Source organism: Klebsiella sp. CB_Kp196 (assembly GCF_040061575.1).
GTDB lineage: Bacteria > Pseudomonadota > Gammaproteobacteria > Enterobacterales > Enterobacteriaceae > Klebsiella > Klebsiella michiganensis.
The window spans coordinates 1-56582 of record NZ_JBEAFH010000063.1; the positions used below are offsets into that span (position 1 = coordinate 1).

Annotated in this window: 55 protein-coding genes and 1 pseudogene; 16 read left to right on the forward strand and 40 right to left on the reverse strand. The window is 57.9% G+C overall.

All coding sequences use genetic code 11. The features are described 5' to 3' along the window. Positions 1–366 precede the first annotated feature (366 nt). From ABLU87_RS22985 to ABLU87_RS23000, 4 genes are all read right to left on the reverse strand, one after another. A complete protein-coding gene (locus tag ABLU87_RS22985; RefSeq protein ID WP_014230307.1) occupies positions 367–1251 on the reverse strand; it encodes a LysR family transcriptional regulator in 885 nt (294 codons plus the stop codon). Between the two features lie 98 nt (positions 1252–1349). Beyond that, on the reverse strand, positions 1350–2606 hold the full coding sequence (locus ABLU87_RS22990; protein ID WP_122116647.1) for a nucleoside permease: 1257 nt from the start codon (positions 2604–2606) through the stop codon (positions 1350–1352). Positions 2607–2666: 60 nt separating this feature from the next. Continuing rightward, entirely contained in the window at positions 2667–3500 is an 834-nt protein-coding gene (gene xapA / locus ABLU87_RS22995) for a xanthosine phosphorylase (RefSeq protein ID WP_014230309.1), read from the reverse strand. Positions 3501–3622: 122 nt separating this feature from the next. After that, positions 3623–4549 (reverse strand): LysR family transcriptional regulator, encoded by a 927-nt coding sequence (locus tag ABLU87_RS23000; RefSeq protein ID WP_014230310.1) that lies wholly within the window; start codon positions 4547–4549, stop codon positions 3623–3625. 89 nt (positions 4550–4638) lie between these two features. On the opposite strand from ABLU87_RS23000, the gene ABLU87_RS23005 reads away from it, so the two are divergent. After that, positions 4639–5637 (forward strand): bile acid:sodium symporter family protein, encoded by a 999-nt coding sequence (locus ABLU87_RS23005; protein WP_004852990.1) that lies wholly within the window; start codon positions 4639–4641, stop codon positions 5635–5637. Here the strand turns inward: ABLU87_RS23005 and ABLU87_RS23010 are convergent. From ABLU87_RS23010 to zipA, 3 genes are all read right to left on the reverse strand, one after another. Further along, a complete protein-coding gene (locus ABLU87_RS23010) occupies positions 5634–5852 on the reverse strand; it encodes a DUF3820 family protein (protein WP_004852992.1) in 219 nt (72 codons plus the stop codon). The two genes, ABLU87_RS23005 and ABLU87_RS23010, sit on opposite strands and share 4 nt — an antisense overlap. Next, positions 5845–7869, reverse strand: coding sequence for an NAD-dependent DNA ligase LigA (gene ligA / locus ABLU87_RS23015; RefSeq protein ID WP_014230312.1), 2025 nt, complete (start codon positions 7867–7869; stop codon positions 5845–5847). The genes ABLU87_RS23010 and ligA overlap by 8 nt, the downstream gene beginning before the upstream one ends. A gap of 74 nt (positions 7870–7943) precedes the next feature. Further along, positions 7944–8936: a cell division protein ZipA gene (gene zipA, locus ABLU87_RS23020; RefSeq protein WP_183129306.1), complete on the reverse strand. Its 993-nt coding sequence runs from the start codon at positions 8934–8936 to the stop codon at positions 7944–7946. A gap of 230 nt (positions 8937–9166) precedes the next feature. On the opposite strand from zipA, the gene cysZ reads away from it, so the two are divergent. From cysZ to crr, 5 genes are all read left to right on the forward strand, one after another. Then, positions 9167–9928: a sulfate transporter CysZ gene (gene cysZ / locus ABLU87_RS23025; RefSeq protein WP_009654873.1), complete on the forward strand. Its 762-nt coding sequence runs from the start codon at positions 9167–9169 to the stop codon at positions 9926–9928. Between the two features lie 159 nt (positions 9929–10087). Further along, positions 10088–11059 (forward strand): cysteine synthase A, encoded by a 972-nt coding sequence (gene cysK / locus ABLU87_RS23030; RefSeq protein WP_025106638.1) that lies wholly within the window; start codon positions 10088–10090, stop codon positions 11057–11059. 381 nt (positions 11060–11440) lie between these two features. Beyond that, positions 11441–11698 carry a phosphocarrier protein Hpr gene (gene ptsH, locus ABLU87_RS23035; protein WP_002913505.1) on the forward strand — a complete coding sequence of 86 codons (258 nt, stop codon included), beginning with the start codon at positions 11441–11443 and terminating at the stop codon, positions 11696–11698. Positions 11699–11742: 44 nt separating this feature from the next. After that, on the forward strand, positions 11743–13470 hold the full coding sequence (ptsI, locus tag ABLU87_RS23040; RefSeq protein ID WP_004852999.1) for a phosphoenolpyruvate-protein phosphotransferase PtsI: 1728 nt from the start codon (positions 11743–11745) through the stop codon (positions 13468–13470). A 42-nt stretch (positions 13471–13512) separates the two neighbouring features. Further along, positions 13513–14022, forward strand: a complete 510-nt coding sequence (crr, locus tag ABLU87_RS23045; protein ID WP_000522253.1) for a PTS glucose transporter subunit IIA — start codon at positions 13513–13515, stop codon at positions 14020–14022. Between the two features lie 41 nt (positions 14023–14063). On the opposite strand, the gene ABLU87_RS23050 is transcribed toward crr, so the two are convergent. Beyond that, on the reverse strand, positions 14064–14303 hold the full coding sequence (locus ABLU87_RS23050; RefSeq protein WP_004104337.1) for a hypothetical protein: 240 nt from the start codon (positions 14301–14303) through the stop codon (positions 14064–14066). Further along, positions 14300–15166 (reverse strand): pyridoxine/pyridoxal/pyridoxamine kinase, encoded by an 867-nt coding sequence (gene pdxK / locus ABLU87_RS23055; RefSeq protein ID WP_122116646.1) that lies wholly within the window; start codon positions 15164–15166, stop codon positions 14300–14302. The genes ABLU87_RS23050 and pdxK overlap by 4 nt, the downstream gene beginning before the upstream one ends. 82 nt (positions 15167–15248) lie before the next feature. Between pdxK and ptsJ the strand changes: the two genes are divergently transcribed. Genes ptsJ through ABLU87_RS23070 form a run of 3 tightly spaced genes read left to right on the forward strand, consistent with a single transcriptional unit; the run spans position 15249 to position 17722 of the window. Continuing rightward, the gene (gene ptsJ / locus ABLU87_RS23060) at positions 15249–16547 is read left to right on the forward strand and encodes a transcriptional regulator PtsJ (RefSeq protein WP_064358867.1); all 1299 of its coding nucleotides are present in this window, start codon (positions 15249–15251) and stop codon (positions 16545–16547) included. Positions 16548–16561: 14 nt separating this feature from the next. Beyond that, complete coding sequence (locus tag ABLU87_RS23065; protein WP_046878229.1) at positions 16562–17269, forward strand: type 1 glutamine amidotransferase; 708 nt, start codon at positions 16562–16564, stop codon at positions 17267–17269. Positions 17270–17314: 45 nt separating this feature from the next. Next, the gene (locus ABLU87_RS23070; protein ID WP_064358866.1) at positions 17315–17722 is read left to right on the forward strand and encodes a nuclear transport factor 2 family protein; all 408 of its coding nucleotides are present in this window, start codon (positions 17315–17317) and stop codon (positions 17720–17722) included. Here ABLU87_RS23070 and cysM read toward each other — a convergent pair. The 9 genes from cysM to ABLU87_RS23115 form a co-directional block, all read right to left on the reverse strand. Beyond that, the gene (cysM, locus tag ABLU87_RS23075; protein ID WP_014230319.1) at positions 17719–18630 is read right to left on the reverse strand and encodes a cysteine synthase CysM; all 912 of its coding nucleotides are present in this window, start codon (positions 18628–18630) and stop codon (positions 17719–17721) included. The two genes, ABLU87_RS23070 and cysM, sit on opposite strands and share 4 nt — an antisense overlap. 66 nt (positions 18631–18696) lie before the next feature. Beyond that, a complete protein-coding gene (gene cysA / locus ABLU87_RS23080; RefSeq protein WP_014230320.1) occupies positions 18697–19791 on the reverse strand; it encodes a sulfate/thiosulfate ABC transporter ATP-binding protein CysA in 1095 nt (364 codons plus the stop codon). Beyond that, positions 19781–20656 carry a sulfate/thiosulfate ABC transporter permease CysW gene (gene cysW / locus ABLU87_RS23085; RefSeq protein WP_014230321.1) on the reverse strand — a complete coding sequence of 292 codons (876 nt, stop codon included), beginning with the start codon at positions 20654–20656 and terminating at the stop codon, positions 19781–19783. The genes cysA and cysW overlap by 11 nt, the downstream gene beginning before the upstream one ends. Then, positions 20656–21489, reverse strand: a complete 834-nt coding sequence (cysT, locus tag ABLU87_RS23090; RefSeq protein ID WP_004123378.1) for a sulfate/thiosulfate ABC transporter permease CysT — start codon at positions 21487–21489, stop codon at positions 20656–20658. The genes cysW and cysT overlap by 1 nt, the downstream gene beginning before the upstream one ends. Further along, positions 21489–22505 carry a thiosulfate/sulfate ABC transporter substrate-binding protein CysP gene (cysP, locus tag ABLU87_RS23095; protein ID WP_048260622.1) on the reverse strand — a complete coding sequence of 339 codons (1017 nt, stop codon included), beginning with the start codon at positions 22503–22505 and terminating at the stop codon, positions 21489–21491. Before cysP ends, cysT begins: the two co-directional genes overlap by 1 nt. 226 nt (positions 22506–22731) lie before the next feature. After that, positions 22732–23631, reverse strand: a complete 900-nt coding sequence (locus ABLU87_RS23100; RefSeq protein ID WP_009654897.1) for a Dyp-type peroxidase — start codon at positions 23629–23631, stop codon at positions 22732–22734. 93 nt (positions 23632–23724) lie between these two features. Beyond that, positions 23725–24300, reverse strand: coding sequence for an RpoE-regulated lipoprotein (locus tag ABLU87_RS23105; protein WP_116280135.1), 576 nt, complete (start codon positions 24298–24300; stop codon positions 23725–23727). Positions 24301–24363: 63 nt separating this feature from the next. After that, entirely contained in the window at positions 24364–24813 is a 450-nt protein-coding gene (locus tag ABLU87_RS23110) for a DUF2919 domain-containing protein (RefSeq protein ID WP_004853030.1), read from the reverse strand. Beyond that, on the reverse strand, positions 24800–25225 hold the full coding sequence (locus ABLU87_RS23115; protein WP_004853033.1) for a GNAT family acetyltransferase: 426 nt from the start codon (positions 25223–25225) through the stop codon (positions 24800–24802). The genes ABLU87_RS23110 and ABLU87_RS23115 overlap by 14 nt, the downstream gene beginning before the upstream one ends. A 211-nt stretch (positions 25226–25436) precedes the next feature. Between ABLU87_RS23115 and amiA the strand changes: the two genes are divergently transcribed. Both amiA and hemF read left to right on the forward strand, forming a co-directional pair. Then, positions 25437–26312, forward strand: a complete 876-nt coding sequence (gene amiA / locus ABLU87_RS23120; RefSeq protein WP_004870750.1) for an N-acetylmuramoyl-L-alanine amidase AmiA — start codon at positions 25437–25439, stop codon at positions 26310–26312. Then, positions 26312–27211: an oxygen-dependent coproporphyrinogen oxidase gene (hemF, locus tag ABLU87_RS23125; RefSeq protein ID WP_038423074.1), complete on the forward strand. Its 900-nt coding sequence runs from the start codon at positions 26312–26314 to the stop codon at positions 27209–27211. The genes amiA and hemF overlap by 1 nt, the downstream gene beginning before the upstream one ends. Before the next feature lie 114 nt (positions 27212–27325). Here hemF and eutR read toward each other — a convergent pair whose 3' ends face one another. From eutR to maeB, 18 genes are all read right to left on the reverse strand, one after another. Next, positions 27326–28378, reverse strand: coding sequence for an HTH-type transcriptional regulator EutR (gene eutR / locus ABLU87_RS23130; protein ID WP_025106630.1), 1053 nt, complete (start codon positions 28376–28378; stop codon positions 27326–27328). 48 nt (positions 28379–28426) lie between these two features. Next, positions 28427–28909: an ethanolamine utilization microcompartment protein EutK gene (eutK, locus tag ABLU87_RS23135; protein ID WP_014230327.1), complete on the reverse strand. Its 483-nt coding sequence runs from the start codon at positions 28907–28909 to the stop codon at positions 28427–28429. Positions 28910–28919: 10 nt separating this feature from the next. After that, positions 28920–29579 (reverse strand): ethanolamine utilization microcompartment protein EutL, encoded by a 660-nt coding sequence (eutL, locus tag ABLU87_RS23140; protein ID WP_004853042.1) that lies wholly within the window; start codon positions 29577–29579, stop codon positions 28920–28922. A 9-nt stretch (positions 29580–29588) separates the two neighbouring features. Next, positions 29589–30482 carry an ethanolamine ammonia-lyase subunit EutC gene (eutC, locus tag ABLU87_RS23145; RefSeq protein WP_048261025.1) on the reverse strand — a complete coding sequence of 298 codons (894 nt, stop codon included), beginning with the start codon at positions 30480–30482 and terminating at the stop codon, positions 29589–29591. Positions 30483–30502: 20 nt separating this feature from the next. After that, on the reverse strand, positions 30503–31864 hold the full coding sequence (gene eutB, locus ABLU87_RS23150; RefSeq protein WP_004104373.1) for an ethanolamine ammonia-lyase subunit alpha: 1362 nt from the start codon (positions 31862–31864) through the stop codon (positions 30503–30505). Between the two features lie 11 nt (positions 31865–31875). Further along, a complete protein-coding gene (eutA, locus tag ABLU87_RS23155; RefSeq protein WP_032750854.1) occupies positions 31876–33279 on the reverse strand; it encodes an ethanolamine ammonia-lyase reactivating factor EutA in 1404 nt (467 codons plus the stop codon). After that, positions 33276–34508 carry an ethanolamine utilization protein EutH gene (eutH, locus tag ABLU87_RS23160; RefSeq protein WP_004853049.1) on the reverse strand — a complete coding sequence of 411 codons (1233 nt, stop codon included), beginning with the start codon at positions 34506–34508 and terminating at the stop codon, positions 33276–33278. Before eutH ends, eutA begins: the two co-directional genes overlap by 4 nt. Before the next feature lie 194 nt (positions 34509–34702). Further along, complete coding sequence (gene eutG / locus ABLU87_RS23165; RefSeq protein ID WP_046878236.1) at positions 34703–35890, reverse strand: ethanolamine utilization ethanol dehydrogenase EutG; 1188 nt, start codon at positions 35888–35890, stop codon at positions 34703–34705. Then, positions 35880–36719, reverse strand: coding sequence for an ethanolamine utilization protein EutJ (eutJ, locus tag ABLU87_RS23170; RefSeq protein ID WP_109241389.1), 840 nt, complete (start codon positions 36717–36719; stop codon positions 35880–35882). The genes eutG and eutJ overlap by 11 nt, the downstream gene beginning before the upstream one ends. Before the next feature lie 10 nt (positions 36720–36729). Further along, positions 36730–38133 carry an aldehyde dehydrogenase family protein gene (locus tag ABLU87_RS23175; RefSeq protein ID WP_049079190.1) on the reverse strand — a complete coding sequence of 468 codons (1404 nt, stop codon included), beginning with the start codon at positions 38131–38133 and terminating at the stop codon, positions 36730–36732. A gap of 11 nt (positions 38134–38144) precedes the next feature. Then, positions 38145–38432: an ethanolamine utilization microcompartment protein EutN gene (eutN, locus tag ABLU87_RS23180; protein ID WP_004853058.1), complete on the reverse strand. Its 288-nt coding sequence runs from the start codon at positions 38430–38432 to the stop codon at positions 38145–38147. A gap of 114 nt (positions 38433–38546) precedes the next feature. Next, positions 38547–38837 (reverse strand): ethanolamine utilization microcompartment protein EutM, encoded by a 291-nt coding sequence (eutM, locus tag ABLU87_RS23185; RefSeq protein ID WP_000387720.1) that lies wholly within the window; start codon positions 38835–38837, stop codon positions 38547–38549. A gap of 41 nt (positions 38838–38878) precedes the next feature. After that, positions 38879–39895 (reverse strand): phosphate acetyltransferase, encoded by a 1017-nt coding sequence (gene pta / locus ABLU87_RS23190; protein WP_032750862.1) that lies wholly within the window; start codon positions 39893–39895, stop codon positions 38879–38881. After that, positions 39892–40695 (reverse strand): ethanolamine utilization cob(I)yrinic acid a,c-diamide adenosyltransferase EutT, encoded by an 804-nt coding sequence (gene eutT / locus ABLU87_RS23195; RefSeq protein WP_014839175.1) that lies wholly within the window; start codon positions 40693–40695, stop codon positions 39892–39894. Before eutT ends, pta begins: the two co-directional genes overlap by 4 nt. After that, positions 40692–41384: an ethanolamine utilization acetate kinase EutQ gene (eutQ, locus tag ABLU87_RS23200; protein ID WP_014230335.1), complete on the reverse strand. Its 693-nt coding sequence runs from the start codon at positions 41382–41384 to the stop codon at positions 40692–40694. Before eutQ ends, eutT begins: the two co-directional genes overlap by 4 nt. Then, the gene (gene eutP / locus ABLU87_RS23205; RefSeq protein WP_009654912.1) at positions 41362–41841 is read right to left on the reverse strand and encodes an ethanolamine utilization acetate kinase EutP; all 480 of its coding nucleotides are present in this window, start codon (positions 41839–41841) and stop codon (positions 41362–41364) included. Before eutP ends, eutQ begins: the two co-directional genes overlap by 23 nt. 12 nt (positions 41842–41853) lie before the next feature. Further along, positions 41854–42189 (reverse strand): ethanolamine utilization microcompartment protein EutS, encoded by a 336-nt coding sequence (gene eutS / locus ABLU87_RS23210; RefSeq protein ID WP_004123425.1) that lies wholly within the window; start codon positions 42187–42189, stop codon positions 41854–41856. Positions 42190–42348: 159 nt separating this feature from the next. Continuing rightward, positions 42349–44628 carry an NADP-dependent oxaloacetate-decarboxylating malate dehydrogenase gene (maeB, locus tag ABLU87_RS23215; RefSeq protein WP_004853066.1) on the reverse strand — a complete coding sequence of 760 codons (2280 nt, stop codon included), beginning with the start codon at positions 44626–44628 and terminating at the stop codon, positions 42349–42351. A gap of 289 nt (positions 44629–44917) precedes the next feature. Between maeB and tkt the strand changes: the two genes are divergently transcribed. Beyond that, positions 44918–46912, forward strand: coding sequence for a transketolase (gene tkt / locus ABLU87_RS23220; protein ID WP_122116645.1), 1995 nt, complete (start codon positions 44918–44920; stop codon positions 46910–46912). Here the strand turns inward: tkt and ABLU87_RS23225 are convergent. From ABLU87_RS23225 to aegA, 3 genes and pseudogenes are all read right to left on the reverse strand, one after another. After that, positions 46881–47948, reverse strand: coding sequence for a DUF1176 domain-containing protein (locus tag ABLU87_RS23225; protein WP_032720557.1), 1068 nt, complete (start codon positions 47946–47948; stop codon positions 46881–46883). The genes tkt and ABLU87_RS23225 overlap by 32 nt on opposite strands. A 65-nt stretch (positions 47949–48013) precedes the next feature. After that, positions 48014–48611, reverse strand: a pseudogene (nudK, locus tag ABLU87_RS23230) (GDP-mannose pyrophosphatase NudK). A gap of 58 nt (positions 48612–48669) precedes the next feature. Then, the gene (aegA, locus tag ABLU87_RS23235) at positions 48670–50634 is read right to left on the reverse strand and encodes a formate-dependent uric acid utilization protein AegA (RefSeq protein WP_025106618.1); all 1965 of its coding nucleotides are present in this window, start codon (positions 50632–50634) and stop codon (positions 48670–48672) included. A 381-nt stretch (positions 50635–51015) separates the two neighbouring features. On the opposite strand from aegA, the gene acrD reads away from it, so the two are divergent. Then, entirely contained in the window at positions 51016–54129 is a 3114-nt protein-coding gene (acrD, locus tag ABLU87_RS23240) for a multidrug efflux RND transporter permease AcrD (protein ID WP_004853071.1), read from the forward strand. A 137-nt stretch (positions 54130–54266) separates the two neighbouring features. On the opposite strand, the gene ypfM is transcribed toward acrD, so the two are convergent. Then, positions 54267–54326 (reverse strand): protein YpfM, encoded by a 60-nt coding sequence (ypfM, locus tag ABLU87_RS23245; RefSeq protein WP_100181659.1) that lies wholly within the window; start codon positions 54324–54326, stop codon positions 54267–54269. Between the two features lie 386 nt (positions 54327–54712). Here ypfM and ABLU87_RS23250 point away from each other — a divergent pair, with 386 nt between their 5' ends. Genes ABLU87_RS23250 through ABLU87_RS23260 form a run of 3 tightly spaced genes read left to right on the forward strand, consistent with a single transcriptional unit; the run spans position 54713 to position 56428 of the window. After that, entirely contained in the window at positions 54713–55066 is a 354-nt protein-coding gene (locus ABLU87_RS23250; protein ID WP_004853073.1) for an ArsC family reductase, read from the forward strand. Positions 55067–55069: 3 nt separating this feature from the next. Next, on the forward strand, positions 55070–56197 hold the full coding sequence (dapE, locus tag ABLU87_RS23255) for a succinyl-diaminopimelate desuccinylase (protein ID WP_004853076.1): 1128 nt from the start codon (positions 55070–55072) through the stop codon (positions 56195–56197). A gap of 27 nt (positions 56198–56224) precedes the next feature. After that, a complete protein-coding gene (locus ABLU87_RS23260; protein ID WP_004123464.1) occupies positions 56225–56428 on the forward strand; it encodes a YpfN family protein in 204 nt (67 codons plus the stop codon). Positions 56429–56582 lie beyond the last annotated feature (154 nt).

The following is a 56582-nucleotide window of genomic DNA, read 5'->3' on the forward strand; positions in this document are numbered from 1 at the left end:
AGTTGACTTTTAATCAATTGGTCGCAGGTTCGAATCCTGCACGACCCACCAATGCAAAAAAGCGCCCTAAAGGCGCTTTTTTGCTATCTGCGATATATAAGATTCGAACCTGCCGCAGGTTCGAGTCGACAAAATTGTCGGGAACAATTTTGCACAACGCGTAGCGTTGCCCGAAGGGCGAGTCTCAGGATGAGACGAGTAGCGAAGAGAGACAACGGAGCCGCCTGCGGCGACAGCCCGGAGGGCGAGCGAAGCGAGTCATCCTGCACGACCCACAAATGTAAAAATGGCGCTGGCGGCGCTTTTTTGCTATCTGCGATAGACAAAGCCGACACGGGCCTTCATCTTGCTATCCGGCACAGACCATCAATTCACCAGCGCCGCAATCAGCTTCTCCAGCGCGGGCGTCGCCTGCTGTTGGTCATAGACGATATACAAATCTGCCGGTATGCGTTCTTCCAGCGGACGAAACACCACCCCCGGCCACGTCATTTGCGCATAGCTATCAGCGATGAGCGTAATACCTATCCCCATACTGACCATCGCCAGAACCGTTTGCGGCTCCATCACTTCACGGATAATCATCGGCGAGAATCCGGCGCTCTGGCACACGCGCTGCAAAAACGTCCAGTCGGTATGTATTGAAGGCATGGTGACAAAATATTCGTTACGCAACGCCGCAAGCGGGATCGCCTTACGCGCGGCAAGCGGATGCTCTTCCGGCATGGCCACCAGAAAAGAGGATTCGTGCAAGCGCAGGCTGGTAAATCCAGGAGAAGGCGCTGTCGCCATCCGCCAGACGCCAGCGTCCAGCTCGCGTCGTTCCAGCATCGCCATCTGCATGGCGGGCATGTTCTCGCGGAAAAGCACCTCTACGTTAGGGTTCTCTTTCAAAAAACGCCGCATCACCGGACGCATTTTTCCCCACATAGCCGTACCTATCACGCCCAGCTCTACCCGTCCCGCCTCACCCCGCCCAATCTGTTCCACGCGCGCCAACGCCTGATTCGCGCTGGAAAGCAGACGACGGGACTCCTCCATCAGGATTTTTCCTGCGTGAGTCAACGCTACGCTGCGGGAGTGGCGAACAAACAGCAGCGTGCCAAGCTGCTGCTCCAGGTCTTTAATGTGAATGCTGAGCGGAGGTTGCGACATGTTCAGACGGGCCGCCGCACGACCAAAATGCAGCTCTTCGGCAACAGCCAGAAAATAGCGCAATAACTTCAGATCGATACGATGCGTGCGTTCCATGGGTCATGCGCTCCTGAGGCATAAAGATAATGCGCAAAGTTACCACACTGCATCAGAAAAAATGAAACGGCGGAACATGTGCCCGCCGCGGAAGAGGATTAATGCGTCAGCGCTTTTTTCATTAACTTCTCAGGTTCATGTTTATATTTGAAGAACGCGGCAAAAATAACCGCCAGCAGCAATGAATAGGCCGCGAACACCAGCCAGATGGTCTGCCACTCTTTTACGCCATCAACAGAGAAGTAATCCACGGCCATGCCGCTGAGAACCGAACCTACCCATGCGCCAACACCGTTCACCATGGTCATAAACAACCCCTGCGCGCTGGCGCGAATATGCGCCCCCGCCTCTTGCTCTACGAACACCGACCCTGAAATATTAAAGAAGTCGAATGCGCAGCCGTAAACGATCATCGACATCAGCAGCAGAACAAAACCGAACGGAGACGGATCGCCAAAGGCAAAAAAGCCAAAGCGCAGCGTCCACGCCAGCATACTCATCAGCATGACCGTTTTAATGCCAAAGCGTTTCAGAAAGAATGGAATGGTGAGAATAAAGGCAACTTCCGCCATCTGCGAAACCGAAAGTAAAATAGAGGGATAGCGTACGACAAAGCTCTCGGCAAACGCCGGGTTGCGGGCGAAATCATGCAGAAAGGGGTTACCAAAGACGTTGGTTATTTGCAGTACCGCCCCGAGCATCATCGCGAAGAAAAAGAAAATGGCCATCCGCGGATTTTTAAACAATACGAATGCATCCAGTCCCAGCCTCGTGGCCAATGTGGCGCCAGGTTTCTTCTCGGTCACAGCAATTTTCGGTAGCGTAAGCGCATAAATCGCCAGTAATAACGACGCGGCAGAGGCGATATACAGCTGCGCGCTGCTCAGCTCCAGCCCCATCAGGCTCACCATCCACATGGCGACAATAAAACCAAGAGTGCCAAATACGCGAACAGGAGGAAACGCGGTCGCCGGATCCTGGCCGGACTGCGCCAGACATGAATAGGAGATGCTATTAGACAACGAGATAGTCGGCATATAGGCCATCGCGTTAATCAGCATTACCCAGAACATCGTCTCCGGATCGGTGACGGTCGTTGCATAAAGAAGCACGCCCGCGCAGACCAGGTGGCAGAGCATATAGGCCCGTTCTGCACGTAGCCATTTATCGGCGACGATCCCCATAATGGCGGGCATGATAATGGCCGCCAGCCCTTTGGAGCTATAGACAATGCCGACATTTGCCCCGGTGAAATGCAGTGTGTTTATCATGTAAGAACCCAGGGTGACCAGCCAGCTACCCCAGATAAAATATTGCAAAAACGACATGAGTTTTAAGCGAGAGGCGATACCCATTTTTCCGTTCCTTGCCATTAAAGTAAGACCCCGCAAGCGGGGTCAATATTTATTATTTTTTCAGGCCAGTTTGCGTAAGAAGCCGCAGATCAGGTTAATAAAGTTCTGCCGGGAGAGTTCGGCCGCCGCCAGGGTTTGCGCGTGAGATAGTTTCACATCGCCGAGGCCCTCAGCCAGATTGGTAATGGCTGAGACGGCCACCACTTTCAGCTCGCAATGGCGGGCAGCGATGACTTCCGGCACGACGGACATCCCCACCACATCGCCGCCGATAATCTGCATCATGCGAATCTCCGCCGCCGTTTCAAAATTCGGCCCGGGATAAGAGACAAATACACCTTCAGTCAGCGGAAACCCCTCCTCCTCCGCTACGCGCTGCAGAACGGCGCGGTAATCCGCGTCATAGGCGTTGGCCAGGGAGAAGAAGCGTTCGCCGAAGCGCTCATCATTCAGGCCCACCATTGGCGTACCCGGCATCGTGTTAATATGATCGCTGAGCGCCACCAGACTTCCCGGCCCCACTTCCGGACGTAAAGAACCGGCCGCGTTAGTACAAAACAGCAGTTCACACCCCAGCAGCTTTAGCGTCCGGATGGCATCAGTCATCACCGTCATGCCCCGACCTTCATAGAAGTGCCCACGCCCTTTCATGCAGGCAACGGGTACGCCGGCCAGATTTCCAAGCACCAGTTCGCCGGCATGGCCGTGCACGGTACTCACCGGAAAGCCGGGCAGCTTCTCGTAAGATATCGCCACCGCATCTTCAATTTGTTCCGCCAGCGCCCCGAGACCCGACCCCAGGATAAAGGCCACCCGCGGCGTAAAATCCGGCTTATATCCGCGAATAATATCGGCGCTATACCAGGGGTTCTGTGAGAAAAGCGTGTCGCTCATAAGCTGTCCTTAAAAACTGAAAGATCGATAAAGTGATTGGCTACCATGCTGTTATAACGATGCTACGCAATCGATTACCAATACAGTTTTCCCGGACGTTTGATATTAAAAAGCTATTGATTTCATTTCTGATACAAGGGGTCGTTTTCGCGTAAGGCGGTCAGCTGGCCAGCCTGCTGCCGCACCACCTCCCACAGCGCCTCTGCGGCTGTCGATAGCGAACGGTTTTTACGCCGCGCCAGCATCAGCTGGCGTTCCACCACCGGGGTGAGCCGCTTCACCTGCAGATGACTTCCCTGAGGGAGCGGCAGCGCTAACGCAGGTAGGATGCTGATGCCTATCCCCGACTCAACCATCGGGAATAGCGTGGCCGGATGACCGATTTCCTGCACGATATTTGCGGTAACGGCGAATCCCGCGAGCGCGGCGTCAATCAGCGGCCGGCTACCCGAAGCATAATCCTGCAAAACCAGCCGCTGGTCATGCAGCGCATGCCAGCTCACCGCATCCCTTTTAGCGAAAGGGTGATCGCAACGGCAAAGCAGCAGGAAAGGTTCAGCGAGAACCGCCTCACACTGCAAATCGGTCGCGGCGCCAGGGTCGATAACAATGCCAAAATCAACTTCTCCCTGACGGATGCTCTCCAGCACCCACTGCTGGGGGCGATCGTGCAGAACAAAATCTATCTCCGGATAGCGACGGTTGCTGTAGGCGATGCACTGCGGGATCAGATGGGCGGAAATGGTCTGGCTGGCCGCCACCCGCACGGTTCCCATAAGCTGCTGCCCGACGCGCCCGGCCTCACGCAACGTGCCGTTTAACTCATCCAGCAGGCGCTCAAGCCGGGCCGCCAGCTGCTGTCCGGCTTCCGTGAGCACCACTTCGCGCGTCGTTCGGTCAAGCAGGCGTACGCCGGTCTGATGTTCCAGCTCTTTCACGCTGTGGCTTACCGCTGACTGACTCAGGCCAATACTCTCCCCTGCCCGGCTAAAGCTTTTGACGCGAGCAACGGTCACAAAAACCTTCAACTGACGTAGCGAATAATTCATCTCTTTTTTTCATGAATAGATGCAATAAATCGATTTTATTTCTCAAACTAAAGAAAGCACAATAGCGACATCGATTTTCAGGAGCGTTTATGAAATTTTTCCGCATTCTTGATCCATTCACCCTGACATTAGTCACCGTCGTCCTGCTGGCCTCCTTTTTTCCTGCGCGCGGCGGATTTGTCCCCTTCTTTGAACATTTAACCACCGCCGCCATCGCGCTGCTTTTCTTTATGCACGGCGCCAAGCTCTCCCGTGAGGCGATCGTTGCCGGGGGCAGCCACTGGCGTTTACATCTCTGGGTCATGTGCAGCACGTTTATCGTTTTTCCCGTACTTGGCGTGCTGTTCGCCTGGTGGGCGCCCGTTAACGTCGATCCGGCGCTCTATACCGGGTTTATTTATCTCTGCATTCTTCCCGCCACCGTCCAGTCAGCCATTGCGTTTACCTCTCTGGCGGGCGGCAACGTGGCGGCTGCGGTATGCTCGGCTTCGGCCTCAAGCCTGCTGGGGATCTTCATTTCGCCACTGCTGGTCGGCCTGTTGATGAACCTGCACGGTGCGGGGGGGAGTCTGGAGCAGGTTGGCAAAATCATGCTGCAGCTGCTGCTGCCGTTTGTGCTGGGACATCTCTCTCGTCCGTGGATTGGCAACTGGGTGGCAAAACATAAAAAGTGGATCTCGAAAACAGACCAGACCTCTATCCTGCTGGTGGTCTATTCGGCGTTCAGCGAGGCGGTTGTTAACGGTATCTGGCACAAAGTCGGCGTTGGTTCGCTGCTGTTTATCGTTATTGTCAGCATGGTGCTGCTGGCGATTGTGATTGCGATTAACGTCTTTGTGGCGCGCAGGTGCGGGTTTAATAAAGCGGATGAAATTACGATTGTCTTTTGCGGGTCGAAAAAGAGCCTGGCGAACGGCATTCCGATGGCCAATATTCTCTTCCCGACCTCTATCCTGGGGATAATGGTTCTGCCGCTGATGATCTTCCATCAGATTCAGCTTATGGTCTGTGCGGTGCTGGCGCGGCGCTATAAGCGCCAGGCCGAAGCGTTACAGGCGCAGGAGAAAAGCCGCGCCTCCGAAGCCTAACGCGGGCGCTTAAGGGGCTCGACCAGGCTGGTCAGCCCCTCCGTTTTAATCAATAGCGTTAATGCCATCAGCTCGCCAAGATGCCCGGCGGGAAATTGATCCTTACGGGCAAACCACAGCAAATACTCTTCCGGCACATCGATTAAGCGCCGCCCTTTGTATTTACCAAACGGCATTTCCGTGTTGGCAATCTCAATAAGCCGATCTTTATCCACGCGACTCTCCGAGCAGACGCAGCATTTCGTCTTCATCGATCACCGCAATTCCCAGCTCCTGCGCTTTGGCAAGCTTAGAGCCCGCCGCCTCCCCGGCGATGACCAGGTCGGTCTTCTTCGACACGCTGCCCGCCACCTTCGCACCCAGCGCAACCAGCCGGGCTTTCGCATCGTCACGGGAGAGCTGACTCAGGCTACCGGTCAGAACCACCGTTTTGCCGGCAAAGGGGCTATCAATCTCTTCCGCATTGACCACGACCGGCGCCGGCCAGCGGACGCCTTCTTTACGCAGCTGAGCAATCACTTCGCGGTTGCTCTCTTCGGCAAAGAAATTACGCACGTGCGTGGCAACCACAATCCCGACATCGGGCACTTTTTGCAGATCGTCAATTGAAGCCTGCTCCAGCGCCTCAATGGTGCCAAAGTGGGCCGCTAAACCGGCTGCCGTCGCCTCACCGACTTCGCGGATCCCCAGCGCATAAAGGAAACGGGCAAAGGTGGTCTCTTTGGACTTCTCCAGGGCATCCACCACGTTCTGCGCTGATTTGGGCCCCATGCGATCGAGCCCGGTGAGTTTACCCGGCGTCAGTTGGAAGAGATCGGCCGGCGTATGCACGTACTCTTTTTCAACCAGCTGATCGATGATTTTATCGCCCATACCGTCAACGTCCAGGGCGCGACGGGAGACAAAATGCTTGAGCGCTTCTTTACGCTGGGCGCCGCAGATCAGACCGCCGGTACAGCGCGTCACCACTTCGCCTTCCACGCGTTCAACGTCGGAATGACATACCGGACAATGGGTGGGGAACACGATCTCACGCGTCTCCTCCGGGCGTTCTGAGAGCACGACGTTCACGACCTGAGGGATAACATCGCCGGCGCGGCGAATGACCACCTTATCGCCGATACGCAGTCCCAGACGCTCGATTTCATCAGCATTATGCAGCGTCGCGTTGCTGACCAGGACCCCGGCGACGTGTACCGGCTCCAGACGCGCAACCGGCGTGATGGCGCCAGTGCGCCCGACCTGAAACTCAACGTCGCGCACGAAAGTCATCTGCTCCTGCGCCGGAAACTTAAACGCCACCGCCCAGCGCGGCGCGCGGGCTACGAAGCCAAGCTGTTCCTGCAGCGCCAGCGAATCGACTTTGATGACCACGCCGTCGATATCAAACCCCAGCTTCGGCCGATCCTCTTCAACCTGGCGATAGTAAGTAAGCACTTCCTCTGGCGTATGGCAGAGCTTTACACGCTCGCTGACCGGCAGCCCCCAGGACTTAAACTGCTGCAAGCGCGCCGAGTGGCTGGCAGGCAGCTCGCCGCCTTCCAGCACGCCCACGCCGTAGCAAAAGAAAGTGAGTGGACGCTTCGCGGTAATTCGCGGATCGAGCTGGCGTAAAGACCCCGCCGCCGCGTTACGCGGGTTAGCAAAGACTTTACCTCCGGTTCGCCGCGCCTCTTCATTAATTTTTTCAAACCCTGCCTGCGGCAGGAACACCTCTCCGCGCACCTCAAGCCGCTGCGGAATATTGTCACCGCGTAGCTTCAGGGGAATCGCGCGAATGGTACGCACGTTGGAGGTAATATCTTCGCCGGTCGTTCCATCGCCGCGGGTCGCAGCCTGCACCAGCAGGCCGTTTTCATACAGGATACTGACCGCCAGGCCATCCAGCTTGAGCTCACAGCAGTAAGTCAGGTTATCGGTATTTTTCAGGCGATCCTGTACCCGCTTGTTGAACGCGAGGAAGCTCTCCTCATCAAAAACGTTGTCCAGCGACAGCATCGGGACTTCATGGCGAATCTGGCTAAAAGAGGCTAACGGTGCGGCACCGACGCGCTGGGTGGGCGAGTCCGGGGTGATCAGCTCAGGGTACTGAGCTTCCAGCTCGCGCAGTTCGCGCATTAACCGATCGTATTCCGCATCAGGGATTTCCGGCGTATCCATGACGTGGTAGAGATATTCATGATGGCGAAGCGTGGTTCGCAGTTCAGTCAGTTTTTGTTCGTTCGATTCCATATCACACCATCAATGATAAAAAACCCCCGACGGGCGGGGGTTCAGGATAAGTAGATGAAACGCAAGAAGATGAATCAGGCGTTAGCCTCTTTCACTTCACGAATTCGGTCTTGATATTCACGCAATTTTTGCGGCGTCATCATACGACGCTGGTCATCCAGCACTACGCCGCCGACTTCATCGGCAATGTACTGCGCGGACTGCAGCATCAGCTTAAAGTTTTGCAGTTCATCGCCAAAGGACGGAACCTGCATAAAGATAGTGACCCCGGGCGTCATCATATCCGCCATGCTGTCAGGATTGAAGGTGCCAGGCTTAACCATATTGGCCAGACTGAAGAGCACCTGACCGCTGCCGTCCGGGCTGAGGTGGCGATGGAAGATATTCATATCGCCAAATTTGAAGCCCGCCTGCTGGATGCTATTGATGAGTAGCTCGCCGTTGAGCTGCGAACCGTGATGCGCAGCGACGTTCATCACGATGACCGTCTCCTTACGCTCTTTAGGCTGCGGCGCGGCCTGCTGCGGCTCAGGGGCCTGAGGTTCCGGCGCCGGCTGCGGCTCTGGAGCGGCGGCAGGTTGTTGAACCGGCTGCTGCACATGCTGAACGGGCTGCTGCACATGCGGAACGGGCTGCGGCTGCACCGGCTGCTGAGGCGGCACGGCGCGCTGCGGCTGCTGGACCGGGGCCTGGGCGTGAACGGGCTGATGTTGCGGCGGCTGCGGTGCACGGACAGGCTCTTCCGGGCGCACAGGTGGCTGTTGCGCCTGACGCTCATAAGGAGGCTGATACTGGTGCTGCGGCTGACGAGGTGCTTCATGCTCCCCATGAACGCCATTCGGCGCATGACTGGTCCGATGAACCCGGACTTCACCAACGCCTTCAACATCGTCATCAAAGTCGTCGCCTTCCGACGCTTCATCGTCGCGAGACTTCATACGTTTCAGTGGGCGATCGCGAAACATCGAGGAGCGTTCTTTACGGCTGGTCCAGAAACCGTGCACCAGTAAAGCGATTATGGCGATCGCGCCAACAATGATTAATATCAGACGCAAATCCTGCATCATTATATTCTCTGTTGTTCTAACACCTTGCCACCACGGCAAACATTTACTCACTAAGAGTATTTGCCGATTACATCAAGTGCAAGTGCGTCGGGGGCTTTCACTACATAAAGATGAACTAAATCGTGCTTTTTGCTGTTTTTTCGAACATTTCCTAACTGGTTATTGTCTGCTAACCCGATAAAATAGCCCGGCATTCAGCCTGGATGTCAAAAAAGGAGCATTACCTGACTATGGTTTCATCATCCGTAACGACCCCGCGTAGTGGCGTCTACTATTTTTCGCAGGGTTGGAAGCTGATCGGGCTGCCGGGGATCCGTCGATACGTATTCCTCCCTTTACTCGTCAACATTATTCTGATGGGCGGCGCATTCTGGTGGCTGTTCACGCGTCTGGACAGCTGGATCCCTTCGTTGATGAGCCATGTTCCTGAATGGCTGCAATGGCTTAACTATCTGCTGTGGCCCATGGTGGTCATTTCTATTCTGCTTGTCTTCGGCTACTTCTTCTCGACAATCGCCAACTGGATTGCCGCGCCCTTTAGCGGCCTGCTGGCCGAGCAGCTTGAAGCGCGCCTGACGGGCGCGACGCCGCCGGATGTCGGGGTTTTCGGCATCCTGAAAGATGTTCCGCGCATCATGAAGCGCGAGTGGCAGAAGTTTGCCTGGTACCTGCCGCGGGCCATCGTCCTTTTGCTTCTCTACTTTATCCCCGGTATCGGCCAGACCGTCGCCCCCGTGCTGTGGTTCCTGTTCAGCGCCTGGATGCTGGCGATTCAGTACTGCGATTACCCTTTTGATAACCATAAGGTGCCGTTTAAAACGATGCGTCAGGCGCTGCGCACGCGCAAAGTGACCAATATGCAGTTTGGCGCCCTGACCAGCCTGTTTACCATGATCCCGGTGCTAAACCTGGTCATCCTGCCCGTCGCGATTTGCGGCGCGACGGCAATGTGGGTCGATTGCTACCGTGACAAACACGCCATGTGGAAGTAGCGCTATCGCTTTCGGAGCGGCTTATGCCGCTCCTTATTACTTCTGGCTTGCCATTATTTCTCTTCTGAATATAGATATGCTAAATCCTTACTTCCGCATATTCTTTAAGCGGGTATGCTGAAGCCGTACTCCCAAATTTCATACAGTTAAGGACGGGCCATGAGTAAGATTTTTGAAGATAACTCCCTGACTATCGGCCATACGCCGCTGGTACGACTGAACCGCATCGGTAACGGACGCATCCTGGCAAAGGTAGAATCTCGTAACCCGAGCTTTAGCGTAAAATGCCGTATCGGTGCCAATATGATTTGGGATGCCGAAAAACGCGGCGTGCTGAAGCCCGGCGTTGAGCTGGTGGAACCGACCAGCGGTAATACCGGTATCGCGCTGGCGTACGTGGCTGCGGCGCGCGGTTATAAACTGACGCTGACGATGCCGGAGACCATGAGCATCGAACGCCGCAAGCTGCTGAAGGCCCTGGGCGCTAACCTGGTGCTGACCGAAGGCGCCAAGGGGATGAAAGGCGCCATCCAGAAAGCCGAAGAAATTGTCGCCAGCGACCCGGAAAAATTCCTCCTGCTCCAGCAGTTCAGCAACCCGGCCAACCCGGAAATTCATGAAAAAACCACCGGCCCGGAAATCTGGGAAGATACCGATGGTCAAATCGACGTCTTCATCTCCGGCGTCGGTACTGGCGGTACGCTGACCGGCGTGAGCCGCTATATCAAAGGCACCAAAGGTAAAAAAGATCTGATTACCGTTGCCGTTGAACCTACCGACTCCCCGGTTATCGCCCAGGCGCTGGCAGGCGAAGAGCTGAAGCCAGGCCCGCACAAAATCCAGGGTATTGGCGCAGGCTTTATCCCAGGCAACCTGGATTTGAAGCTGGTGGATAAAGTAGTGGCTATTACCAATGATGAAGCCATTTCCACCGCCCGTCGCCTGATGGAAGAGGAAGGCATTCTGGCCGGCATCTCTTCCGGCGCTGCCGTTGCCGCTGCGCTGAAGCTGCAGGAGGATGAAGCCTTTACCAACAAGAATATTGTGGTTATCCTACCCTCTTCAGGTGAGCGCTATTTAAGCACCGCATTGTTTGCCGATCTCTTCACCGAGAAAGAACTGCAACAGTAATGCCAGCTTGTTAATATCGTGTAAAAAAGCACCTTTTCAGGTGCTTTTTTGTGGCGCACATCAAACTTTTACCCCTCCTGGCATTGATTCACTTCGTTGGGTCTGGTATTTAACCAGCACATTTATTTCGATGCGCGAAATTATTCCGATTTGGATTTCCATAAGCTGAATCGATTTTATGATTTGGTTCAAGTCTTCCTTTAGCGGCATAATGTTTAATGACGTGGTAGACGTTAACGGCCTGAAGGTTTCCACAGCGATTTTCCGCTGATGGTGCCGGAGCCGGATACGTGATGCCGGCGCTAACGATACAGGCTAAAGTTTGGCCGTTAGGCTAAACTTTAGGTCCACAACACTAAACCTATAAGTTGGGGAAATATAATGTTCCAGCAAGAAGTTACTATTACCGCTCCGAACGGTCTGCACACCCGCCCTGCTGCTCAGTTTGTTAAAGAAGCAAAAGGCTTCACTTCTGAGATCACTGTAACCTCCAACGGCAAAAGCGCCAGCGCCAAAAGCCTGTTCAAACTGCAGACTCTGGGCCTGACCCAGGGTACCGTTGTCACTCTCTCTGCCGAAGGCGAAGACGAGCAAAAAGCAGTTGAGCATCTGGTAAAACTGATGGCTGAACTCGAGTAAGTTCACGGGTTCTTTTTAATATCAGTCACAAGTAAGGTAGGGTTATGATTTCAGGCATTTTAGCATCCCCGGGTATCGCTTTCGGCAAGGCACTTCTGCTGAAAGAAGATGAAATTGTCATCGACCGGAAGAAAATTTCTGCCGATAAGGTTGATCAGGAAGTTGAACGTTTTCTGAATGGCCGCACCAAGGCCTCCGCCCAGCTGGAGGTCATCAAAACCAAAGCTGGTGAAACCTTCGGTGAAGAAAAAGAAGCCATCTTCGAAGGGCACATCATGCTGCTGGAAGATGAGGAGCTTGAGCAGGAAATCATAGCCCTGATTAAAGATAAGCATATGACTGCCGATGCGGCAGCCAATGAAGTTATCGAAGGTCAGGCTACTGCCCTGGAAGAACTGGATGACGAATACCTGAAAGAGCGTGCCGCTGACGTACGCGACATCGGTAAGCGCCTGCTGCGCAACATCCTCGGTCTGGCCATCATCGATCTGAGCGCGATTCAGGATGAAGTTATCCTGGTAGCCGCTGACCTCACCCCGTCTGAAACCGCACAGCTGAACCTGAACAAGGTGCTGGGTTTCATCACCGACGCGGGCGGCCGTACTTCCCACACCTCCATCATGGCGCGTTCCCTTGAACTGCCGGCCATCGTGGGCACCGGTAGCGTGACTACCCAGGTGAAAAACGGCGATTATCTGGTTCTCGACGCGGTGAATAATCAGGTTCTGGTTAACCCGAGCGATCAACAAATCGAAGAACTGCGCAACCTGCAGGCTCAGGTCGCTGAAGAGAAAGCGGAGCTGGCTAAGCTGAAAGACCTGCCGGCCATTACGCTGGACGGCCATCAGGTTGAAGTCTGCGCCAACATCGGTACCGTACGCGACGTTGAAGGTGCCGAACGTAACGGCGCGGAAGGCGTTGGTTTGTATCGTACAGAATTCCTGTTCATGGACCGCGACTCGCTGCCGACTGAAGAAGAACAGTTCGCAGCATACAAAGCCGTTGCCGAAGCATGCGGCTCGCAGGCGGTTATCGTTCGCACCATGGACATCGGCGGCGACAAAGAGCTGCCGTACATGAACTTCCCGAAAGAAGAGAACCCGTTCCTCGGCTGGCGCGCAGTGCGCATCGCCATGGATCGCAAAGAGATTCTGCGCGACCAGGTTCGTGCCATCCTGCGCGCTTCCGCTTTCGGTAAACTGCGCATCATGTTCCCGATGATCATCTCTGTTGAAGAAGTGCGTGCACTGAAGAAAGAGATCGAAATCTACAAACAGGAACTGCGCGACGAAGGTAAAGCTTTTGATGAGGCAATTGAGATTGGCGTGATGGTGGAAACCCCAGCCGCTGCGACAATTGCGCGTCACTTAGCCAAAGAAGTTGATTTCTTTAGTATCGGTACCAATGATTTAACGCAGTATACTCTGGCAGTTGACCGTGGTAATGATATGATTTCACATCTTTACCAGCCAATGTCCCCGTCCGTGCTGACGCTGATTAAGCAAGTTATTGATGCTTCTCATGCTGAAGGCAAATGGACTGGCATGTGCGGTGAGCTTGCGGGCGATGAACGTGCTACACTTCTGTTGCTGGGTATGGGTCTGGACGAGTTCTCTATGAGCGCCATTTCCATCCCGCGCATCAAGAAGATTATCCGTAACACGAACTTCGAAGATGCGAAAGTATTAGCAGAGCAGGCTCTTGCTCAACCGACAACGGACGAGTTAATGACGCTGGTTAACAAGTTCATTGAAGAAAAAACAATCTGCTAATTCACGAGATGCGCGGCCCAAATTACTGCTTAGGAGAAGATCATGGGTTTGTTCGATAAATTGAAATCTCTGGTTTCTGATGATAAAAAAGACACCGGAACTATTGAGATTGTTGCCCCGCTCTCTGGCGAGATCGTCAACATTGAAGACGTGCCGGATGTAGTTTTTGCGGAAAAAATTGTGGGTGATGGCATTGCTATCAAACCTACTGGCAACAAAATGGTTGCGCCGGTAGATGGTACCATCGGTAAAATTTTTGAAACCAACCATGCTTTTTCAATCGAATCTGATAGCGGCATTGAACTGTTCGTTCACTTCGGTATTGATACCGTTGAGCTGAAAGGCGAAGGCTTCAAACGTATCGCCGAAGAAGGCCAGCGTGTGAAAGTCGGCGACCCGGTTATCGAATTCGATCTGCCGCTGCTGGAAGAGAAAGCCAAGTCTACCCTGACTCCGGTTGTTATCTCCAACATGGACGAGATCAAAGAGCTGATCAAACTGTCCGGTAGCGTAACCGTGGGTGAAACACCGGTTATCCGCATCAAGAAGTAATTCTTGCCGCAGAAGAATGGCGCCTCTCGGGCGCCATTTTTTTATCTCGCCGCTTTAAACGGCCGATAGCACTTCTCCCGCGAAAGTATTTTCATCCCTTCCGGGCCGCTTTCCAGAATCCGCTTCTCGCTGTCAGAAACCTGTAAATCACACTGATATCCGCCAACGGCGCCAAATAAAGATCCCACTTCGCAGACATCCTCAAGGGCTTCGCTGCCGGTGGTCTCAAAATGGCCGACGACTCTTCCCTGCTGACGCACCACTAAACGATAGCTCTTCATTCTCCCTCCCTATGCGGCGGAAGAATGAGCTCATCGCAGCCCTGTTCATTGGTCCAGGTCATAACCGCCAGCACCCGCTGCGCGGCAGCGTGGGCGGCCTCGCCCAGCGGCATTCCGCATACCAGACCGCTCGCCAGCTCGGCGCAAAAAAGGTCGCCCGTTCCCTTCAGATCGGTTTCAACGCGCGGATGTTCAACCACCTCGACCGACTGCGCGCTAACCACCAGCACGTTGATCGTGGCGCTATTTTCTCCCGGCGCGCTGGTGATAACGACCCATTTCAGTGAATCAGAGAGCAGACTACGGGCGGCAATAATCGCCTCCTGCTGATTATGGCAAGGCAGACCGCTTAGCGTCTCCAGCTCAAACAGATTGGGCGTGATCCCCTGCGCCAGCGGGAGCAAATGCGTACGATAGGCTTCAGGGATCTCGGCCTTGACGTAAATACCGCTATCCACATCGCCAATGACGGGATCAACGAGAATACACAGTTCAGGATGCTGCTCGCGAATGCGCAGCAGCCATTGCGCCAGACGCTTAATCTGCACGGCGCTGCCCATATAGCCGGTCGTTACCGCCCGCAGCTCGCGCAGGGCGTCACGCTCCTCCAGCGCCTTTAAATAGCCGGCAAACCACTCTTCCGGGATAACGCCGCCATAGTAAGTATCATAGTGCGGCGTATTGCTGAACAGCACCGTCGGCACCGCGATGACCCGCAGGCCGTGCCGCTTTATCGCCGGTATCGCAATACTGTTGCCTACGCTGCCGTAGACCACCTGCGACTGCACGGCCACAATATCGACCTGAAGCGCCCGACTTTTATCGTTGAAGAGCACCGATTGTATTTCATCTTGCTGGCCCATCCTTTCTCCCCCCGCTGGACAGCGGGTCATACTCTGATTATCATTCGTCCTATGCTAAAATTCATTTTGTCATAGGTCAATAATGATCGTTGGAAAAACTGCCAGTGAGATCTTCGATAGCATCCGCCATCTGGTACAAAGCGGCGCACTCAAGCCTGGCGATGTTTTACCGCCGGTCCGCGAGCTGGCGGGCAAGCTGTCGGTTAACCGCAATACCGTCGCTGCCGCCTATAAGCGACTGGTGACCTCTGGCCTGGCTATCAGCCAGGGGCGTAATGGTACCGCCATTAAAACGCATAATATCCTTCCCGCCCTTGAAGGTGGCGATCCCTCTTCGCCGCTGAAGGATATCTCCAGCGGCAATCCCGACCCCGCTCGCCTGGCAAACCTCAAGCACTATCTCGGCGCAATTGCGCCAGCGCCTCGTCTGTACGGCGATGCGGCGGTTGAACCACGGCTGGCCGCGTGGGCCAGCCGCTGGGTTAACAACGATGTGAACCTGGATGCCGATATTAACCTTGCCAGCGGCGCTGTCGATGCGCTTGAGCGCCTGCTGTGCGCCCTGCTGCTGCCCGGCGATAGCGTGGCCATCGAAGACCCCTGCTTTCTCAGCAGCATCAATATGCTGCGCTACGCCGGTTTTAGCCCTTCGCCGGTACCGGTCGACGGGGAAGGCATGCAGCCTGAGGCCCTTGAAGAGGCGCTGCGCAACGGCGCCCGGGCGGTCATTATTACCCCGCGCGCGCACAATCCGACCGGCTGTAGCCTCAGCGAATCCCGCGCCCGGGCAATACGCGAAATACTGGCCCGCTATCCGCAGGTTCTGGTGATTGTTGACGACCATTTCGCGCTGCTCTCCGCCACGCCCTGGTACTCCCCTATCGCCGCGGAAAGTCAGCGTTGGGCGCTGGTACGCTCCCTGTCAAAAACCCTGGGACCAGATTTGCGTCTGGCCATCGTCGCCAGCGACGCTGACACGTCGGCGGCGCTGCGACTGAGGCTTAATTCCGGTAGCCAATGGGTCAGCCATCTGTTGCAGGATCTGGTCATCGCCTGCCTTAACGACAACACCTTTATGGCCTCTCTGGCGGAAACCCGGCGCCACTATCGTCAGCAGCATGAAAAGCTGATTGCCGCCCTCGCCAGCCGCGGAATCACCCATCTGACGCCGGGAGACGGCCTTAATTTTTGGTTCCCGCTGGAAGAGCCGAGCCAGCCGGTAGCGCTCCGTCTGGCGCACGCCGGCTGGCTGGTTCGCGAAGGCGAAACGTTCGGCATTCGCGCCCCTTCGCACGGGCTGAGGCTGTCGCTTGCGACGCTCAGCGACAATGAAATGAATAAGCTCGCCAATGACTTATACCAGATATTACAACAACAGTGACGGGAGTTAACGCTATGCAGATCCACTTTATCGTCCATGAAGTCTTTGAAGCGCCGGGAGCTTACCTGCACTGGGCGCAGGCGCGCGGCTACGGTATCAGCTGGTCGCGGGTATACGCGGGGGACAGTCTACCGGAAAACGCCAACGCTTTTGATATGCTGGTTGTGCTCGGCGGTCCGCAGTCGCCGCGCACGACATTATCTGAGTGCCCCTGGTTTGATAGCCACGCCGAGCAGCGTTTGATTGCGCAGGCCATTGCCGCAGGACGGATCGTGGTAGGGATATGCCTGGGCTCGCAGCTTATCGGTGAAGCGCTGGGCGCGCCGGTCATGCAAAGTCCGGAAAAAGAGGTGGGTCACTATCCCATCACGCTCACCACCGCGGGCCTGCAGGATGACAAACTGGCCCATTTTGGCCCCTCGCTGGTCGTCGGCCACTGGCATAACGATATGCCAGGCCTGACCCCGGAGGCGGAAGTGATGGCCTCCAGCGAAGGCTGCCCGCGGCAAATTGTGAAATACAGCGACCGGGTTTATGGCTTCCAGTGCCACATGGAGTTTGATGCTGAGGTCATTGAGCTGCTGATCGCCCATTCGCAGCAGGAGCTTAGCGCCGCCAGAGGCAGGCGTTTCATTCGTAGTGAACAGGAGATGCGTGCCTGGGATTATCGCGAAATGAATGAGAAGCTATGGGCGTTTCTTGATAAGCTGACGGCAAAGTAAGCAAAAGGCTTTTATTAAAGCCCGACAGTCTAAGGATCGCCAGAAATGCCCAATCCCACCCCACAGCTTAAAGCCGCCATCGAAGCCTGCGATCGCGCTATCTCCCAGGAGGATTACGCGACACTGATGGAGTATTACGCTGATGACGCCGCGCTGGTCGTCAAGCCAGGCATGGTGGTGCGGGGCAAAGAAAATATCCGCAACGCGTTTATCGCCATTGCCGACTATTTCCAGCACCGGCTGGTGGTGACGCAGGGAAAAATGGAGATTATCGAAGGCGGCGGCAATGCGCTGGTGATTATGGAAACCCGGCTGGATATCCCGACGGCGGAAGCCGGGATAACACAGGTCACGCGGCGCGCAACCTATGTCTTTCGTCAGCAGGGTGAACGCTGGCTCTGCACCGTGGATAACTCCTACGGTACGGACCTGCTCGACGCGCCCGAGGTTTAAATTCCCGCGCCCTGGGTAAAGTGCTCTTCGCCAAATACGCCGGTAGAAAGGTAGCGATCGCCGCGATCGCAAACGATCGCCACCACTACCGCGCCAGGATTTTCACCCGCCACACGTAGCGCGCCCGCCACCGCGCCGCCGGAACTGACGCCGCAGAAAATTCCCTCCTTCACCGCCAGCATCCGCATGGTGTTTTCGGCATCCTGTTGATGGATATCGAGCACCGCGTCCACCAGCTGCGCGTTAAAAATGCCCGGCATATATTCGGCAGGCCAGCGGCGAATTCCGGGAATACTGCTCCCCTCTTCCGGCTGCAGCCCCACGATGCTCACCGCTTTATCCTGCTCGCGCAGAAAACGCGATACGCCGGTAATGGTGCCGGTGGTACCCATGCTGGAGACAAAATGGGTGATCCGCCCGTCGGTCTGCTGCCAGATTTCCGGCCCGGTAGTGGTGTAGTGCGCGTACGGGTTGTCCGGGTTGTTGAACTGATCGAGCAGCTTGCCTTCGCCGCGCTGCGCCATGGCTAACGCTAAGTCACGCGCGCCTTCCATTCCCTGCTCTTTGGTGACCAGAATCAGCTCCGCACCGTAGGCGCGCATGGCGGCACGGCGCTCCTGACTCATGTTGTCCGGCATCAGCAGCTTCATCTGATAGCCTTTAAGCGCGGCGATCATCGCCAGCGCAATGCCGGTGTTGCCGCTGGTCGCTTCAATCAGCACATCACCGGGTTTAATCTCTCCGCGCTTTTCGGCCTCGACAATCATCGACAGGGCCGCCCTGTCTTTCACCGACCCCGCCGGATTGTTGCCTTCAAGTTTGACCCAGATTTCGCTGCCGTTGTCCGGCCCCATGCGCTGCAGTTTGACCAGAGGCGTGTTGCCGATTGTTTGTTCTAATGTATTCACGGTTTTGCCCAATAAAAAGCCCGGTAAGCATTACGCCACCGGGCGAAAAACATACGCGATAACCTATCAGGCTGACTCCGCCAGAGCAATATCCTCGCGCGTCTCAATGCGTTCCTTCCCGTGATAAATACGGGCATGCTGCAGACCGACAAACAGGCGCTCTCCCCGGTGCGGCGGGACGTCGTCGCGCATGACCACGGTCAGCGGCTCGGTATACCAGCCCAGCGGTTGTACCACCAATTGCGTGTAGTGACCTTTAGGGCTAGCTTCCAGCACCTGCACCGGCAGCGGTGAATCGAGGCTGGTTCGGCGGCTCACGTCAACTTCCCACGGACGCAGGAACAGATCGACCGGCCCCTGATGCGCGGAGGTATAGCCCAGCGGCCAGCGGTGCGCGCCCACGTGGAATTGTCCGCCGCGAATGGTGCCCTGCAGACGGTTCACCTCGCCCATAAATTCCAGCACAAAGCGGGTCGCCGGTTCGCGCCAGAGCTGCTCCGGCTCGTCAACCTGCTCAATGTTCCCCTGGCTCATCACTACCACGCGGTCGGCAACTTCCATCGCCTCTTCCTGATCGTGGGTGACGAAGACGCTGGTGAACTTCAGCTCTTCATGCAGCTGACGCAGCCAGCGACGCAGCTCTTTACGCACCTGGGCGTCCAGCGCGCCGAAGGGTTCATCCAGCAGCAGTATCTGCGGTTCAACGGCTAACGCACGCGCCAGCGCCACGCGCTGCTTCTGCCCGCCGGAGAGCTGCGCCGGAAAGCGATCCGCCAGATGCGCAAGCTGTACCATCTCCAGCAGTTTGGTCACTTTCGCTTTGATGGCCGCCGCATTCGGGCGCTCGCGGCGCGGCAGCACGGTCAGGCCAAACGCAATATTGTCGAATACGTTCATATGGCGGAACAGCGCGTAATGCTGGAATACAAAGCCCACCTTACGATCCCGGGCATGCAGACGGCTCACGTCGGTGCCATGAAAGCGGATGTGCCCGCTGGTCTGATGCTCAAGCCCGGCGATAATACGCAGCAGCGTGGTTTTACCGGAGCCAGACGGCCCGAGCAGCGCCACCATTTGTCCGGAAGGGATATCCAGCGAGATATCATTCAGCACCTGGGTGCGACCAAAAGACTTCTTAATATTGGCAATCTCAATGCTCATGATTTCCCTCCTGATGCTGACGTTTTTCCTGATTTTCTAAACGCCACTGCACCACACTCTTCAAAAACAGGGTCAAAATAGCCATCAGCGTCAGCAACGCGGCGGCAGTAAAGGAGCCGACAGTATTGTAGTCCTGCTCCAGCAGTTCAATCTGTAGCGGCAGCGACAGGGTTTCACCGCGAATAGAGCCGGAGACGACAGAAACGGCGCCAAACTCGCCAATCGCGCGGGCGTTGGTCAGCACCACGCCGTAAAGCAGCGCCCAGCGGATATTCGGCAGCGTGACGCGGCGGAACATCTGCCAGCCTGACGCGCCCAGCAGCACCGCCGCTTCGTCTTCGTTGCTCCCCTGGCTTAACATCACCGGCACCAGCTCGCGCACCACAAACGGGCAGGTCACAAAGACCGTCACCAGCACCATGCCCGGCCAGGCGAACATGATCTGCAGGTTGTGCTCATCCAGCCAGCCGCCCAGCGGCCCGTTGGAGCCGTAAAAGAGCAGATACACCAGGCCCGCTACCACCGGCGACACGGCAAAAGGAATATCCAGCAGGGTCAGCAGCAGCTGACGTCCCGGGAAGTTAAAGCGCGTCACCAGCCACGCCAGCAGCGTGCCGAACACCAGGTTCACCGGCACGGTGATCAGCGCAATCAGCACGGTCAGCCAGATGGCGTGCAGCATATCCGGGTTCGCCAGGTTTTCCAGCGCGGGCATCAGCCCCTTGCTGAAGGCCTGAACGAAGATATACACCGTCGGCACGACGAGAATAAACGCGGAAACCAGCACGCCCGCACCGATCAGAAACCATTTACCCCAGTTGATGCGGGGCGCATCGTATCGTTTCAATTGCGTAACTTCCGCCATCAGTGACCTACCACACGTCGACCAAAGCGACTTTGCAGAGTGTTAATCGAGTACAGCAGCAGCAGCGAGGCCGCGAGGATCACCGAAGCAATCGCGCTCGCCGCCGGGTAATCAAACTCCTGCAAACGGATAAAAATCATCAGCGAGGTCACTTCCGTTTTCCACGCAATGTTGCCGGCTATAAAAATCACCGCGCCGAACTCACCGAGGCTGCGGGTAAAGGACAGCGCAACGCCCGCCATCAGCGCCGGGGAGAGCTCCGGCAGCACCACCTTGCGAAAGCTCTGCCAGCGCGTGGCGCCCAGGGTTTCCGCCGCCTCTTCATATTCCGGACCCAACTCTTCCAGCACCGGCTGCACGGTACGCACCACAAACGGGATGCTGGTAAAGGCCATGGCCACCGCGATACCGAGCCAGGTATAGGTGACTTTAATATCAAATTTCGCCAGCCACTCGCCGTACAACCCGTTCACGGAGAAGAGCGAGGCGAGGGTTAAGCCGGCAACGGCCGTCGGCAGCGCAAACGGCAAATCCATCAGCGCATCAAGCAGCGTGCGGCCCGGGAAGCGGTAGCGGGTTAAGATCCACGCCATCAGAAGGCCGAACACGCCGTTAAAAATGGAGGCGACAAACGCCGACAGCAGCGTCACTTTATAGGCCGCCACCACCTGCGGGTTGGTCACCACGTCCCAGTACTGCGCCCAGCTCATCTGGGCAAGCTGCATCACCAGCGCGCTGAGCGGCAACAACAGGATAAGGCAGACGAACAGCAGGCTGGTCCCGAGGCTTAAGGTAAAGCCCGGCAGCACGCGTTTAGTCGATACTGCAAACATTACTTACGCCCCGCCGCCAGCAGTTTGTCCAGCTCACCGCCGCTGGCAAAATGGGTTTTCATCACATCAGGCCAAGAGCCAAATTTATCTTCCACGCGGAACAGTTCGGTCTGCGGGAATTTATCTTGCAGTTTGTTCATCACGTCCGGGTTATTCACGCGGTAGTAGTAATCGGTGATGATGGTCTGCGCCTGCGGGCTGTACAGGTAGTTGAGATAGGCTTTTGCCGCTTTCTCGGTACCGTTGGCCTGGACGTTTTTATCCACCCACGCCACCGGGAACTCGGCCAGGATGTTGGTCTTCGGGATAACCACCTCAAAGCCCTGCGCTTCATACTGTTTGCGGATGTTGTTCACTTCCGATTCGAAGCTGATCAGCACATCGCCCAGACCGCGCTCGGCGAAGGTCGTGGTAGCCCCGCGACCGCCGGTATCAAACACTTCGACGTTTTTCAGGAACTGGGTCATGAACTGCTCGGTTTTCGCTTTATCGCCGCCGTCAGCCTTGTCCGCCGCGCCCCACGCCGCTAAATAAGTGTAACGCGCGTTGCCGGAGGTTTTTGGGTTCGGGAAAATCAGCTTCACGTCGGGACGCACTAAGTCATTCCAGTCGTGGATATTCTTCGGGTTGCCTTTACGCACCAGGAAGCCCATGGTGGAGTAAAACGGCGAGCTGTTATTCGGCAGACGGCTTTGCCAGTCGGCGGGGATCAGCTTGCCTTTGTCGTGCAGAATCTGGACATCGGTCACCTGATTGTAGGTCACCACGTCAGCCTTCAGCCCTTGCAGAATCGCCAGCGCCTGTTTTGATGACCCGGCATGAGATTGTTTAATCGTCAGCTTATCGCCGCCGTTATCTTTCGCCCACTGCTGTTCGAACTGCGGGTTAAGGGCGGCAAACAGCTCGCGGGAAACATCGTAGGAACTGTTCAGCAATTCCGTCGCCTGCGCCTGCGCGACCAGCAGCACAGAAGCAGCCAGCGCCAGATATCCTTTTTTTAGTGATTTAACGGCCATTGCGCACCCTTATCAATATGATGATTTTCTGCTGATCATCATATTTATAACGGCTATGAAAGGAGTAACGGTTTTATATACCGTTTGGCGATTTGGAAGTCGAAAAGAGAATAAGGGAATGGCAAAGCTTATCTGAATCACGCATGCAGAACCGGAACACGTTCGACGCCTGCCGGCCGCGCCGAACGGTCCCCTCTCCCTGCGGGGAGAGGGTCAGGAGAAGATCTTACAGCGCCAGCAGTCTATCCAGCGAAGGCGCGAAGTAGTATCCGCCGGTCACCGGTTTGGTAAAACGCAGCATCGCGTCGCGCTTACCGTCGGTATCGCCGAACATGCTCAGCAGCTGCTGTTCAATATTGTGCAGACGCGCGCAGTAGGCGCAAAAGTAGAGGCCGTGGGTGCCGCTGGCGGTACCGTACGGCAGGCTCTGACGCACAATCTTCAGCCCTTTACCTTCTTCTTTCAGATCCACGCGGCTCAGGTGAGAGGTATCCGGACGATCGTCGCCGTCAATCTCTTCGTTGGCTTCTTTGGTACGGCCGATCATCATCTCCTGATCGGGAACGCTCATGCGATTAAGCTGCTTGAGGTTGTGCTCCCAGCGCTGCACAAATACGTAGCTGCCGCCCGCATCGACGCCATCCTGAATCACCGCCACTTCACGGCGGGTCTCTTCCCCCGCCGGGTTTTCAGTACCGTCGACAAAGCCGCTCAGATCGCGCTCTTCAATCCAGCGAAAGCCGTGAATCTCTTCTTTAACATCAATCGCTGCGCCAAAAGCGGACAGGGCCGCCTGAGCGACAGAAAAATTCAGCTCATGCTGCGCGGACAGAATGTGGATTAGCACATCATACTGGGTAGCCGGGGCCAGACCTTTGCCATAGGACGGGAAGTCTTTTAGCTCTTCAGCCCCGACGCCACCGCTTAGCTGACGCCAGACGTTATGGCCAAAAGCGACCACCGCCCCCAGCTTCGCTTCCGGGTATTTCGCCTGAAAGGTGGCTAACTTATCGGCAAACACCTTGCTGGCTTCGCGCAGGGCGTCAACATCGCCTTTGACATTTGCTTCAATCCAAATCGCCGCACGGCAATGTTCCGGCAAAATGCCGCTCTGAACCTGAGACATCGCTCCTCCTGAAATAGTACAACCACAACGCTGTGGCTTTTTAAGGCGCTATTGTACCCGCTTTTTCAGGACCTCGAATCACTTCAGATCAAATTAGCGACGCCAGATAATCTTGCTCACCTTCCAGTTTTTCAGCGTGTCGTCGGAGGGCATTAGCTCTTCAGGGCCGCTCCAGCTGCCGGTGAAGGCATAGCTAATATGCTGGCTACCCTCGGCCTTGCACTCCACCACGGCACCGTTATCGTTGCTGCCTTTCTGGCAGTTACCAAACGCTTTGCTGTAGATATCGCTGAACGGGGTACCGATTTTCACGCCGCTGGCGGCTTTGATATTGCTATCGCGCACGTCTATGCGGCTAATAGTCCCGCTCTCGCCGTTGATGGTCAGCGCGACCTTGTCATCTTTTAACGCTTCGAAATAGCGCACAATATTGCCGTTAGCCGTTTTCATGCCGCTGCGCAGGCGGTAGCTGCTGCCGAGCGCGTCGCCGATCGCCTGCTCGCTCAGCGCCGTTGACGCCGTCAGGTTGCCTACGCCCTGTTCGCTCACCTCCAAAGAGGAACCAAACCAGTTCCACGGATAAGCCGCCGACCAGTTCACCGAGCTCATCGTTGAGCAGCCGGTTAAAGCCAGCGGTAGTGCGCAGAGAAGTAAACGTAGCGATTTCATGACTGAGTGTCCTTTCTGATGTATTCAACGCAAGTTGGAGTGCGCGATCGGCAAAAAGTGCCGTTAAACCTGTTCTTCGCGAAAACAGGCTTTCAGCCGACGGCTGCTTAACAGCCACCAGAGCGCGTAAAGATCCGCCGCCAGCAGGCCGATGGTCACCGCCGAAGGCGACTCGCCGCTCATCCACAACAGCGGTTGCCAGACCAACAGCAAGAGCTGGGAAAGCACCAGCAGCCAGCGCATCATGGGCCAGAGCCGGGGGAAGCGCTGACGATGCCCGCTAATGATAAACGCCAGCACCGCCGGAATGCCGGGGAGCAATCCCAGCCAAAAATTATCGTGGTCCGGATAAAACAGATTCAGCAGCGCGTCGCCCTGCTGGCGTGACGCGCCGGCCATCAGAAATAGCACCCACGTCCGCGCCTGAAGCAGCAGCACGCACCAAAAGAGAAACGGCAAACGCAGGCGGCCGTGGGTATCGAAATCGGCGGGGATAAACTCAGTATTCTTCATCTTCAATTAAGCGCTTGCCGAGGCACAGCACGTCTGAATGCTCATAGCCAAGGCGTTCGTACATCCCCTGCACCACGTCATTATCTTCGCGAACCATAATATTTATTTTCGGACAGCCGCGGGCGATCAGCTTTTTCTCCAGCCGATTAAGCAGCGCATTAGCAATACCGCGACCGCGATATTCAGGATGCACGCCAAGATAGTAGGCAGACCCGCGATGCCCGTCATAACCGCCCATCACCGTGCCAACCACTTCACCGTTAACTTCGGCGACCAGAAACAGGCTGGCATCGTGGTTCAGCTTACGTTCAATATCCATTTCCGGATCGTTCCATGGGCGAAGGAGATCGCACCGCTCCCACAGGGTGATGACCTCTTCGAAATCTTGCTGGCGAAAAACGCGTATCTCCATGGTATTCCCCACCATTGACGGTTAAAAACAGAGATTATGGCGTGATTGTGCCCGATAGCCAATATCAGGCGCAATGAGCCGCAAAAAATGGCATACTATGACTCTGTCATGTATTGAAATGAAAAGTAAAACAATTCTTATTTTGAATGGTCGTATCAGAAAAGACGATACGATATAACATCGATTACCACTTGTTTGCAATTCAGGCCGAATGAGCACTTTTAAACCATTAAAAATACTTGCTTCGCGCCGCCAGGTGCTGAAAGCCGGGCTGGCAGCAATCACGCTTTCAGGGATCGCCTCACAGGCCAGCGCGAAAGAACAACAGCCATTGAAAACATCCAATGGGCACAGCAAACCCGCAGCGAAGAAAAAAGGCGCCAAACGCGTCGTGATGCTCGACCCGGGCCATGGCGGTATTGATACCGGCGCTATCGGCCATAACGGTTCAAAAGAGAAGCACGTCGTGCTGGCGATCGCTAAAAACGTGCGCAGCATTCTGCGCAGCAACGGCATCGATGCGCGCCTGACGCGCAGCGGCGATACCTTTATTCCGCTCTATGACCGGGTGGAGATCGCCCACCAGCACGGCGCCGATCTTTTTATGTCAATTCACGCCGATGGTTTCACCAACCCGAGCGCGGCCGGCGCCTCCGTTTTCGCCCTTTCCAACCGCGGCGCCAGTAGCGCCATGGCAAAGTATCTCTCGGACCGTGAAAACCGGGCGGATGAAGTGGCCGGCAAGAAAACGACGGATAAAGACCACCTATTGCAGCAAGTGCTGTTCGACCTGGTACAAACTGATACCATCAAAAACAGCCTGACGCTCGGTTCCCATATCCTGAAAAAGATCAAGCCGGTGCACAAGCTGCACAGCCGCAATACCGAGCAGGCGGCGTTTGTGGTGCTGAAATCGCCGTCGATTCCGTCGGTGCTGGTAGAAACCTCGTTTATTACCAATCCGAACGAAGAAAAACTGCTCGGCACCACCGCGTTCCGGCAGAAAATCGCCACGGCGATTGCCAACGGCATCATCAGCTATTTCCACTGGTTCGATAACCAGAAAGCCCACTCGAAGAGACGTTAATGAGACCCGATGCGCACCAGGTAAAAGCTTTCCTTCTCCAGCTCCAGGATGCTATCTGCCAAAAGCTCAGCGCCGTTGACGGCAGCGAATTCATCGAAGATAGCTGGCTGCGGGAAGGCGGCGGCGGCGGACGCAGCCGGGTGCTGCGCGATGGCGGTATCTTTGAGCAGGCTGGCGTTAACTTTTCGCACGTGCACGGCGAGGCGATGCCGGCCTCCGCAACCGCGCACCGCCCTGAGCTGGCGGGCCGCAGCTTTGAAGCGATGGGCGTCTCGCTGGTCGTGCACCCGCGCAGTCCCTATATCCCCACCAGCCACGCCAACGTGCGCTTCTTTATCGCGGAAAAACCGGGCGCCGAGCCGGTATGGTGGTTCGGCGGCGGCTTCGATTTAACCCCCTACTACGGCTTTGAAGAAGATGCCGTTCACTGGCATCGCACCGCTCGCGACCTGTGCCAGCCCTTCGGCGAAGAGGTTTATCCGCGCTATAAAAAGTGGTGCGACGACTACTTCTTCCTCAAGCATCGTAACGAGCAGCGCGGCATCGGCGGCCTGTTTTTTGATGATTTGAATACCCCGAACTTTGACCATTGTTTCGACTTTATGCAGGCGGTGGGCAATGGCTTCACCGATGCGTATCTGCCCATTGTCGAGCGGCGTAAAGAGAGGGTCTGGGGCGAGCGCGAACGCGCTTTTCAGCTCTACCGCCGCGGGCGCTACGTGGAGTTCAACCTGGTGTGGGATCGCGGTACCCTGTTCGGCCTGCAAACCGGCGGCCGCACCGAATCCATTCTGATGTCGATGCCGCCGCTGGTGCGCTGGGAATACGACTACCAGCCGGAAGCGGGCAGCCCGGAAGCGGCGCTGAGCGAGTTTATTCAGGTGCGCGATTGGGTTTAACGTTGCCTGATAGTGCGGTTCGCAGGCCAGATACGGCGCTGTTTTGCCTGATGGCGCTACGCTTTTCAGGCCTGCGATGACGGCGCGAATCGCCATCCGCTAAATAGATCGTCATCACGCCCACTGCCGCATCCGCTGATGCAGCGTCAGCGACGGTTTCTCGGCGAACAGCTGCTGATAATCGGTAGCGAACTGGCCCAGGTGCCAGAATCCCCACTGCATCGCCGCATCCTTAACCGTCGTGCTCTGCGACCACGGGCTAATCAGCTCCCGGCGCACCGCGTTTAAACGAATGCGCTTCAGCCAGGCGTTCGGCCCGATCCCCAGAATGGCGTGAAAGGCGTTTTGCAGCGTACGGCGGCTGACGTGCAGCTGCTGACATAAATCGAGAACCGTCAGCGGCTCCGACATATTCTCCAGCACGTACTCCCGCGCCCGGGAAAGCAGACGCCGATAGCTCTGGTGGCTAATGCTCTCGGCGGTAATCATCGGCTGCGCCTCCTCCAGCATCGCCCCCATCGCCAGCAGGAGATTATCGCCCAACACCTTACGCACCGCGGGCTGATGAAGGTTCTCCGGATTCTCGCTAAACGTCGCCAGCGCCTGCTGCACAAAGCCCCACAGCGCCGCCTTGTGCTCCTCTTTGACCTCCAGCGCCGACTGGTTACGCAGCATATGCAGCACCCGCTCCGGGTGATGCAGGAAGCTGGCCTGGCGGGAAATGACATCCTCTGAGATCACTACGCCCAGAATGGTGTAATCATCCGGCGTGCTGAGCTCAAACTCGGTGCCGCCGGGTCGGGTGGCGATTTCGGCGCTGCCGAGGCACTGTGAGCCAATAAACCCCTGCTCGCCGCGGGTTGCCGGAATACCGAACCAGAAGGAGTTCGGCCACACCAGGCAGGACTGACGCAGCGCCAGGCCGGTATATTCGCGAAAGACCTGAATATCATCGAGCAGGATTTCGGTAAATTCACCGTGAAATTTCCCCGGATGCAGCTGATCGTAAATCTGCTGCCAGGCGGTAATCGTCAGGGCATGTTCATAGACATCGGTGGTCCGCCGCTGATGGACGTTGTCCACCTCGACCATCGGCGTCAGTTTAACGTCTTCGGGTAATGCTTCATGATAAAGATGGTGCAGGTTGGCCGGTTTTTTCTTTTTCATGATCTGATAAACCGGGAGCGCTTTCGCGTTCCCGGCACCTCCGACTGGTTAATTTTTTAAGCGATAGCGACTACTGCGTTTACGCAACGCTCCGGTAGAAAAGAGCTGCTCCAGCGCCTTCCTGGCCTCTTCAAGCGACCAGCCGAAATGGGCGGCCACCTCCCCTGCCGTCATTCCCTGACGCGTCGAAGAGAGCAGCGTCAGCAAGGGTTCTGAGGATTCCACGACCACCGGCGGCTCCGGCGTTTGCGGCAGCCGTTGAAAACCGGCGATCAGCCGCTGGGTATCCTCTTCCGGGCGTCCAATCTCCCGACGGCTGATAACGCGCCCCGTACGCTGCGCCGCAGCGCTGCCGGCATCCAGCGCCGCCCGGCACGCCGCCAGGTCGCCTTCCACCACCAGCGTCAGCCTGCCGGGGTCAAGAACCTCATGGCTGAGCAGCCGCACGTTGGCCGCCTTCAGCATCGCATCCGCCGCGTCAACGGCGGCCACCATGCCGTCCACTTCCAGTAATCCCAGGGCGTTGATCATCGCTTCCCCCTTACGCGCGCTGGATTGGATGACGGGCAATATCCAGAACGGCATCGGTAAAGGCGTTACAGGCGGCTTTACATGCGGCCTGGCTTCCCGTCAAAAAGGCGGCGGAATAGTTGGTTTCCGACGGCGGCGGCACGTAGGTCACCAGCTGCACGTCGGCCGATTTCATTGCCGCATCGATACCGAAGGTCGCCTCCAGCGGCGGCGCCACCAGATAAGCGATCGGATCGCCCAGCGCAATGCCGGAGGTAGACGAGAGATAAGAGCCGGTACGCGACACCACGTGCGCCAGAAACGCCGTATCTTCGGCATCGTTGGCCCACTGGAACGCGGCCCCAGTTTCGATATGCGCCACCATCGCATCCAGACCGGCGCGTACTTCCGCCGGGTTCGGGCCGCCCAGCATAATCAGCACTTCACCTGCGGTTGGCGAAGGGCCGTGGGCCGCGCCGGCGTAAAGAGAACGACCGTAGACCACTTCCACCATCGCCTGTTTTGTCGCTTCGTCAGCGGCAATATAAGTCACATCATCCGAATCCGCCGTGATGAGTCCGAGGCTACGTATATGTGGTGGTAATTTAAGCTCGCGGGCAAAGCCGTCATTCACTGAGGCAATCACGCGCATGGCCGTCACCGAAGGGCGAATTAAATCTAATGCAGGCATGATGCCTCCTTACCGAGTCATGTTGATGCCGGAAGCCTTCTGCTCCAGCATGCGTTTGGCCAAATCGACAATCACCGCCGCGGCTTCTACCGGGGGCGTGCCGCCCTGGTGAATATTGGAAATACAGGTCCTGTCCGCTTCGACGGTGGTCGCCACGCGCGGCGAATACACGGCGTAACAGGAGAGGCTTTCCGACTGCCCCAGCCCCGGACGTTCGCCTACCAGCAGGATGACCACCTTCGCGCCGAGAATTTCGCCAATCTGATCTTCAATTTTGACCCGCCCGTAGCGGACGAAGAACGGCGTACCGACCTTCAGTCCGGCCTGCTTCAGGCCCGACAGCAGCGGCGGCAGGATCTCTTCATAGTTGACGGTAATCGCGTCGGTAGAGAGGCCATCGGATACCACCACCTGAACGTCAGGATTCGCCACGCACTGCGCCTTCAGCGCGTCAATTGCCTCCGGACTCAGCCGACGGCCCATATCCGGGCGCGTCAGGTAGAGGTTTTTGTCGCTAATTTCGGAGCGCACCTCCAGCAATCCCTGGGTTTTCACCCACTCCTCCGGTACCTCTTTCAGCACCGTATCCTTGGAGCGCGAGTGGTCGGCGAGGAAGCGCAGCAGCGCGAGGGTACGCGGACGCGGACCGGCGCGGCCGGTACACACGCGCGCCGCGGTGCTGCGCTTCAGTTCGGCCAGCACTTCCGCACGATGCGGCTGCTGCACGCCAATCCAGCCTTTCGCCTCTGGCGAACCTAAATCCAGCACGCAGCTCTCCGCCGCGACCTCGCACCGGCTGGCGCACTTCGTCACCGTCGCCTCAGGCGCTGCTGCTGCCGTCTGCGGTTGTCCCATTGACGCCATCACGCTACGTACAATTTCTTCAATCTGCTTTTGATCCATCATGTGTCATCCCCGCGTCATCAAAAGAACAGTGACGGATCGCCCGCCCGTTGGGTCAGACGACCGTTTGCCATAATGCCCATGGTTTCCAGCCAGCGTTCGAACTCCGGCGACGGCCGTAGATTCAGCAACTGACGGACGGTAGCGGTATCGTGAAACGCGGTGGTCTGATAGTTGAGCATGATGTCGTCGCCGAGCGGCATGCCCATGATGTAGTTGCAGCCGGCGGTGGCGAGCAGAATCATCAGGTTTTCATTGAGGTTCTGGTCGGCGTCGGCATGGTTGGTGTAGCAGCAGTCGCAGCCCATCGAGATGCCGCTCAGCTTGCCCATAAAGTGATCTTCGAGACCGGCGCGAATAATCTGCCGATCGTTATAGAGGTACTCCGGCCCGATAAAGCCCACCACGGTATTGACGAGGAACGGATCGTAGTGCCGCGCCAGGCCATAGTTGCGCGCCTCCATCGTCACCTGGTCGGCGCCGAAGTTCGCGCCGGCCGACAGCGCCGAGCCCTGCCCGGTTTCGAAGTAGAGGCAGTTCTCCCCGGCGATACGGTTAAACTCGGCGCCGACCGCCCGCGCTTCATCGAGCATCGCCAGCTCCACGCCGAACTCTTTTAGACCCTTTTCGCTGCCGCAGATGCTCTGGAAAATAAGCCCCCCCGGGGCGCCGCGACGGATCGCTTCAATCTGGGTGGTGACGTGCGCCAGCACGCAGCCCTGGGTCGGGATATTAAACTTGTCGATAACGCCGTAGACGGTATCGAGGACGCGGGTCAGGTTCTCCACGTCATCGGTTACCGGGTTAACGCCGATCACCGCATCGCCCGCGCCGAACGAGAGCCCTTCGTAGATTTGCGCGGCAATGCTCTGCACGTCATCGCGGGTATCGTTCGGCTGCAGGCGGCAGCTAAAGGTGCCCGGCAGGCCGATGGTGGTGTTGGCTTTTTTAATCACCGGCATTTTCTTCGCGCCGTAGATCAGGTCGGCGTTGGAGCAGACCTTCGCCACCGCCGCCACCACTTCTGAGGTCAGCCCTTTGCGCACAAACGCGATATCATCGCTGGTGACCTCATCGTTAAGCACGTATTCGCGCAGGTCGCTGATAGTCCAGTTTTTAATCCGCTGATAGGCGGTTTCGTTGACGTCATCCTGAATCAGGCGCGTCACGCAGTCCTCTTCATAAGGAATCACCGGATTGTTACGAATATCGGCGACCGTCATATCGGAGAGCACCTGCTTCGCCGCCACGCGCTGCTGCGAACTTTCCGCCGCCACCCCCGCCAGCACATCCCCCGAACGCAGTTCGTTGGCTTTAGCCAGCACCTCTTTTACATCCTTAAACTGATAAACATTGCCGAACAATGTGGTCTTTAGTTTCATAAGTCGTTCCCTCAGGAAGGAAATGCGAGTGATTTCACCGTCACCGGCACAACCGATCCGCCAAAAAGAGGCGTACCAATGTCGATATAGTCCCCCGCCCGTACGCTCACCTCATCGATGACCGCCAGCGGGAGTTGTTGCAGCTGCGGGCGCAGCAGCATGCCCAGCGCTTTGCCAAAGTCCTGCTCGGCCACCACCAGCAGGGGATGCGGGTTGGGAAAGCGCGCGACAAAAGCCAGCAGCGCGTCAATCACCACCAGCAGGGCGGCGTAGCGCACCGGCAACGAAGCAGGAAGCGCCAGCACGTAAGCATCCGATCCCGGATCCAGATCGAGCTGCATCAGCGCCTGCTGCCAGGCGCTCAGCAGATCGGCTTCATCAAGCGGGATCGCCACCGGCAGATTGCGCAGCGGGAGCTGAACCCCCTCCAGCCAGATGGTGCTGCCGGAAAGCGAGAGCGTGTGCGCGCCGGCGCCAATCACCGTGGCGCGTACGGTTTGCGCCGGGAACTGCACGTTCATCTCCCGCAGCCGCGGATGCTCATGCAGCGCCGTGGCCAACAGTGGCCCAATATCAGAAAAACAGAACGGATCCGCGGGCTGGTTGCGGTAGCACTCGCCCACTCCGCCGGAAAGGGTTATCACCTCGGGTACCGCGCCTGCGGGCAGCAGGCCGGTTTGCATCAGCCGTTGCGCCAGCGGAGAGAGCGTGCCGTCGATAACTTCGACGATCAGCTCCGCCATCCGCCGCGCTACCTGCGCTAACTGCGAAGCACTCAACGCGCGCGCATCGGCGCCTGCGCCAAAAACCTCATCGACGATCATTTGTCCCGGCTGATGGGCATAAACCACCCGCCCCTGGCCGTCGGTCTCCAGCAGGCGCCCGCCAACGTTCAGGCAGGCGGTGGCGCTGATTTTTCCCGCTTCAAACAGCGCGTAGTTTGAAGTACCACCGCCGATATCAATGTTCAGCACCCGGCACATCCGCTGTTCAGAAAGGGTTTGCGCCCCGGCGCCGTGACCGGCAATCACCGATTCCAGATGCGGCCCGGCGCTGGCCACCACAAAGTCGCCGAGCGACTGCGAGAGCGCCATCACCGCCGCCCTTGCGTTGCGGGTTTTCGCGCTTTCGCCGGTGATAATGATCGCCCCGGAGTCCACCGATTCGGGGGCAACCCCGGCGGCCTGGTACTGCGCCAGAATCAGCGCCTTGAGTTCGGCCTCCTTCAGACCGCCCTGTTTATCAACCGGTGTAAAGAAGACCGGGCTTTGCCAGCTAATTTCGCGTTTGATGAATTCGTAGCGCGGCACCTGCGACACCGCCGCACGGTTAACCAGCTCAAGGCGGGAGAAGATCACCTGAGTGGTGGTGGTGCCGATATCGATACCGACGCTCAGCAGCTGGCGAGTTTTCACGATTGCGCCTCCGCTTCGGTTTTCGCCGCCGCCGGTGCGTTTTCATCTTTCGGCACCAGCAGCATCGCTACGCCAATGGCGGTGACGCCGCCGATCAGCTTGCCGACGATCATCGGGAAGATCATGGCGTTCATGTTGGCGGCGGCGAAGCCTAAGTGGTCGCCCAGCGCGAAAGCGGCGGAGACGGAGAACGCGCAGTTGATGACTTTGCCGCGGGTATCCATCTGCTTCATCATGCCGAACATCGGGATGTTGTTGGCCAGCGTCGCCACCATCCCACCGGCAGCCATATTGTTGATTTTCAGCAGATTACCGACGCGCATCAGCGGCTTTTCAAACCAGCGGGTCAGCAGCAGCACCATCGGATAAGCGCCGAGCAGCACGCAGGAGATCGAGCCAATAACTTCGATAGCGCGCATCACCTCGCCGGGCTGGTCGCCGGGAGCCATAAAGATCGGGTCGAGCCCCGGGATCAGATCCCAGCCGAGCAGGAACTTGATGACCGCCGCGGCCAGGCCGATGGTGATCAGCGCCACCAGAAATTTGGCGAAGATCTGGAAGCCGTTGATCATTTTTTCCGGAATAAACTTCAGCCCCAGCGCCACCAGCACCGCGACGATAAGCACCGGGATCATATTCATCAGGATCAGCGCGAAGGTGAACTCCACCGGCTGTCCGTTAATCTCTACGCCGGAGTACATGGCCACCAGGCCGCCGGCGATGCAGCCGATTGGAATCGTGACGATCCCGGCCAGCACGCCCAGCGCCAGGTAGCGGCGGTCGGAGGGCTCGATGATGCCGAGCGCGACCGGAATGGAGAACACCAGCGTCGGCCCCATCATCGCCCCGAGGATCAGGCCGGAATAGAGCCACGCCGCCACGTCGCCGCCCGCCAGCTCTTTAGCGAGGAAGAAGCCGCCCATATCGCAGGCCAGCAGCGTTCCGGCGAACATCGACGGGTTGGCGCCGAGCATTTCATACAGCGGAATTATCACCGGCCCGAGCAGGTGCGCCAGTACCGGCGCCAGCGCGGTCATCCCGACCATCGCCAGCCCCAGCGCGCCCATCGCCATAAACCCCTCTTCGAACTGGCCGCCGGATCCTTCGATGCTTTTGCCAAACTTGCCGAGAAAGCGCGCCGAACCGCCAAACTGCGACAGGATCCTGTCCACGGCGGCAATCAGCATAAAGAACATCATGATGTACATGATGATTTCGTTAATTCCCATAGCCTTTACTCCCTGTCATTTATGATTTGTAGATACTGTGAACGCCGGGGCATTAACCGCGCTCCGGGGGCTTTCCCGGGTCGCGGCGTGAACGCCTTACCCGGGCTACGGAATAGCAGACGGCTGCGATCCTGTAGCCGGGCTAAGCGCAGCGCGAGCCGGGACAGCCACACGCCTCCGGGAAAATGGCCGCATCAGCGCGCCGCCGCGTACAGATCGATAACCTGCTCCCGGGTGGCGGTGCGTGGATTGGTGCGCAGACAAATGTCCTCCTGCGCCGCCTGCGCCCATGCGCTGAAATGTTCGGGCTTCGCCCCGGCGTCAGAGAGTCGTTTGCTCAGGCCGACTTCGGCGATCAGCGCCTCAACGGCGGCAATAGCCTCGTGGTCGTCGGTTTTTTTAGCGGTCAGCGCCCGGCCGATCTGGCTGAAACGCTCGCGGCATACCATGCGGTTAAACCGCATTACCGTCGGCAGCAGCATGGCGTTGGCCTGCCCGTGTGGAATATGCAGCGCCGCGCCGGGCTGATGCGCCATCGCATGACACAAACCCAGACCCGCGCTGGAAAAGGCCATTCCCGCCATACAGGAAGCCAGCAGCATGCTTTCGCGGGCGGCGAGGTCGTGGCCGTAGCCCACGGCCTTCGGCAGCGCCTGGCCGATCATCGCTATTGCGCCAAGCGCCAGGCTATCGGTAAAGGGCGTCGCGTTGAGCGCGCTGTACGCCTCAACGGCGTGGGTCAGCGCGTCAATCCCGGTCATCGCCGTCACCGGCGGCGGAACGCCTTCGGTCAGGGCGGCGTCGAGAATCGCCACGTCCGGCATGAGCGAGGCGTGGGCCAGCACCTGCTTGCGCCCGCTGACCGCATCGATAATCACCGTCACGTTGGTGGTTTCCGAGCCGGTTCCGGCGGTGGTCGGCACCGCAATGAGCGGCAGACGCGGGCGCAGTACGCTGCTTTCCGTCATCGCGCTGAGCGTCTGCTCCGGGTTGGTGACCAACAGCGCGACCGCTTTCGCCGCGTCAAGCACCGAACCGCCGCCAAAGGCCACCACGCCGTCGCACTTCGATTCGCGCAGCTGCGCCACCGCCGCGCAGACGTCGGTAATGCACGGCTCTCCCGGCGGACAGGGCCAGACGGTCATCGCCACCCCCTTCATCGCCAGGCTGCGCGCAAGCCCGGCGGTCATTCCCGCCTGATGCAGGAAACTGTCGACCATCACCAGCAGATGGCTTACGCCTCGCGCTTGCGCTTCCTGGCCGCAGGCGCTCAGCGCGCCGAGGCCGCACAGCGTCACCGGCGGCACGCTGAAGGTTTTCACCCGCTGCAGATTCAGGGTATCGAATGCCTGAAAGAGCGCCGTCTGCAGTTCAGCTTGCATAGATTCCCTCCGCTTTCTCTCTCCCGCTGTTGGCTATCGCCAGCGGGGTCATAAACAGGCTGTGCTGCGGTAAATGCACCCGTAATTCCGGGAAGCGCTTGCGAAACAGCGCGTCCACGCCCGGCTGCATACAGGAGCCGCCCGCCAGCCATAAATCAGCAATGCCCTGGCCTTCGATATGGTGAGCAACAATCTCGGCCATCTTTTCGTATACCGGCTTCACCACCGGCCAGATCTCCTGGGCGTTGCTGCGCTTGTACTGCTCCGCCTCTTCCAGCGGCATGCGGCGGTTACCGGCAAGGGTCAGGGAGATATGGTGACCGCCGGTCGCTTCATCGGCGGAGTACGTCACCTCGCCCCTTTTGACGATAGCGATCCCGGTGGTGCCGCCGCCGATATCCACCACGCCCGCGTTGTCGAGCTGTAGCAGATCCGCCACCGCGGTCGGTTCATCCAGCACGTGGCTAACTTCCAGCCCGGCAGATTCGAGTACGTTGATCGAAATACGCGGGTCTGTGCCCGGCGGAAACGAGGTCGCCGCGTGGCTGAAGCGACAGCCAAGCTGCTGTTCGAGCATATCGAGATGGCGGCGCACGATGGTGACGGCGCCGAAGAAATCCCAGACGATGCCGTCACGCACGACGTCAGCCCAGTCCAGACACACCGCCACCGGCTGCCCTTCGCTGTCGACAACCATCGACACCACGTCGCAGGTGCCTAAATCCACGCCCAGCCACAGCGGTGATTCACTGGCGGCAGGCGTCTGATTACACAGGGCGGCCGCTTTTTGCAGTCTGGGGGTGAGCCAACGTTGTTCGTCGTGTGCCATGAGTCATCCCTTATACAATTCGGAAGGCATCCACCAGCACGCAGCGCCGCAGGCGAACGAAGGTGCGCGCACTGGTCACCCCCTCCCCGGTTGGCGTGGTGATGGTCATGGTGGTCCAGCCCTCTCCGCCCAGCCCGAGCCCGGCGATGCACGGCCCGTTTTTAACGAAAATGCTGGTATCAATGGCGTTCGCCATCTGATTCATGTTGTCGATATTGCGCGAGTGCATCGCCGCCGTATGGTGGCAGCCGCCCTCCAGCTGCACCGCCAGCGCGATAGCGTCATCGACGCTGGCCACCCGTACGACAGGGAGCACCGGCATCATCAGTTCCGTCACGGCAAATGGATGGCTGGCCGGGGTTTCCACGAACAGCAGGCGCGTCTGCGGCGGCACGTTCAGGCCGATGGCGGCGGCAATCTTGCTCGCGTCACGTCCCACCCAGTCACGGCTGACCGTACCTTTGCCGCGCTCATCGATATTCTTCAGCAGCACCGGCTGAAGCTGCTCGGCCTGGGCCGCGCTGAGCTTCACCGCCTGCTGGCCTTCCATCAGGCGCATCAGCTCGTCGGCGACGCTATCGACCACAATCAGCACCTTTTCGTCGGCGCAGATGATGTTGTTATCAAACGAGGCGCCTTTGACGATGGACTGTGCGGCGCGCGCCAGGTCGGCCGTTTCGTCGACCACTACCGGCGGGTTACCGGCGCCGGCGGCAATCAGACGTTTATTGGTATGCTTGCGCGCGGACTCCACCACCGCTTCACCGCCGGTGACCACCAGCAGGCCAATACCGGGGTACTTAAACAGCCGCTGGGCCGTTTCGATGTCCGGGTTCGCCACGGTGACCAGCAGATTGGCCGGACCGCCCGCGGCAATCACCGCCTGGTTGAGCAGCATAATCGCCCGCTGGGAAACCCTTTTCGCCGCCGGATGCGGGGCGAACACCACGCTATTGCCCGCGGCAATCAGGCTGATGGCGTTATTAATTACCGTCGCCGCCGGGTTGGTGGAGGGGGTGACCGAGGCCACCACGCCCCAGGGCGCGTTTTCAATCAGCGTCAGGCCGTTATCGCCGGTGAGCACCTGCGGAGAGAGGCACTCCACGCCAGGCGTGCCGCGCGCCTGGGCCATGTTTTTGGCAAATTTATCTTCAACGCGACCCATGCCGGTTTCGCTGACGGCAAGCTCCGCTAATTCTCTGGCGTGTTTTTCGCCCGCCTCACGGATGGCGTGAATCGCCAGCTGGCGCATCGCCACGCTTTTCAGCCCCTGCTGGGCCACCTTTGCCGCCGCGACGGCGTCATCCAGGGAGGCAAAGACGCCCATCTCATGAACGGCGTCGTCCGGCTGGCTGCTGGCCGTCATTTTCAGCAGTACCGCTTTCACCACCTGTTCAATATCCTGTTGATTCATGATGTTCAGTCCTATTTATGGAAAATCACCTGACCGCCGGCCACCGCTTCATCGACGATACCGATGACGCACAAATCGACAGGAGACGCCTCGCTGCGGTGTGCCTGTCGCGCCGAGCTTCCGCTCACCAACAGCACCCATTCGCCGGGCCCCGCGCCGATGCTGTCGATGGCGACGGCGCACTGCCCGTCGGGCTTGCCCGCGGCATCAATCATCTCCACCATCAGCAGCTTGTCGTGCGCCAGCCCCTGATGGCGGACGGTGCAGACAATCTGTCCCGTGACGACTGCCAGTTTCATACCGCCTCCCTGAATTGCGTGGTAAGTCGTGGGCCGGATAAGCGCAGCGCCATCAGGCAATGGCGCGCGTTAATGCCGGAGGGCAACGCTGGCGCGTCTTATCCGGCCCGACCATCAGATGTTGCTGTCGCCTTTAAAACTGATGGGGAACACCTCCTCCAGATCGCCGTGCGGACGCGGAATCACGTGCACCGATACCAGCTCGCCGATGCGCTGCGCCGCAGCGGCGCCGGCATCGGTAGCGGCTTTGCAGGCCGCCACGTCGCCGCGCACCATCGCGGTCACCAGACCGCCGCCAATCTGCTTCACGCCAACCAGCTTCACGCGCGCGGCTTTCACCATCGCATCAGAGGCCTCAATCAGCGCAACCAGGCCCCGGGTTTCAATCATTCCTAATGCTTCCATTGTGTTTTCCTCTTACTTAAGGGGGTCCAGAACGGGACCGTTCATTCAACCTGCGTGGGTAAGCGGCACTCGCCGCTTACGTCACTCCGGCGCGGCACGGCTGCCACTAACGCCAGTTCGATAATTTCCTGCACGCTACAGCCTCGGGAGAGGTCGTGGAGCGGTGCGGCCAGCCCCTGAATCAGCGGCCCGACCGCACGATAGCCGCCCAGGCGCTGGGCGATTTTGTAGCCGATGTTGCCGGCTTCCAGCGACGGAAAAACCATCACGTTGGCCCGCCCCTGCAGCGGACTGGCGGGCGCTTTTTGCGCGGCGACCTCCGGCACGAAGGCGGCGTCAAACTGCAGTTCGCCATCCACCATCAGCTGCGGAGCGCGCTGACGTACGATCTCTGTGGCCTGCTGTACGTTGGCGACGTTGGGATGACGGGCGCTGCCGCTGCTGGAAAACGACAGCATCGCCACCCGCGGCTCCTCGCCGGTAATGGCCTGCCATGTCTCCGCGCTGGCGATGGCGATATCCGCCAGCTGCGCCGCCGTCGGCTGCGGCACCACGCTGCAGTCGGCAAATCCCAGCGCCGGTCCGACGTACTGCGGCAGCATCAGAAAGATCGACGACAGCGTTTTGCAGCCCGGCTGAAGGCCAATAATGCGTAATCCGGCGCGCAGCACGTTCGCCGTCGAGGAGAGATTGCCGGCAATACACACGTCGGCCTTCCCGGCGCTGACCATGGCGGCGGCGAACATCAGCGGGTCGTTGAGTTTTTCCTCCGCGTCCGGCGGCGTTTTTTCTCCGGCGCGGGCAAGCCAGCGCCGGGCAAACGCTTCACGCATTTGCCGGTTGCTGTGCGGGTCGACGATCTGCATACCGTCCATCGGCAGGCGGTGGCTGAGGGCGAACTGGCGCAGGGCAAAAGGGCTGGCGATCAAAATCGGCTTTGCCAGCCCCTGCTGCTGGAGGTAGTGCGCCGCTTTGAGGACGCGGATATCCAGCGCGTCCGCAAACACCACCCGGGCGGGCGAACGCAAAGCCAGTTGACGGGCGCGTTGAATAATCATTGCTCCCCTCCCAGACGCTGTTGGATCTGACTGACGGTTAGCGGATGTTTCGCCACGCTTAAAATCATCATCACGTAGACGGTGCTGGAGAGGCGGTTGAGCGCCTGCAGAATGTCCGGACGTAAGACCTCAAAACTGCGGGTAATAAAGACCTGCGCGGCGACCGTTTCCGTTTCGCGTATTTTGCTTCGCAGCAGATTGAGCAGCGCGGCATCGCGGCCGTGGCCGGCTTCCGGCACCAGATGATCGTGGTCGAGATAGCGCAGCGGCTGGTGGGAAAGGCGATGCAGTTCATCCTCGTTCAGCCCGACGATAGACTGCGCCGCCAGCGGTTCACCCACGGCGTCGGCGCGCATAATATTGCCCAGGCGCGAGCGGATATCCGCCAGCCAGGGCTGCCAGGGCTCCGCCAGTTCGATTTGCAGCCATACCGCCAGGGCGATGGTGGCGTCGAGGGCGGCGCGAAAGCCCAGCCGCGGATCGCTTTTGGCGACCATTTTTTCCGCCGTCAGATGGGTCAGGGTGTCCGGTTTTTTGTCTACCGGCTGGCGGCACAGTTCGCAGCAGGCCTGCGGATGCGTACCGCTGCTGGTTAAACCGTGTACCGGCTGCGGCTGCTGCGCGTCGTCATCGACAAACAGGCTGCCCTGCTCGTCGAGAAACTTAATGCGCAGACGGCGGCTTTCCAGCAGCTCCCGGGCCGAAGGCGTCAGACGGGCGTCGGCGGGCAGATGAATTTCTGCTCCTTCACTGAGCGTATGGTTCGCTCTGAGCCAGGCTTCGGTAATAAAATCTTTCATAGCGATTGCCAGTTCGCAGGCCAGGCGACGTACAGGAAGCGCACGGTCGACGGCGTGCCGAATTCAATGCTGGAGCCTTTCGGGATAAACATCACGTCCCCGGCTTTGGCCACCATGGTTTCGCCTTCATGGCGCACGTGGAGTTCGCCCTCCAGCACCATGTCGACCTCGTCATAGTTCAGCGTCCAGGGGAAGAAGGCGTTTTCCCACTGCATAAACCCGGCGGCCATACTGCTGCCGTCCTGCTCGGTGACCAAATCCGTTAAGCCGACGCGGTGCGGTTCGGCGCCGTCGAAGCGGCCGAATTTCACGCTGCTGCCGTCAATGACCTTTACGCCGCCTTTACCGGTGACCGCCTTAAAGCTGGGCTGCATCGCGTCCATCCCCAGCGACTGCTTCTCCTTCATCACTTTTTCCATCAGCTGCGCCACCAGGCTTTCGGTAAACTGCCCTTCCGGCAGCTGGGCAATAATGGTTTCGCGAATGCGCTGGCTTTCGGTTTTTTCCTCTGCCGCCGGGACTGCCGGCTCTGGCGCGGATTCATCGCACTCCTGGATGGCGACGCCCAGCAGCTCCGCGACTTCGCGGGCTTCCGGGGTGATGATGCTGGCGCGCAGCACAACCGATATTTCCTCTTCGCCTCGCGCGTGGGCCGCACGAATATCGTTAGCTGTGATAAGTTTCTTCACCTGCCCCTTCCTCCTTTTGGCTGAGCTCACTCAGGTAATTCACCAGATGCTCTACGCTTTGCGGGTCGTGAGCGTTGAGTTCGAAAATCGGCTCCTGAAACCCCATCCCGTACAGCAGTTGCCGCACCGCGGCGACGTCGGCGTCCGGCATATCCGTTTTGCTGATCGCGGCGATATGTCGTTTATTCGCGCCAATATCCAGTAGCCCGGCGGGTAAGCGACTTTCGGTATCATTTGCCGCGTGGACATAAATCAGCGTATCAACATCCTGCAGCGTGGTAATTAATGCGTGGTACCAGCGCGGATGGCTGAAATATTCCCCCGGGGTGTCAATATCGCCTTTCTCGTTAAATTCCACGGCCTGCGTTTTTCTCGCCAGGGAATAATTTCCCTGCAACGCATTAAATAGCGTTGTTTTTCCCGCGCCCACCGTACCGACAAATGCAATACGTTTCATTGCCGCCTCTAATTAGCTTTTGGTTAACTCGCAGAGGGTGTAATTTAATAATCGGCCAAGCCCGCTCACCGTCTGCAGCAGCGCCTCTTCTACCGCGCCGACCGAGCCGTAAATCACCAGCGCTCCGCTAAACCGGTCGAGAAAACCGATATGCACATCGGCGGCCTTCATCGCTAAATCACCGGCGATCATGGCGGTTTCTCCAGGGGTTAAGGTCATAATGCCGATAGCGCCGGATTCGGGAACGCCGATCTTTTTCGCCAGTTCTGCCCCAGGGTGCGCAATCAGATGCGCCAGCGTCACCTGCTTGCCGGGTACAAATTCCTGAATGATGCGTTCTTTATCCATGGCTCACCGCTCCGCTAAAACTTGCGCTTATCGTGACAAGTTTCCGCTGGAGTAAATAACAAAATTCGGCAAGTTGATTTGAAAGGTGAGATAGATCACTTATAAACAGAAATAAAAAAGCGCGGGAGAATTCCCGCGCCTGAAATAATTAAATGAAAATTACAGCGGCTGAGTTTGCGCTTCAACAACCGCCAGCGCGACCATATTCACGATACGCCGTACCGAAGCAATTGGCGTCAGGATATGCACCGGCTTCGCGACGCCCATCAGCACCGGTCCGACGGTGACGCCTTCAGAGCTGGAGACGCGAAGTAAGTTGTAACTAATACGCGCCGCTTCCATATTCGGCATCACCAGAATATTGGCCGAACCTTTCAGCGGGCTGTCCGGCATCCGCTCATTACGAATGCTTTCCACCAGCGCGGCATCGCCGTGCATTTCGCCATCGATCATCAGCTCCGGCGCCTGCGCCTTCACCAGCTCCAGCGCCTGACGCATTTTGCTGGCGGACGGGCAGTCCGAGGAACCAAAGTTCGAGTGCGACAGCAGCGCCACCCGCGGTTCAATCCCGAATCGACGAACGGTTTCTGCCGCCATCAGGGTGATCTCGGCAATTTGCTCCGGCGAGGGATCGTGGTTGACGTAGGTGTCGGCGATAAAGGTGTTGCCGCTCGGCAGCAGCAGCGCGTTCATCGCCCCGGCCGCATGAACCCCTTCGCGGTAGCCAAACAGCGGCTGAATGACGCTGTAGTGCTCGTGATAGTCACCGATGGTGCCGCAGATCATCGCATCGGCTTCGCCGCGCTGCACCATGATCGCGCCAATGACCGTAGTGTTGCTGATCACCGCCCGCTGCGCCTGCTCCTGGGTGATCCCGCGGCGCTTCATCAGGGTGTAATATTCATTCCAGTACTCTTTGAAGCGCGGATCGGATTCGTTATTGACGATCTCAAAATCAACCCCGGCTTTGATCTGCAGTCCCAGCTTCTGGATGCGCATCTCAATGACGCCGGGACGACCGATCAGAATCGGTTTCGCCAGCCCAAGGGAGACCAGCTCCTGAGTCGCGTGCAGTACGCGGGTATCTTCGCCTTCCGCCAGCACCACCCGCTTCGGCTCTTTGCGCGCCTGCGAGAAAATCGGCTTCATAAACAGGTTCGTTTTGTAGACGAACTCGCTGAGCTTCTCGATGTACGCATCAAAATCGGCGATCGGGCGGGTCGCGACGCCGGAGTCCATCGCCGCTTTCGCTACTGCCGGAGCAATCTTGACGATCAGCCGCGGGTCGAACGGCTTCGGAATGATATATTCCGCGCCGAAGCTCAGATCCTGATCGCCGTAGGCGGAGGCCACCACTTCGCTCTGTTCAGCGTGCGCCAGCTCGGCAATCGCGTGCACCGCCGCCAGCTTCATCTCTTCGTTAATCGCCGTTGCGCCGACGTCCAGCGCGCCGCGGAAGATGAACGGGAAGCACAGCACGTTGTTTACCTGGTTCGGATAGTCGGAGCGGCCGGTACAAATAATGGCGTCGGAGCGCACCTCTTTCGCCAGCGGCGGCAGAATCTCCGGCTCCGGATTAGCCAGCGCCAGAATCATCGGCGCGCGGGCCATTTTCTTCACCATCTCCTGAGTCAGCACTTTCGGGCCCGAGCAGCCGAGGAAAATGTCCGCTCCGTCAATCACGTCATCCAGCGTGCGTTTGCCGCTGTCTTCAACCGCATAGGCCGCTTTCGTCTCCGCCATATTCGGCTCGCGGCCCTTATAGATAACGCCTTTCGAGTCGCAGACCACGATGTTGTGTTTCTGCATCCCCAGCGCTACCAGCAGGTTCATACAGGCAATCGCCGCCGCGCCCGCGCCGGAGACCACCATCCGCACGTCGGAGATGTTTTTCTCCACCACCCGCAGACCGTTAAGAATCGCCGCGGTACTGATAATCGCCGTCCCGTGCTGATCGTCATGGAAAACCGGAATATTCATGCGCTCGCGCAGCTTTTGCTCGATGTAGAAGCACTCCGGCGCTTTAATATCTTCAAGGTTGATACCGCCGAAGGTCGGCTCCAGCGCCGCGACGACGTTGATAAATTTGTCCGGGTCCAGTTCATCGACTTCAATATCGAACACATCGATACCAGCGAATTTTTTAAACAGAACGCCTTTGCCTTCCATCACCGGCTTACCGGCCAGCGCGCCGATATTGCCCAGCCCCAGAACGGCTGTGCCGTTGGAGACCACCGCCACAAGGTTGCCGCGCGCGGTATATTTATAGGCTGCCAGCGGATCCTTCTCGATTTCCAGGCAGGGCGCGGCGACGCCCGGCGAGTAGGCCAGGGCCAGATCGCGTTGGGTAGCCAGCGGTTTGGTCGGGGAGACCTGGATTTTTCCGGGGACCGGGAATTCGTGGAAATCAAGGGCGCTTTGTTTTAACTGCTCATCCATTTTATCGTTCCTTTCACGTATCGATCGTAGGGGGTGAAACGTTATCGCGTACCTGGTGTTCACCCTAAAGGGCCACCTAGTATCTCGCCTGACGGCTTCGTAAACTTTGAACACCGCCAAACTCTCGCCATAACAAAGTTATATTTGTTATCGATTTATATTGTTTATGTAACTTAGTTTCAGAAGCAATGATAGCCCCGTCTGCTATGCTTTTTAGTTATGCAACTCATCACCCTCTCTATCCTAAACCAATAAAAACTCATGTAACCTATTGTTTCAGGAGCACATTATGTCCCGTAGAGAACTAGCCAACGCCATCCGCGCCCTGAGTATGGATGCAGTCCAGAAAGCTAACTCCGGCCACCCCGGCGCGCCAATGGGTATGGCCGATATCGCCGAGGTGCTATGGAACGATTTCCTCAAGCACAATCCTGAAAACCCGCAATGGTACGATCGCGACCGCTTTATTCTCTCCAACGGCCACGCGTCGATGCTGCTCTACAGCCTGCTGCATCTGACGGGCTATGACCTGCCCATCGAAGAGATAAAAAACTTCCGTCAGCTGCATTCAAAAACCCCGGGCCACCCGGAGATTGGCTATACGCCGGGAGTGGAAACCACCACCGGTCCGCTGGGGCAAGGACTGGCGAATGCCGTGGGCCTGGCTATCGCCGAGCGCACGCTGGCGGCCCAGTTTAATCAGCCAGATCATGAGATCGTCGATCACTTCACCTACGTGTTTATGGGCGATGGCTGCCTGATGGAGGGGATTTCTCACGAAGTGTGCTCTCTGGCGGGGACGTTAGGACTGGGCAAGCTGATCGGCTTCTACGACCACAACGGCATTTCCATTGATGGCGAAACCAAAGGCTGGTTTACCGATGACACGGCAAAACGCTTTGAGGCCTATCACTGGCATGTGGTGCATGAAATTGACGGCCACGACCCCGAAGCCGTGAAGAAAGCGATTCTGGAAGCCCAGAGCGTGAAGGACAAACCCTCGCTGATTATCTGCCGTACGGTGATAGGCTTTGGTTCGCCGAATAAAGCAGGGAAAGAAGAGGCCCACGGCGCGGCGCTGGGAGAACAGGAAGTGGCGCTGGCGCGCCAGCAGCTGGGCTGGCATCACCCGGCGTTTGAGATCCCGAAAGAGATCTACCGGGCCTGGGACGCGCGTGAAAAGGGACAAAAGGCGCAGAAAAGCTGGCAGGAGAAGTTTGCCGCCTATCAGCAGGCCCATCCGCAGCTGGCGGCGGAGTTTACGCGGCGCATGAGCGGCGGACTGCCTGAGTCGTGGAATGAAACGACGCGGAAGTATATTGCCGATCTGCAGGCTAACCCGGCGAAAATCGCCACCCGCAAGGCTTCGCAAAATGCCCTCGATGCCTACGGCCCGCATCTGCCGGAACTGCTGGGCGGCTCCGCTGACCTCGCGCCCAGCAACCTGACCATCTGGAAAGGGTCGACTTCGCTGAAAGAGGATCCGGCGGGTAACTATATCCACTACGGCGTACGCGAGTTCGGGATGACGGCCATCGCCAACGGCATCGCGCATCACGGCGGGTTTGTCCCCTATACCGCCACCTTCCTGATGTTCGTCGAATATGCCCGCAACGCGGCGCGTATGGCGGCGCTGATGAAAGCGCGGCAAATCATGGTCTATACCCACGATTCCATCGGTCTCGGCGAAGATGGTCCGACGCACCAGGCGGTAGAACAGCTGGCCAGCCTGCGCCTGACGCCAAACTTCAGCACCTGGCGACCGTGCGATCAGGTGGAGGCCGCGGTGGCGTGGAAGCTGGCGGTCGAACGTCACAGCGGGCCGACGGCGCTGATCCTCTCAAGGCAAAATCTGGCGCAAATGGCGCGCACGCCGGAGCAGGTACAGAATATCGCCCGCGGCGGCTACGTGCTGAAGGACGCTGGCGGCAAGCCGGACCTGATCCTGATAGCTACCGGTTCGGAAGTCGAGATCACCGTGCTGGCGGCGGAGAAGCTGCTGGCCAAAGGGGTGAACGTGCGCGTGGTCTCCCTGCCATCGACCGACGTGTTTGATGCCCAGGAGGAAGCCTACCGGGAATCGGTCCTGCCGTCGGACGTCAGCGCCCGCGTCGCGGTTGAGGCCGGCATCGCCGACTACTGGTATAAGTATGTGGGGCTAAAAGGCAAAATCGTCGGCATGACCGGCTACGGTGAATCGGCCCCCGCGGATAAGCTCTTCCCTTACTTCGGCTTTACCGTTGAGCATATCGTTACCGTGGGGGACGAGGTACTGAACGGGTAACCCAGAGCGTGGGCCAGGCGTCTGGCCCCTGCCAGTTATCGCACTGCGGCTGCCGCGCGTAGCGTACAAGGCTAAACCGCTGGCCGTCATAGCGCCAGCGCGTTTGCGTCCCGCAGTCGCCGGGCGCGCGCCCTTTATCCAGCGTCACCAGTTCCTGGCGTCGATCGTCGTAGCGGGCGTTTACCAGTTCGACATCGCGCGGCCCGTCGCCGGGGGGCTGGAAAGGCAGAGTGAGCCGTACCGGATGAGCAATATACGGCCGCTGGCGCGACACCAGCCAGGCCAGCCAAATGGTGTTGTAGGCGCCCGCTTCGCAGCTGGTCATCAGCAGCACCCTATCGTCGGTCAGCGCGGCAACCCGCACCTCGCGGCGAAACGGATCCAGCGAACAGGCGCTGCTGTTCATGCGCTCGTTGCCATAATCCATGAGATCGTTAAGTTCATCGCGGCTGAGGGGGGACTCCGCCACGTCGATTCTCGCCACCGAGCGCAGCGCCGGGGCGGGCGGAACGCTGAGCGGCGGCTCTTCCCCCTTCCCTACCCACGCGGTTTCGCTCCCCACGCGCTTCTGCCGGCTATCGATAAACAGCAGGGCGGCTTTCAGCCCCTGTAAAGAGATGGCCTGCAGGCCATTTTCGAGGGTTATCGCCTTTGCTGCCTGCACCTGCTGCAGAAAGGCATCAATGGTGACGCTATCGTCGGTTTCAAGCAGTTTGTCGGCGATCTGCCAATGTTTATCGCCCAAAGACAGGGGTTTACCATCGAGGCGAAGGCGCGGCGCAATCGGCGCCAGCGCCGCGACCGGATTGCCCACGCCGCCGAGTTCAATGCGCAGGCTGGCGCTGGTAGCCGCCCCGGCGCTGCGGGTGAGGGTCATGACCAGGCCGTGATGCAGCCCGACGTTGCGGGCCACGCAGAAGTTCTGATTGTTGCAGGTTACCTGCCAGTCATTGAAGAGCTGTTGTGCCGGCGCCGCCCGCACCAGCGACGTCGGCAGTAAACCGAAAAGCAGAAACAAAATAACCCGATGCAACATGAGCGGCACAACCCCGGAGAAAACGCCATACACAGCGGCTATGTTCACCAGCGGCGAGGTTTTACTCAATCGGATTTATCAGAGATCCCCGTTCATCAGCCCGGAGGTTTGCAAATATTGCAGCAGGATCACCGCTTTGCCATCGCGGATCTCCCCGTTCGCCATCATCTCCAGCGCCCGATGATAAGGGAGCTCCAGCACCTCAATATCTTCATCATCAACGCCGCCGCCATCGTTGGCCCGCTGAGTATCGTTATATTCGGCAATAAAGAAATAGATAAGCTCGGTGACGCCGCCGGGCGACATAAACAGTTCAAACAGTTTGCGCACTTCACCCACTTCGAAACCGGTCTCTTCAATGGCTTCTTTGCGCACGCACTCCTCCGGCTCATCGCTGTCCAACAGCCCGGCGCAGGTTTCAATCAGCATCCCGTCTTCGTTGCCGTTTATCCAGGTCGCGATGCGGAACTGGCGAACCAGCACGACGGTCTGCTTATGGCGGTTATACAGCAAGATGGTAGCGCCGTTGCCGCGATCGTAGACTTCGCGTCTATGGCGAACCACGCTGCCGTCGCTGCGCGTCAGTTCATAGGTCATGTTGCGCAAAAGGAACCAGTTTTCGGAGAGGATTTTATCTTTGATAATGTTGATATTGAGTGACATACGAGCCCCACAGCGTGAAATGACGATTCCATACTACGCTGTGAAGCCCGCTTTGTCGTCAGTGAAGCGGAATCGATTTAACCTCGAGGAAGTCCATTATCCCCTGCGCCGCGTGGCGGCCTTCCGCCATGGCGGTCACCACCAGATCGGCGCCACGCACCGCATCGCCGCCGGCAAACACTTTGCGATGGGTGGTCTGGTAGCGGTAGCGGCTTTCCACATTGGCCTTGATTCGACCCCGGCTATCGAGCTTAACGCCCACCGATTCCAGCCACGGCATACCGTGCGGATGGAAACCAAAAGCCATGATCACCGCGTCGGCGGGCATGACAAACTCGCTTCCGGGGATTGGCGACGGGCTGCGGCGCCCCTGAGCGTCCGGCGCGCCCAGCCGGGTACGCAGAAAGCGTACGCCGTTGACGTGTCCCTTTTCGTTCAGCTCCAGGGTGACCGGCTGGACGTTAAATTCAAACTGCGCCCCCTCTTCGCGCGCGTTTTTCACCTCTTTCTTCGAACCAGGCATATTGGCTTCATCGCGACGATAGGCGCAGGTAACCTGCTTCGCGCCGTGGCGCAGCGCGGTACGCACGCAGTCCATCGCCGTATCGCCGCCGCCGAGCACCACGACGTTCAGCCCTTCGGTGTTGACGTAAGGCTCTTCCGGCAGCTCAAGCAGCCCCATCACCTGTTTGGTGTTGGCTATCAGGAACGGCAGCGCGTCATATACGCCGGGCGCGTCTTCATTCGGCAGATCCGCTTTCATCGAGCGATAGGTTCCGGCGCCAATAAATACCGCGTCATAGTCATCAAGCAGCGTCGTCAGCGGGATATCTTTGCCTATCTCGCAGTTCAGCTCAAAGCGCACGCCCATCTGGGTAAAGATTTCCCGCCGCCGGGCAAGCAGAGATTTATCCAGCTTAAAGGCAGGAATACCAAAGGTCAGCAGACCGCCAATTTCCGGGTGACGGTCAAAGACCACCGGACTCACGCCGTTACGCACCAGACGGTCGGCGCAGGCGAGCCCGGCAGGACCCGCGCCGATAATCGCCACCCGCTTGCCGCTTTCAACGACCTGAGAAAGATCCGGCCGCCAGCCGTTGGCCAGCGCCTGGTCGGAGATATAGCGTTCAATGTTGCCGATAGTCACCGAACCGTGCTCATCGCGCAGCGTGCAGGCCCCTTCGCACAGGCGATCCTGCGGGCAGACGCGGCCGGTAATTTCCGGCAGGCAGTTGGTCTGGTGAGAAAGCTCCACGGCGGCGGAAATATCCCCCTCTTTCACGCGTTCAATCCACTGCGGAATATGGTTATGCAGCGGACAGGTCCATTCACAAATGCTGTGCTCGCCGCACGTCAGGCAGCGCTCCGCCTCGCGGTTGGCCTGCCCGGCGCTGAACGGCAGATAAATTTCGCTAAAATTGGCCTTACGCGCCTCGGCGGATAGCTTGTCGGGCTCGCCGCGCGGCGGCGTCGCGGCCATCTGCGCGACTTTGCCCGCGGAGCAAGGCGCCATCGCCGCGCCGGGGTGGCCAAGACGCGCCGCGCGCTGACGCCGCTGTTTCGCCAGATTCACCAGCGTGCTGTCCGTTGCCAGCACCAGCGCTTCGGCCGGGCAGTTTTGTACGCAGGCGGGCCCCTCTTCGCGACCGCTGCACAAATCGCATTTATGCGCCGTCGCTTTGACCCTCTCCTCCTGTACCGGCGTCAGGACGATTTGCATCACGCCAAACGGGCAGGCAACCATACAGGATTTACAGCCGATGCATTTCTCCTGATTAACCTGGACGCTGTCGTTAAGCTGGCTGATGGCGCCATTGGGACAACTGCGGGCGCACGGCGCCCCTTCACAATGGTGGCAGGTTACGGCGTTACGTTTTTGCTCGTTTTTGATAACCGTAATGCGCGGCAAAAAACGCTGCGGGGTCAAAACATGCTGCTCATCGTTGTGCGCCATGACGCAGGCAACTTCACAAGCCTTGCATCCGATGCACTTATGACTATCGCTTAAAATAAAGTGGTTCATGACATCCTTCAGTCTTCGTGGTGAATAACCCCTCAATTCGCATGCCTATCTATTACCCGACAAAACGGTGCCGGAACAATGTGCATTTGCACAGGTTGCCGATTTTTTGGTAATAACCCGAGGTGGATCAATTTTTTTGACTTAAATGAAATCACGTTTTATTTAGCTAAGTAATAATGCGCTACGTATGCGCCACCGCGGCGGCGCGCCGAAAGGAAGGAGCAGATAGAGGAAGAAAGAGAGTTCTTTACGCTGCCATAAAAGGCACACGATAAATTACACTATCTCCTTATTTTCTCCACGATTGCCTGAGGGCTTGCCGCTAGAGTGTCACAGGCTGTGCAATAACAAAAAAATGTGCAAAATGAGGTCCTAATTCTGATGGCGAATTTTTTTATCGATCGCCCCATTTTTGCGTGGGTACTGGCAATACTTTTATGCCTGACCGGTACGCTCGCAATTTTGTCGCTTCCCGTTGAGCAATATCCCGACCTTGCCCCGCCTAACGTACGGATCACAGCGAACTATCCGGGCGCTTCGGCACAGACGCTGGAAAATACGGTCACCCAGGTTATCGAGCAAAATATGACCGGCCTCGATAACCTGATGTATATGTCATCCCAGAGCAGCGGCACCGGCCAGGCCACCGTGACGCTGAGCTTTACCGCCGGGACCGATCCGGATGAAGCGGTCCAGCAGGTGCAGAACCAGCTACAGTCGGCGATGCGCAAACTGCCGCAGGCCGTCCAAAACCAGGGCGTAACGGTGCGTAAAACCGGGGATACCAATATCCTGACGATCGCCTTCGTCTCTACCGACGGCAGTATGGATAAACAGGATATCGCCGACTACGTCGCCAGTAATATTCAGGACCCGCTCAGCCGGGTCAACGGCGTCGGAGATATTGACGCCTATGGTTCGCAGTATTCGATGCGCATCTGGCTCGATCCGGCCAAACTCAACAGCTTTCAGATGACGGCGAAAGACGTCACTGATGCCATCTCTTCGCAGAACGCGCAGATCGCCGTCGGCCAGTTGGGCGGCACGCCGTCGGTGGATAAACAGGCGCTCAACGCGACGATTAATTCACAATCGCTGTTACAAACGCCGGAACAGTTCCGTGATATTACCCTGCGGGTTAATCAGGACGGTTCGGAAGTCACCCTTGGCGACGTCGCCACCGTCGAGATGGGGGCGGAAAAATACGATTACCTCAGCCGCTACAACCGCCAGGCGGCGTCCGGGCTGGGGGTTAAGCTGGCCTCTGGCGCAAACGAAATGGCGACCGCTGAACGCGTCATCAGCCGTCTGAACGAGCTGTCGCAATATTTCCCGCACGGCCTGGAATATAAAGTCGCTTACGAAACCACCTCATTCGTTAAGGCGTCGATTACCGACGTCGTGAAAACGCTGCTTGAAGCCATCGCGCTGGTCTTTCTCGTGATGTATCTGTTCCTGCAGAACTTCCGCGCCACGCTGATCCCGACCATCGCCGTTCCGGTGGTGCTGATGGGAACCTTTGCCGTCCTTTACGCCTGCGGCTACAGCATCAACACCTTAACCATGTTCGCGGTGGTGCTGGCGATAGGCCTGCTGGTGGACGATGCCATCGTGGTGGTAGAGAACGTCGAGCGTATTATGAGCGAGGAGGGCCTCTCGCCGCGTGAAGCGACGCGAAAATCAATGGGGCAGATTCAGGGCGCGCTGGTCGGTATCGCCATGGTGCTATCGGCGGTATTTGTGCCGATGGCCTTCTTCGGCGGCACCACCGGCGCGATCTACCGCCAATTCTCGATTACCATCGTCTCGGCGATGGTACTGTCGGTGCTGGTGGCGATGATCCTCACCCCGGCGCTGTGCGCCACATTGCTTAAACCCGTTCATAAAGGCGAAACCCACGGGCAGCGGGGCTTTTTTGGCTGGTTTAACCGCACGTTTAACCGTAACGCCAGCCGCTACGAAACCGCGGTCGGCAAAATTCTTCATCGTTCGCTGCGCTGGATAATGATCTACGTCCTGCTGCTGGGCGGGATGGTCTTTCTGTTTCTGCATCTGCCCACGTCATTCCTGCCGCTGGAAGACCGCGGCATGTTTACCACTTCGGTGCAGTTGCCGAGCGGCTCAACCCAACAGCAAACCCTGAAGGTGGTGCAGCAGGCGGAAGACTACTTCCTGAACAATGAGAAGCAAAACGTTGAATCGGTGTTCGCGACCATCGGCTCCGGCCCCGGCGGCAACGGCCAGAACGTGGCGCGTATGTTCGTACGCCTGAAGGACTGGGACGAACGCGATCCCACAACCGGTTCATCTTTTGCCATCATCGAACGCGCAACCAAAGCGTTTAACAAAATTAAAGAAGCGCGCGTCTTTGCCAGCAGTCCGCCGGCCATCAGCGGTCTGGGCAGCTCCGCCGGTTTCGATATGGAGCTGGAGGATCACGCGGGCAACGGACACGAAGCGCTGATGGCCGCCCGCGATACCCTGCTGGAGCTAGCCGGCAAAAATAACCAGCTCACCCGCGTCCGCCACAACGGCCTCGACGATAGTCCGCAGCTTCAGGTGGACATCGATCAGCGTAAAGCGCAGGCGCTGGGCGTCTCTATCGACGATATCAACGACACCCTGCAGACCGCGTGGGGGTCAAGCTACGTCAACGACTTTATGGATCGCGGCCGCGTGAAGAAGGTCTACGTTCAGGCGGCCGCGCCGTATCGCATGCTGCCGGACGATATCAACCTGTGGTACGTGCGCAACAGCAGCGGTACGATGGTGCCCTTCTCCGCCTTCGCGACCTCGCGCTGGGAGACCGGCTCGCCGCGTCTGGAGCGCTACAACGGCTACTCGGCGGTAGAGATCGTCGGTGAAGCCGCGCCGGGCGTCAGTACCGGTACCGCCATGACGATTATGGAAGAGCTGGCCCAGCAGTTGCCGAACGGCTTTGGTCTCGAATGGACGGCGATGTCTTATCAGGAGCGGCTCTCCGGGGCGCAGGCGCCGGCGCTGTACGCCATTTCGCTGCTGGTGGTGTTCCTGTGCCTGGCGGCGCTGTATGAAAGCTGGTCGGTGCCGTTCTCGGTGATGCTGGTGGTGCCGCTGGGGGTTATCGGCGCGCTGCTGGCGACCTGGATGCGCGGACTGGAAAACGATGTCTATTTCCAGGTGGGCCTGCTGACGGTTATCGGCCTGTCGGCGAAGAACGCCATTCTTATTGTCGAATTTGCCAATGAGCTGAATCAGAAAGGCGAAGATCTGCTTACCGCCACGCTCTCCGCCTGCCGCCAGCGTCTGCGGCCGATCCTGATGACCTCACTGGCGTTTATCTTCGGCGTACTGCCGATGGCCACCAGCACCGGGGCGGGCTCCGGCAGCCAGCATGCCGTCGGCACCGGGGTGATGGGCGGGATGATTTCCGCCACGGTGCTGGCTATCTTCTTCGTGCCGCTGTTCTTTGTGCTGGTACGCCGCCGCTTCCCGCTCAAGGAACGGCCGCAATAATCGGGACGCGCCCTGACGATATTTTCGCCAGGGCCAAATAACAGAAAAGGCGACCGGACAGGTCGCCTTTTTCATGTGGTCGCTTCAACTGCATTATTATTCTGCCTGTGAAATCGCCATGCTTTTATTGCGGAAAACTATTTACGAAGCATGCCTTCGATAAAGTCTTTCCAGTTCCCCAGTTCGTGTTCAATCATAATAGCCTCTCTTATTATTATGGGTGATTTTATGCAAATTCATTGATGGTTAAAAGCCTGTTTGCGCTATCGTACTGATAACTTTCATTACCCCCTGCGGAACGTTCTCTTTCATTCGTAAGTACTATGAGCCGATTTTGCGCATTTTAATGTGACCAACAGCAACATTTAGCAACATTTGTTCATCAGCCTGAATCACCGGAATCCGCCTCGAGGCCAGGAAACGCCGTCAGGGGGCGTTCAAAAAACAGCCAAAATGTAACAATGAATATATCCCGACGGGAAAAAACGATATTTATTAAAGCATTTCACGTATTATTTATTCAGGGCTTATATATTCGGAACATTCTTAGCCAATCGTTTAATTCAACGGAAAAGGTTTAATCATGCTTACCATGTACGGGATAAAAAACTGCGACACCATAAAAAAGGCTCGCCGCTGGCTGGAGACGCAGCAGATAGAATATCGCTTTCATGATTATCGTGTCGATGGTCTGGATCGCACTTTATTAGATACCTTTATCGCTGAACTCGGCTGGGAAGCCCTGCTTAACACCCGGGGGACGACGTGGCGCAAGCTGGATGAAACGGTCCGCGCCGGTATCAATAACGCCGACGCTGCGGCAAAACTGATGCTGGAAATGCCGGCAATCATTAAACGCCCATTGCTCTGCGCGCCCGGTCAGCCTATGCTGCTGGGTTTCAGTGAATCAAGTTATCAGCAGTTTAACGAGGTGTAGTCTATGTCTTGCCCGGTCATTGAGCTGGCTCAGCAGCTTATTCGCCGCCCTTCCCTCAGCCCCGATGATGCGGGATGCCAGGCGTTAATGATTGAACGCCTGCGTGCGATTGGCTTTACCGTTGAACCGATGGATTTCGGGGATACCCAAAACTTCTGGGCCTGGCGCGGGCGCGGGGAAACGCTGGCGTTTGCCGGCCATACCGATGTCGTCCCGTCGGGGGACGCCGATCGCTGGATTAACCCCCCCTTTGAACCCACCATTCGCGACGGCATGCTGTTTGGCCGCGGCGCCGCGGATATGAAAGGCTCGCTCGCGGCAATGGTCGTCGCCGCCGAACGTTTTGTCGCTCAGTATCCAAATCATAAAGGTCGTCTGGCCTTCCTGATCACTTCTGATGAAGAAGCCAGCGCGAAAAACGGCACCGTTAAGGTTGTTGAAGCACTGATGGCGCGCAACGAGCGCCTGGATTATTGCCTGGTCGGCGAACCCTCCAGCACCGAAGTCGTCGGCGATGTGGTGAAAAACGGCCGTCGCGGCTCTCTGACCTGCAACCTGACCATTCACGGCGTACAGGGGCACGTGGCCTACCCGCATCTCGCCGATAACCCGGTGCACCGCGCCGCGCCGATGCTGGCGGAGCTGGTGAATATCGAATGGGATAAGGGCAACGAGTTCTTTCCGCCGACCAGTATGCAAATCGCTAACGTGCAGTCCGGCACCGGCAGCAACAACGTAATTCCCGGCGATATGTTCGTCCAGTTCAACTTCCGCTTTAGCACCGAGCTGACCGACGAAATGATTAAAGCGCGCGTCGTGGCGCTGCTGGAGAAGTACGCGCTGCGCTACAGCGTCGACTGGTGGCTCTCAGGCCAGCCGTTCCTGACCAGCCGCGGTAAGCTGGTTGATGCGGTGGTTAACGCCATTGAGCACTATAATGAAATAAAACCGCAGCTGCTGACCAACGGCGGCACCTCCGACGGGCGCTTTATCGCGCGTATGGGCGCGCAGGTGGTTGAACTGGGGCCGGTGAACGCCACCATTCATAAAATAAACGAGTGTGTGAATGCCGCCGACCTCCAGCTGCTGGCGCGGATGTACCAACGCATCATGGAACAGCTGGTCGCCTGACGGCATCAATAGAGAAGAGGTAAGCGCATGGATTGGCTAACGAAATACTGGTGGGTTCTGGTGTTGGTATTTTTGGTGGGCGTGATGATCAACGTGATTAAAGATCTGACCCGCGTTGACCACAAAAAATTTCTCAACAATAAACCGGATCTGCCCCCGCATCGCGACTTCAACGACAAGTGGGACGACGATGACGACTGGCCGAAGAACGACCCGTCGAAGAAGAAGTAACATCTTACTGCGGATTGCCATAAAGCAATCGCCCGGCGAGTTCGACGCGGGTCAAGTAGCCCGGACTGATGCGCAGCATCGCCTCCGGGAAAATATCCTACTCTGCGCTCTTTTCCCGGGGGCGGCGCTTAACGCGCCTTGCCCGGGCTACGGG

Bases quoted from the DNA above. Each gene is read 5' to 3' on its own strand.
- zipA (WP_183129306.1), bottom strand. From the start codon at position 8,936: ATGATGCAGGATTTGCGTCTGATATTAATCATTGTTGGCGCGATCGCC.
- ABLU87_RS23000 (WP_014230310.1), bottom strand. From the start codon at position 4,549: ATGAATTATTCGCTACGTCAGTTGAAGGTTTTTGTGACCGTTGCTCGC.
- eutB (WP_004104373.1), bottom strand. From the start codon at position 31,864: ATGAAACTAAAGACCACATTGTTCGGCAATGTTTATCAGTTTAAGGAT.
- tkt (WP_122116645.1), top strand. From the start codon at position 44,918: ATGTCCCGTAGAGAACTAGCCAACGCCATCCGCGCCCTGAGTATGGAT.
- ABLU87_RS23110 (WP_004853030.1), bottom strand. From the start codon at position 24,813: ATGAAGAATACTGAGTTTATCCCCGCCGATTTCGATACCCACGGCCGC.
- ABLU87_RS23105 (WP_116280135.1), bottom strand. From the start codon at position 24,300: ATGAAATCGCTACGTTTACTTCTCTGCGCACTACCGCTGGCTTTAACC.
- eutJ (WP_109241389.1), bottom strand. From the start codon at position 36,719: ATGGCACACGACGAACAACGTTGGCTCACCCCCAGACTGCAAAAAGCG.
- eutH (WP_004853049.1), bottom strand. From the start codon at position 34,508: ATGGGAATTAACGAAATCATCATGTACATCATGATGTTCTTTATGCTG.
- maeB (WP_004853066.1), bottom strand. From the start codon at position 44,628: ATGGATGAGCAGTTAAAACAAAGCGCCCTTGATTTCCACGAATTCCCG.
- pta (WP_032750862.1), bottom strand. From the start codon at position 39,895: ATGATTATTCAACGCGCCCGTCAACTGGCTTTGCGTTCGCCCGCCCGG.
- eutT (WP_014839175.1), bottom strand. From the start codon at position 40,695: ATGAAAGATTTTATTACCGAAGCCTGGCTCAGAGCGAACCATACGCTC.
- eutK (WP_014230327.1), bottom strand. From the start codon at position 28,909: ATGATCAACGCCCTGGGATTACTGGAAGTGGACGGCATGGTGGCCGCC.
- ABLU87_RS23115 (WP_004853033.1), bottom strand. From the start codon at position 25,225: ATGGAGATACGCGTTTTTCGCCAGCAAGATTTCGAAGAGGTCATCACC.
- ABLU87_RS23065 (WP_046878229.1), top strand. From the start codon at position 16,562: ATGCAGATCCACTTTATCGTCCATGAAGTCTTTGAAGCGCCGGGAGCT.
- ABLU87_RS22990 (WP_122116647.1), bottom strand. From the start codon at position 2,606: ATGGGTATCGCCTCTCGCTTAAAACTCATGTCGTTTTTGCAATATTTT.
- cysZ (WP_009654873.1), top strand. From the start codon at position 9,167: ATGGTTTCATCATCCGTAACGACCCCGCGTAGTGGCGTCTACTATTTT.
- ABLU87_RS23260 (WP_004123464.1), top strand. From the start codon at position 56,225: ATGGATTGGCTAACGAAATACTGGTGGGTTCTGGTGTTGGTATTTTTG.
- cysT (WP_004123378.1), bottom strand. From the start codon at position 21,489: ATGTTTGCAGTATCGACTAAACGCGTGCTGCCGGGCTTTACCTTAAGC.
- pdxK (WP_122116646.1), bottom strand. From the start codon at position 15,166: ATGGGCCAGCAAGATGAAATACAATCGGTGCTCTTCAACGATAAAAGT.
- eutN (WP_004853058.1), bottom strand. From the start codon at position 38,432: ATGAAACTGGCAGTCGTCACGGGACAGATTGTCTGCACCGTCCGCCAT.
- eutS (WP_004123425.1), bottom strand. From the start codon at position 42,189: ATGGATAAAGAACGCATCATTCAGGAATTTGTACCCGGCAAGCAGGTG.
- eutM (WP_000387720.1), bottom strand. From the start codon at position 38,837: ATGGAAGCATTAGGAATGATTGAAACCCGGGGCCTGGTTGCGCTGATT.
- ABLU87_RS23175 (WP_049079190.1), bottom strand. From the start codon at position 38,133: ATGAATCAACAGGATATTGAACAGGTGGTGAAAGCGGTACTGCTGAAA.
- ABLU87_RS23050 (WP_004104337.1), bottom strand. From the start codon at position 14,303: ATGAAGAGCTATCGTTTAGTGGTGCGTCAGCAGGGAAGAGTCGTCGGC.
- eutL (WP_004853042.1), bottom strand. From the start codon at position 29,579: ATGCCTGCATTAGATTTAATTCGCCCTTCGGTGACGGCCATGCGCGTG.
- ABLU87_RS23005 (WP_004852990.1), top strand. From the start codon at position 4,639: ATGAAATTTTTCCGCATTCTTGATCCATTCACCCTGACATTAGTCACC.
- eutC (WP_048261025.1), bottom strand. From the start codon at position 30,482: ATGGATCAAAAGCAGATTGAAGAAATTGTACGTAGCGTGATGGCGTCA.
- acrD (WP_004853071.1), top strand. From the start codon at position 51,016: ATGGCGAATTTTTTTATCGATCGCCCCATTTTTGCGTGGGTACTGGCA.
- cysP (WP_048260622.1), bottom strand. From the start codon at position 22,505: ATGGCCGTTAAATCACTAAAAAAAGGATATCTGGCGCTGGCTGCTTCT.
- xapA (WP_014230309.1), bottom strand. From the start codon at position 3,500: ATGAGCGACACGCTTTTCTCACAGAACCCCTGGTATAGCGCCGATATT.
- ptsI (WP_004852999.1), top strand. From the start codon at position 11,743: ATGATTTCAGGCATTTTAGCATCCCCGGGTATCGCTTTCGGCAAGGCA.
- ABLU87_RS23100 (WP_009654897.1), bottom strand. From the start codon at position 23,631: ATGTCTCAGGTTCAGAGCGGCATTTTGCCGGAACATTGCCGTGCGGCG.
- cysA (WP_014230320.1), bottom strand. From the start codon at position 19,791: ATGAGCATTGAGATTGCCAATATTAAGAAGTCTTTTGGTCGCACCCAG.
- ligA (WP_014230312.1), bottom strand. From the start codon at position 7,869: ATGGAATCGAACGAACAAAAACTGACTGAACTGCGAACCACGCTTCGC.
- aegA (WP_025106618.1), bottom strand. From the start codon at position 50,634: ATGAACCACTTTATTTTAAGCGATAGTCATAAGTGCATCGGATGCAAG.
- ABLU87_RS23225 (WP_032720557.1), bottom strand. From the start codon at position 47,948: ATGTTGCATCGGGTTATTTTGTTTCTGCTTTTCGGTTTACTGCCGACG.
- ptsJ (WP_064358867.1), top strand. From the start codon at position 15,249: ATGATCGTTGGAAAAACTGCCAGTGAGATCTTCGATAGCATCCGCCAT.
- eutR (WP_025106630.1), bottom strand. From the start codon at position 28,378: ATGAAAAAGAAAAAACCGGCCAACCTGCACCATCTTTATCATGAAGCA.
- eutP (WP_009654912.1), bottom strand. From the start codon at position 41,841: ATGAAACGTATTGCATTTGTCGGTACGGTGGGCGCGGGAAAAACAACG.
- ABLU87_RS23250 (WP_004853073.1), top strand. From the start codon at position 54,713: ATGCTTACCATGTACGGGATAAAAAACTGCGACACCATAAAAAAGGCT.
- ABLU87_RS23070 (WP_064358866.1), top strand. From the start codon at position 17,315: ATGCCCAATCCCACCCCACAGCTTAAAGCCGCCATCGAAGCCTGCGAT.
- ptsH (WP_002913505.1), top strand. From the start codon at position 11,441: ATGTTCCAGCAAGAAGTTACTATTACCGCTCCGAACGGTCTGCACACC.
- cysK (WP_025106638.1), top strand. From the start codon at position 10,088: ATGAGTAAGATTTTTGAAGATAACTCCCTGACTATCGGCCATACGCCG.
- hemF (WP_038423074.1), top strand. From the start codon at position 26,312: ATGAGACCCGATGCGCACCAGGTAAAAGCTTTCCTTCTCCAGCTCCAG.
- eutG (WP_046878236.1), bottom strand. From the start codon at position 35,890: ATGCAAGCTGAACTGCAGACGGCGCTCTTTCAGGCATTCGATACCCTG.
- crr (WP_000522253.1), top strand. From the start codon at position 13,513: ATGGGTTTGTTCGATAAATTGAAATCTCTGGTTTCTGATGATAAAAAA.
- cysW (WP_014230321.1), bottom strand. From the start codon at position 20,656: ATGGCGGAAGTTACGCAATTGAAACGATACGATGCGCCCCGCATCAAC.
- ABLU87_RS22985 (WP_014230307.1), bottom strand. From the start codon at position 1,251: ATGGAACGCACGCATCGTATCGATCTGAAGTTATTGCGCTATTTTCTG.
- amiA (WP_004870750.1), top strand. From the start codon at position 25,437: ATGAGCACTTTTAAACCATTAAAAATACTTGCTTCGCGCCGCCAGGTG.
- dapE (WP_004853076.1), top strand. From the start codon at position 55,070: ATGTCTTGCCCGGTCATTGAGCTGGCTCAGCAGCTTATTCGCCGCCCT.